Raw genomic sequence first — 56,123 nt, 5'->3', positions numbered from 1 at the left:
ATTTCCCAGATCCCGATGACACCGGAAAACGTTGCCGAACTGGACCGCTCCCGGAGCGAACTGGGCATGGACATCGCGGCGCTTTCGGTCGCCATGGAGACGCCCAAGGGCATGCCCGGCGACTCCCTCAAAGACCACTTCGACAAGATCGTGGACGACGCAAACCGGCTGGACACCCACCTCCTGCGGATCGGCATGATGCCGTTCCCCGCCATGAAGTCGATCGACGCCGCGGTGGACTTCGCGAAGCAAGCCAACGAATACGCCGAACGCCTCCGTGAACACGGCATCGGACTGTATTACCACAACCACCACATCGAGTTCGCGAAGTTCGACGGCAAATACATGCTGGATATCATTGCCGAAAACTCCCCGGCCATGGGCATGGAAATCGACGTGCACTGGGTGCAGCGCGGCGGACTCGACCCCGTCCGGACCCTCGCCAAATACGCCGGACGCACGGCCATGGTGCACCTGAAGGACTACCGGATCGGACAGTTGCCCGAAGAATCCTTCGGGCTCCTGGAATCGGGGGACATCGCGGGTTTCATGGCCGAGTTCAAGAACGTGGTCCAGTTCGCCGAAGTGGGGGAAGGCAATCTTGACTTCCCGTCCATCATTCCCGCAGCCCAGGCCGCCGGCGCGGAGTACTTGCTCGTGGAGCAGGACGAGCTCTATGGCCGCACGGTGTGGGAAGCGCTGCAGACTTCCTACGACAACCTGGTGGCCATGGGCCACGCCGACCTCTTCTAATCCAACAACAACGGAGATCCACTCATGAGCAATAAAGTACGCCTTGGCATCATCGGCCTGGGCCAGCAGGGCGGCACGTACGCCAAGTTCATCACTGACGGCCTGGTGCCGAACATGGTGATCGGCGCCATCTGCGACACCGATCCTGCAAAGAAGGAACTGGCGGCGACCCAGTATCCTGATGCGCCTTTCTATGACGACTACATCGCCATGCTTGAAAGCGGCGACGTCGACGCGATCGTCACGTGCGTGCCCCACTACCTGCACCCGGAAATGGGCATCGAATCGCTCAAGCGCAACATCCACGCCCTCGTTGAGAAGCCCGCCGGTGTCTACACCAAGCAGGTCAAGGAGCTCAATGAGTTCGCGGCCTCCAAGCCTGAGCTTTCCTTCGGCATCATGTTCAACCAGCGCAACAACCCGCTCTACAAGAAGCTCAAGGAGATCGTAGACAACGGCGAGATCGGCAGCATCCGCCGCACCAACTGGATCATCACCAACTGGTGGCGTCCGCAGGGCTACTACAACTCCAGCGAATGGCGCGCGACGTGGGGCGGCGAAGGCGGCGGCGTACTGGTCAACCAGGCACCCCACCAGCTCGATCTGTGGCAGTGGATCTGCGGCGTGCCGAAGTCCGTCTACTCCAAGGTGGCGTACGGATTCCGGCGGGACATCGCCGTGGAAGACGAGGTCACCGCCGTCGTGGACTACGGCAACGGTGCAACCGGTGTCTTTGTCACGGCGACGCACGACCTTGTGGGCACGGACCGCTTCGAGATCCTGGGCGACCAGGGCAAGATCGTGGTGGAAAACAGCAAGACCGCGACAGTCACCCGCCTCGTCAAGCCCGAGCGCGAACTCAGCGACGGCATGGACATGGACGATGTCCGCAAGCTCTTCATGGGCGAATTGAAAGCCGAGGACTACTACACCACCGAAGTGATCGAGTTCGAGTCGGCCTGGGGTGGCCAGCACGCAGGAGTTTTGGAGAACTTCGCGGCCAACATCCTGGACGGCACTCCGTTGTTGGCTCCCGGATCGGACGGCATCAAAGGCGTCCGCCTGGCCAACGCCATCCACCTGTCAAGCTGGACCGGCAGGGAAGTCCCCCTGGACTTCGACGAGGAGGAGTACATGCGCGAGCTCAATAAGCGCATCAGCGAAGAAGGCAAGTTCGCCGAACGCTCCTAGTCGGCAGGGCACTCAAGCAGGGCGCTTAAGCAGGGCGCATAAGCAGGGCGGTCGCCGGCCGAATGGTTGGCAACCGTCCTGCTTTTTGTTGCCATACCAGATTACGATGGAGCCGTGACTGAAGCGACGAATTCCGGAGCAGCAACTTTCCCCGCCAAGCGTGGACGCGGGGAGAGATCCTCGCCCACCATTTACGACATCGCGAAGCTGGCGGGAGTCAACCCATCTACGGTTTCGCGCGCGCTGAGCAAACCGGGCAGGGTCAGTGCCAAGACCCAGAAGATCATCGAGGATGCCGCCGAGCAGCTGAACTACCAGGTGAACCCCTTCGCCCGGGCACTTCCCACCGGCCGTACCCAGACGATTGGACTGATCGTCGCGGATATCACCAACCCGACCTTCTTCGACATCATCCGCGGTGCGGAAACCACGGGGTCCGCCCGGGACTACACCCTGGTGCTGGCCGAGTCCGCAGAGTCCCCTGAAACCGAACTCATTGCGGCCCGCAGGATGTTGAGCACGGTGGATGGCCTCATTCTGGCGAGCCCCCGCATGGACGACGAAAAGATCCGGGTCTTGGCTGCGGACAAACCGGTGGTCGTGATCAATCGCGAAATAGAGGGAGTGCCGTGCGTGGTCCCGGACGTCAACAAGGGGATCAGCCAGGCCGTGCGGAGCCTTGCGGCCAACGGCCACCAGCAGCTTGCTTACGTTGCGGGGCCGCCGCAGTCCTGGATGTCGCGCCGCCGCTGGGAAGGCGTCCAAGCCGCCTGCGACTGGTACAAATTGGAGGCGCTCCGCTTGGAATCGTCCAAGCCGACCGTCGACGGCGGCCGCCAAATAGCGCGCGACGTCCTGGCGAGCGGTGCGACGGCGGTGATCACCTACAACGATCTCCTCGCCATAGGCCTCATGCAGGAGCTGCAGGCCGCCGGCGTGCACGTTCCGGACCAGATCAGCATCGTGGGCTTCGACGACATCTTCGGGGCAGACTTCACGACGCCGGCGCTCACCACTGTGAGGTCGCCGTTAGGGGAGTGCGGTTCCCGCGCCGCCAGCCTGCTGCTGGACATGTTGCTCGGCAATGATGGGCCCGAGGGAGCCGTCCGCGTGGACACGGAGCTCGTGGTGCGCGGCTCCAGCGGACGGCTGATCGCCTAGTTTCGAGCGACTATCCAATGCAGATGCAACGAGATGGCAATAGTTGGCAACCGGTTGACAGACTGCTCCTTCCGGCTGAAAATTGAGCTATGTCACAGTCGATCGCAGCCAATCCTGACCGGCTCCTGCCCGCGGATCCGGGGACGCGCAGCATTGCGCGCTCCCTTCTGGAGCGCGTCCAGGACCTGCCCATCATCTCTCCGCACGGCCACGTTGACGCCGCCGTCATCGAGCAGAACACCCCGTTCCCCGATCCGGCCGCGCTCCTGGTCAGCCCGGACCACTACGTCACCAGGCTGATCCACGCCAGCGGAGTCCCCATGGACAAGCTGCTCTCGGGAGGTGCCAACGCGTCCGAATCGCGGGAGATCTGGCGGACGTTCGTCCAGGCGTGGCCCCTCTTCGAAGGCACGGCGTCCGGGTACTGGCTGCGCACGCAGTTCGACAGCGTGTTCAAGCTCGGCGCGGACCTTGGCGAGATGTCCGCAGATGCCAGCTATGACGCCATTGCCGCCAAGCTCGTGGAGCCCGATTTCCGTCCCCGCCAGCTCTTCAAGGACTTCAACATCGAGGTCCTGGCCACCACGGACGATCCCCTGGACAGTCTCGCCAGCCACAAGGCGATCGCCGAGGACCCCTCCTTCAACGGCCGCGTGCTGCCGACCTTCCGTCCGGATGCCTACCTGAACATCGCGCACCCGGCATGGAGTGCCAACGTCGAGCGGCTTGTCGATTCCGCCGCCGACGGCGCTAGCGGCTACACCGGCTACATCAAAGCCCTGGAAAACCGCCGTCGTTATTTCGTGGACCACGGCGCGGTCTCCGCGGACCACGGCGTCCTCACCCCGGCAACGCTCAAGCTTGAGCGGAGCGAAGCCGAGCGGATCTTCGAGCTTGCGCGCGCAGGCAAGGCCACGGCCGAGGACCGCAATACCTTCGAAGCCCACATGATGTACCAGATGGCAAGGATGTCCGTCGAAGACGGCCTGGTCATGACCATCCACCCGGGTTCCTTCCGCAACCACCACCAGCCCACCTTCGACGCCTACGGCGCGGACACCGGCCACGACATACCATTCGCCACCAACTACACCGAAGCCATCCGCCCCCTGCTCCAGGACTTCGGCACGGCAAAGGACTTCCACTTGGTGGTGTTCACCTTGGACGAGACCGTGTTCTCGCGCGAACTGGCTCCGCTGGCAGGGTTCTACCCCTCCGTGTACCTCGGCGCTCCGTGGTGGTTCCTCGATGCACCGGACGCCATGCTCCGCTTCCGCTCCGCTGTCACCGAGACCACCGGCTTCTCGCGGTCCTCGGGCTTCATCGACGACACCCGCGCGTTTTGCTCCATCCCGGCCCGGCACGACGCCTCCCGCCGGATCGAAGCGTCCTTCCTCGCCCGCCTCGTGGCCGAGCACCGTGTCAGCGAAGACCGAGCCCATGAAATCATCGTCGACGTCGTCGACTCCTCGCCCCGGAGGGTCTTCAAGCTGTGAGCAACGAACCCGGGCAAAGCGCGGATCTTCCCCGCTTGAGCCGTGCCATCAGGCCCATCGACAGAGCCCCGGTGCGCATTGTGCACATGGGACTGGGGGCCTTCCACCGCTCCCATCAGGCGTGGTACACCCAGCATGCAGGTGACGCATCGGAATGGGGCATCGCCTCCTTCACGGGCCGCCGCCCGGATGCCGCAGAGGTCCTGGCCGCCCAGGACGGCTTGTACACCGTGGTGGAGCGTTCGGACGCCGGTGATTCCTTCGAAGTCATCGGCAGCATTGTCGAGGCCGTCGATGGCGCCGACGTCGAGCGTTTTGTCGAGCTTGTCGCCGCGCCGCTGACGTCGCTCATCACGCTTACCATCACCGAAGCCGCCTACCGGCTTGGGGCCGACGGCAAGCTGGACAGCCAAGCGCCCGACGTCGTCGCGGACCTCGCCGTGCTCGCTGATGCTTCTGCTTCCGGCAAGCCGACGACGCCGCTGGGCCGCCTGGTGGTGGGCCTCGCCGCGCGCCGTGATGCCGACGCCGGCCCACTCGCCGTCGTCTGCTGCGACAATCTCTCCAACAACGGGGCCGTCGCCAGGAGCGCCGTGATGGGGATGGCCAAGGCGTTCGACGCCGGCCTTGCCGCCTGGATCGACGCCAACATCAGTTTCGTCAGTACTTCTGTTGACCGCATCACGCCGCGTACAACAGACGCCGATATCGACGCCGTCGCTGCCGCCTGCGGATACCGTGACGAATCGCCCGTCGTCGCCGAGCCCTTCCGCAACTGGGTCCTCAGCGGGGACTTCCCCGCGGGACGACCGCATTGGGAAGACGCTGGTGCCCTCTTCGTGGACGAGATCGAGCCGTACGAGAACCGCAAACTGTGGCTCCTCAACGGCGCCCACTCGCTCCTGGCCTATGCCGGCCAGTTGCGCGGCCACAAGACCGTGGCCGAAGCCCTCGCTGACGATTTCTGCCGTCGGGCCGTGGAGGACTTCTGGGACGAGGCCGCCTCCAGCCTGCACGGTGGGGACTTGCGCATCCCTGAGTATCGCGCGGCCCTCCTGGAACGCTTCGGGAATTCCCGGATCGCCCACCACCTGGCCCAGATAGCCATGGATGGCAGCACCAAGCTGCGCATGCGGGCACTGCCTGTGCTCCGCGCCGAGCGCGCCGCAGGCCGCAGCGGTCAAGCGGCTGCGCGGATGATCGCGGCCTGGTCTGCCTACACTGCCACGGCAACCAGCCTCCAGGACCCGCAGGCGGCGGAAATCGCCGCCGCGAACCTCCTTACGGGCCGTGCACGGCTCGAGGCCCTGCTCGGCCTCGTGGATCCGGACTTGGTTGCCGACGCGGCGATCGTGGACCTCGTTGAGGGCTTGGCCGAGTCCTTCGCGGCTGCCGGCAACCTCAGCTAATCCGCCAGGTACTTTCGACGGCGCCCGTTGCCTTCCACGTGAAGGCGACGGGCGCCGTCGTCGTCGGTCCGGATATGTGAGCGAGCGTTTGCCGGACACGCGCCATATGTGAGCGGGCGTTTGGAAGGACCCACGCTCGCTCAGATATGTGGCACTTTCCCCGAACGCTCGCTCAGGTATTGGGCACTTTCCCCGAACGCTCGCTCACTTCTTCTGAGCGATCGTTGAAACTTCCCTGATGTTAGAAAGTTCTATGGAAACATTTGGCAACCGCTTGCCGATTGGTTGCCATGGTGATTAGAATTACATCAAGCTTCAACTATTTCAGGCCTGGTTCGGCCGAAGCCTTTCGATCATCGCAAGCCGGAACGTGGGGTACCGGCAAGGGTAAAGGAGCCCGCAATGAATAAGCTCAGCAAACTCAGCATCCTAGGCTATGGGGCTGGCGACGCCGCCAACAACCTTGCCTTCACTACTGCCACCATGTTCCTGCTCGTCTACTACACCGACGTCGCGGGCATATCCGCTGCGGCCGCCGGGACCCTGTTGCTTACGGTCAGGATCTTCGACGCTTTCGCCGACGTCTTCGCCGGACGATTGGTTGATCGCGCATACAGCAAGCGCTTCGGAAAATTCCGGCCATTCATCATGTTCGGCTCCATCCCGTTGCTGCTCCTGAGCGTCGCAGCCTTCTCCATTCCGCAGATCGGCGAAACGGGGATGTTGCTCTACGCCTACCTGACCTACGCGGCCCTGGGCCTGGCCTACTCGCTGGTGAACATCCCATACGGTTCGCTGGCCGGCGCGATGACCCAAGAGCCGGGGGAGCGGGCCAAGCTGGGCTCCGCCCGCATGGTTGGCGCACTTTTGGTCAGTTCCGCGTTGGGCATCTTCGTAGCTCCACTGATCAAGCCAGGCGCCAACCTGCAGTCCATTTTCACTATCATCACCCTGGTCTTCGTCGTGATCGGCGCAGCGCTGTACTTCTTCACGTTCCTGACCGCCAAGGAGCGGGTCCACCGTGCAGTACCCAAGGTTTCCTTCAAGCAGAGCATGGCGACGCTCAAGACAAACCGTCCCCTGCTCATGCTGTGCCTTAGCTCCTTCCTCTTCCTGACCGGCTATATGGCGCTGTCTTCGGTGCAGCTGTACTACTTGCGCGACGTCCTCGGCCGGCTGGATCTCTACGCGGTCCTCTCCATCGTCCAACTGGTGGTGACGTTTGCCCTTGCTCCGCTCATGCCAAGGCTGGTCCGAAACTTCGGCAAGAAGACCATCTACGTGGCTGCCGGTTTCCTCGCCATCATCGGTGGCGCAATCGTCTTCTTCGCTCCGGCCACCATGGTCTGGGTTGGATTCTCGGGTCTGCTCTTGAGCATGCTTGGCGTAATGGCCGTCAACATCGTGGTGTGGGCCTTGGAAGCAGACACCGTGGAATACGGCGAATGGAAAACCGGTGTCCGGACTGAAGGCATCACCTATGCCTTGTTCTCCTTCACCCGCAAGACCGGCCAAGCCGTCGGCGGAGCTCTTGCTGCCTACGCGCTCGCGGCAGGGGGCTACAAGTCCGGAACTACGCACAGTGCCGAATCGCTGCAGGCCATCCAGTTTGCCGCAGGTGCACTGCCCGCCATCATGACCGTCCTCGCAATCGTCGTCATGGCCAAGTACAAGCTGACCGACGCGTTCCATGCCCAGATCCTGGGCGAGATCAAGGCCCGTCGCGCCTTGGAAGGCTCCGGTGCGGGGCCATTTAGCGCGGAGGGCGCCGCCGCGACCCTCGCAGCGGTTTCCGACTCGGAAACCGCCGCGGAAACTGCTGGACCGGGAAAAATCTCCACGAAATAGCATTGCAACCGGTTGCCAATATTTGTCATCCATCCTAAGATCGTCTTTACCCGCCCTGTGGTGCACGTCGCATCCGGGCCAGGCCAGCCCTCGATCAGCAACCCTGAAAGGACCAGCTGTGAAAATCATTGCCGCTGAAGTCTTCGTGACCAGCCCCACCCGGAACTTCGTGACCCTGCGGATCACCACCGAGGACGGCGTGACCGGCATCGGCGACGCGACCCTGAACGGCCGTGAACTCGCCGTGGCCGCATACCTGAAGGAACACGTCGCGCAGCTTCTGATCGGCAAGGACCCGCACCGCATCGAGGACACCTGGCAGTTCCTTTACCGCTCCTCGTACTGGCGCCGCGGCCCGGTCACCATGGCCGCCATCGCCGCCGTCGACATGGCCTTGTGGGACATCAAGGGCAAGGTGGCCGGACTGCCGGTCTACCAGCTCCTGGGCGGCGCCTCCCGCAACGGGCTGCGCGCGTACGGCCACGCCTCGGGCGCGGACATCCCGTCCTTGTTCGACTCGGTCCGGGAGCACCTGGAACTGGGTTACAAGTCGATCCGCATCCAGACCGCCATCCCGGGCATCAAGGCCGTCTACGGCGTGGCCGCCCAGGCGCAGGCCTCGGGTGAGCGCTACGACTACGAGCCCGCCGGCCGCGGTGCGTTCCCGCAGGAAGAGGACTGGGACACCCGCGCCTACCTGCGCCATCTGCCAACCGTGTTCGAAGCGGTGCGCAACGAATTCGGCCCGGAAATCCCGCTGCTGCACGACGGCCACCACCGCATGACCCCCATCCAGGCAGCCAAGCTCGGCAAGGCCCTGGAACCGTACGACCTGTTCTGGCTCGAGGATTGCACTCCGGCCGAAAACCAGGAGGGGCTGCGACTGGTCCGCCAGCACACCACCACGCCGCTGGCGATCGGTGAAATCTTCAACACGGTCTATGACTTCCAGACGCTCATCAAGGAACAGCTGATCGACTATGTCCGGGCCGCGTCCACGCACTTCGGCGGGATCTCGCCGCTGAAGAAGGTCATGGACTTCGCCGCCCAGTACCAGATCAAGTCCGGCTTCCACGGCCCCACCGACATTTCCCCTGTCGGTTTCGCCGCGCAGCTGCACGTGGGCCTGGCCATCCACAACTACGGCATCCAGGAGTACATGCAGCACTCGGACAAGACCAATACTGTCTTCGAGCAGTCCATGACCTTCACCGACGGCTACCTGCACCCGGGCGACAAGCCGGGCCTCGGCGTCGAATTCAACGAGGAAGCCGCCAACTCCTTCCCGTACCAGCAGGCCTATCTGCCGTACAACCGCCTCGTGGACGGCACCGTCCATGACTGGTAGGAACGTGGCCGCGGCCGGCGACCTCAGCGGAGCTGCAGAACAGCCGCGGCGCATTGTGGTGATGGGCGTCTCCGGTTGCGGCAAGACCACCATCGGAGACCTCGTGGCCCGGGCGCTGGGAGTTCCGTTCCTCGACGGCGATTCGCTCCACCCCGTCGAAAACGTCGCCAAAATGGCCGCGGGCACGCCCCTGACTGATGAGGACCGCTGGCCTTGGCTGGCGACGGTCGGCACCGAACTCGCCAACGCCGGCGACGGCGGGCTGGTTCTCGCCTGTTCCGCCCTCCGGCGCAGCTATCGGGACGCCATCCGCGAGAAAGCCCCGGACACCGTTTTCCTGCACCTGCACGGCAACAAAGAGGTACTCAGGGAACGGACAGAAGGGCGTTCCGGCCACTTCATGCCGCCCGCCCTCCTTGATTCGCAGCTCGCCACCCTGGAACCGCTCGACGCCGACGAGGCCGGGTTCGTCGTCGACATCGCCGCACCGGTCAGCGAGGTGGTCTCGGAGGCGTTGGCGGGGATTGCCGCCGTCGCTGGTTCCAAAGCTCCGGCGGCCGACAGCGCCGGTACCGCGGGCACTCCGGCGCGGCAGTTCGACGTCGAGCTCCAGTCGGCGCCGTTCAACCTCGACGACGAGGCTGTTGCGTGGGTGGATTCCACCATCCGCGGCATGAGCCTCGAGGAAAAAATCGGGCAGCTCTTCATCAACCACAACAACGATTACTCCCCGGAGTACCTCGACGGTGTGCTGGAGAACTATCACGTCGGCGGGATGCGGTACAGGCCGGGTCCGTCCGCCGCTGTCCAGCAACACATCCGTTATGCCCAGTCCAGGACGCGCATCCCGCTTCTGGTGGCCTCCAACCCGGAAATGGGCGGAGCGGGAAGCTGCGACGACGGAACTTTCGTGTCGACGCACCTACAGGCCGGTTCCCACCCTGACAAGTCCATCGCCAGGAAAATGGGCCAGGTGGCCGGTGTGGAAACCGCGGCTTTGGGCTGCAACTGGGCCTTCGCGCCGATCGTGGACATCCACTACAACTGGCGCAACACAGTCATCTCCACCCGGGCGTTCGGCAACACACCGGAAATCGTGGTGGAGCGCGCCAAGGAGTATTTCGACGGCATCAGCGAATCGCCCACTGCCTGCGCTATCAAGCATTTCCCGGGCGACGGCGTGGACGAACGCGACCAGCACGTGGTCACTTCGTACAACACGCTCGGGTACGCGGAATGGAATTCCAGCTACGGGCACGTGTACCGGGAAATGATCGGCCATGGGGTTCAGTCGATCATGGTCGGACACATCGGGGCGCCTGAGCTCACGCGGCATTTCCGTCCCGGGACGCAAGACAAAGACATCCTGCCCGCCACCCTCGCTCCGGAGCTTCTCCAGGACTTGCTCCGTGGCGAGCTCGGCTTCAACGGGCTGATCCTCACTGACGCATCGCAAATGGTCGGCCTCACTCAGGCCAAGAAACGCAAGGATCTCGTTCCAGCCACCATCGCCGCTGGCTGCGACATGTTCCTGTTCTTCCGCAACCCGGCGGAGGACTTCCAGTACATGATGGACGGCTACAAGTCCGGCGTGATCACCGATCAGCGCCTGCACGACGCGCTGCGCCGGATTCTGGGGTTGAAGGCCAGCCTGGGGCTGCATAAGAAACTCCCGGAAGAACTGACGCCGTCGCCGGGAGCGCTGCGGCTGATCGGCAGCGAGGCGCACCTCGCCGTCGCTGCCGAAATCGCCGACAAGACCGTCACCTTGATCAAGGACACTGCCGGCAACCTGCCCATCACACCGGAAACGCATAAGCGTATTCGCCTGTACGGCATCTCCGGCGGTTCCGATTTCACCCGGGCGGATCCGTTGGCCTATCTGGATACGGTCAAAGAAGAACTTGAAACCGCCGGTTTCGAGGTCCACCTCTTCAAGACGGCGGAGCAACGCGAAGCTGCGGGGGAGTCGGGCGTGAACTTCATGAGCGTCATCTCCGACGAAGCCACCGGCGATTATGCGGAAAAGTACGATGCCGCGTTCGTCTTTGCCAATGTCAAGGGGTTTGCCCAGGAGGCTGCGATCCGCATCAAGTGGTCCAGTCCCATGGCGGCGGAAATCCCTTGGTACGTCACGGAAGTACCCACGGTGTTCGTCTCGCTGAACCAGCCAAACCACTTGATCGATGTGCCGATGGTCAAGACGGCCATCAACGCCCACGCAGGGACCCGCGAGGCCATTCGGGCAACCATCCAGAAAATCCAGGGCAAGTCCGACTTCCAAGGGACGTTCAACGAGAATGTGTTCTGCGACTCGTTCGACACCCGGCTCTAGGTTCTTTTTCCTTGAATTCTAGGGGTTAGGAAGGACTCCTTGCTGACTGATTAGCGTCAGTCCGCAGGGAGTCCGGTCGGCACACGCACCGAGGCATCCACCGGGGCACGTTCACGTCCGTGACCGGCCTGATGCGCAAGGTCGGCGTGTTCATCACCTGCTGGAACGACCGTTCCCACCCCTTGACGTGGACCAAATGGTGCTTCACAAAGACTCTCACACGTACGTCACGGCGCGGCCGAAGTCGCCAGAGGTACCTTCTGCGAACTAGATTCCCCTTGGGGTGAAGGTTTCTTTCTCAACATGGCGGGGCGCTCCACCAAGTAATACGTCAAGGCAGACAGCGGCAAAACGATTCCGAGGACAAGGATGGTGTTGAAGGGAAGTGCCAGCACGGTTCCTCCAACTGTTAGTTTGTGTGTCATGAGCCAAAAAATGACCGGGAGATGCCACAGGTAGATGCTGTAACTGATAGTCCCCGTGAACCTAATCGGACGCCATTCAAACAATAGCGCGAGTCTATTTGCCCCTCCGTCTCGTGATGATGGGAGGACAACGGCAAGAAGGACAAGAGCCGAGGCGACTCCAGCCATATTCGACAAGTAGGGCATTGTGCCTGACATACCGGCCCATATGGCAGCTACAGCTGCGGCAAGGAGGACCACCTTTACCCAAGCCGCAACACGCTGAACACCACGCTCATCCAGGGCGACAACAACCAGTGCCGCTGCGATTCCATAGCCAAACAGGTCAGCTTGTCCCAGGAAACTCCTCAGTAAAACTGCAGTACCAGTCTGCCCAAAGGCAAAATCAACGCGTTGGGTGTAGTCAAGGTGATCGGCCGCCGCATGGCCCCAGGAAGTCACTCCCAATCCGATAACGACCAGGGCAACCGGGGCAATCGCTAGAGCCACTGCCTTGCTGGTTCCCAGCCGCACGAGCCGGGCCGAAAGTAGCGCCATCAACGGCACCGCTACGTAAAAAGTGATCTCGGCCGTCAACGACCAAGCGACGGGAAGGCCGCTCATGACGAACTGCGGAATAAACATATGTACTAGCAACGCATTGGCAAGGAACTTTATGGGCTCGGTCAGGCGTCCGATATTGTCCGGGCCAAACCCGTGTGTGCTGCCTTTGATGTAGACAGACCCCATAACGAGGGCGGTCGCTCCCAATATGACAAGGTAAGCGGGGTAGATCCGCAGTAATCTGTTGGCTGCATAACGCCGAATTGAAGGGAGCTCTTTGCCTCGCATGATCGACGTGACGAACGGCCTGAACAGCAGGAACCCTGACAGGACAAAGAAAAGTGGAAGCCCTTGGCCGAGAAGAGGCAGAAAAACCTGGCCGACTGGTCCCAAATGAACTTCGTCCGAGGCCATGAGGCCGACGTGATATGCCAGCACTGATAGAGCCGCTGCCGCGCGCAGTCCTTCGATGCCGGCTAGCCGGCGTCCCCAGGAGGGGAGAGGCTCGACGATTTTTTTCACGGTGGCTCCTTCAGGAGGGACGATCGATGTTGATGAAGCAGTGAACACGACGCGTCAAGGCCGCAGGTCGTTGCAATGGACCTGCACCTTCCATGCCCCCGGCGCCGTTCCGATTGGATATTCGGTCATCCCAGGATCAGCGATACAAGCGACTCTGGCAGTTGCAACGCCGGTTGCCCAGAGCGGTCCCTCCTGACGGAATGCCGATGACGGAAAGAAATACAAGCACTGCAGAACAAGAAAGGCGGCTAAAACACCCGTGGTGGCCTTTGGAGAAGTCTTTTCCCATAAGACTGCCAACAATGGAACCAGGGCAAGTAGGAACATCGATGGGACAGTGCTATATCTCCCCAAAAGGAAGGCGCCCCATTGGGTCACACCAAACTCTGAGTAATCAAACGTGTCCGAAAAGTTGAATACTGCCGCTGCAGTCCACACACCCACCGAAGCCGCTACGAACGAAAGTGCTGCCACGCGAATACGCATGGAGCCCTTCAACAGAAGATACAAAAAAGCAAGAAAAAATGGTAATGCGGCCAAGACTACAGGCAACACTCCGAAGTTCAGGATATTGCGGGAAATTTGTCTTGATGTGCCGAAGATTACTGCCGAACTGCTGTTGAGGAACCATCCTTCGGCTACCGAAGCAACGTTGACTGGCGCGAAAGGAGCAGAACGCGGATAGGACAGGGTGGTAATGATCTGGCATGTGATGCCCACCAGCAAGCCGAGTCGAGCCGGTAAAAGTGCCTTGTCCTTGAACCGGTAGAGGAAGAGCGGAACGAACATCACCGTCAGAATCTCGGTGAGAGATGCCAACGCTGCCACGACGAAAAGTAGGACACCCTCATATTTCGATTGCGTGGGCTTGATAAGCAGCCAGGGTACCAACCACAGCAGATACCAATGAATGTTGGCAAAGTTACCCTGAGTCTCCAGCGCGCCGGGAGCAACAAAAATAGTGATCGATGCCCACGCCAGTCGGATCAGAACATTTGTGGTGAGGGCCCTCGAACAATGAAACACCATCAGGGCGATGAGGGTAATCAGGAGACAACTCAACGAGGAAACGGCTATGGCAAAGTCGTCGATTGAAAAGAACCTGACCACAAACTTCGTCATAGCCCGCGGAACTACATGCAGATAGCCCTGGTACGGAGCAAACACATCCAGCAATCCACGGCGGCTCAGTGCGTCTTGGAGAAAGACTGCGCCGTCCTCCGCCCAGATGGTCCCTTGAGCTGTAGGGCTGAGGCGACCGAATGCGACCAGGGTGCCTGCGAGCACCGCCCCGAATGTAGAAGGAATTATCCACCCGATTTTCATCGGAACTACATTGATTTTCATCGGAACTACATTTCTGTCGCTGCTTTTCATAGTCCCTCTTCGACCACCGACGCGGAGCGCACGTGGAGTATCTATTGGTAGCAGTCCTGATTAGGGGCCCTGCAGTGCCTGCACCGCATGCATATTACCTCACCCAGATAGTGCCTACGAAAATACGCCGCCCGTCATGGGCTGCGCTCGAACTGGGCCTGCATCGGCTAGACGGCGGGTATTTCGCGTACGTTCAACGAGAACCTGTTCTGCGATTCGTTCCACATCCGGCTTTAGCCTGGTTCGTCCTGCGGCGGCTAATTCCCAGCGGCACGGGGAGTGGCCGTCGCATGCCCGGTGCTCCGCATGGGGGATTGGAGTTCGAATCTCCCGGCCTCCATATTGTCGATGCCTCGCAGTAGTATTCGGGCATGCCTGACCAGCCCGAATATCCCGCGCCGTTGAATTCAGTCGGCGCCCCGCCCCCACGGCAAACGGAACCGCTGTCAACCGTTTCAAGGGTGCCTGTTATCGCCAAGCTCGTTTGGCCGAAGTACCTTCAATATGTTCCGGCCATGGTCACACGGACGTCGGAGGGCAAGGTCTTGGTGCAGTGGTGGCCGAACCCCTTCGGATCGGCTACCAGATTGACCTGGCTAAAGGATACGGACGTGAGGGCCGAGCTGCGCTATGAACGTTGAGCGCTGAGAGCGTTGAGTCAGGCGGCCGGGTTCGCGACGTCTACCAACTTGGTGTTGTCGTCCACGAGTTCCACGGGCCTCATCATCCATGCCGACGCCAAGCCATACGCCTCGCCCAGCACGGCGTCCAACAGGGCCTGGCCCCTGGTTTCCTTGGGGTCGATCCAATCGTCGATCATGTCTGGAGAAATCGGAACCGGGATCCGGTCATGCAAGTTGTGCAGTCTCTCGTGAACGCCTTCCGGAGGGGAATCCATGGTCAGGATCGAGCAGGACAAACGCCAGGCGCCGGGCGCGGACTTGTCCTCGATGCTCTCGTCGCGCCATGGCGCAAACAATCCGGCGAAGGTAATCAACTCATCCTGAGGTTCGACGATGTAGCGCTGCTTGGGATCCTTCCGGCCAGGCCCCGACTTCTTCCACTCGTAGTACGCAGAAACTGGAACAACCGCCCGCCACTTCGGCAGGGAAGCCCTGAATACCGGGGTTGACCCAGCCGTTTCCGAGCGTGCATTCCAAGTGGGTACCTTCGAATCGAAGGACTTGGAGAATGTCGGAACCAAGCCCCAGCGCCCGGCCGCGAGCTCGCGTCCGACCGAATCGTCCCCGGCCCGTCCCCGCAGAAAGACCACGGGGTCTGTCGGGTTGATCTGGAGCGTTGGCGAGGGGTAGTCGGTATCACCGCGCAGCACGGCACCGAGCTTCCTCGAGAGATAGTCTGCTTCGAAACCGACACTGAACCGACCGCACATATCGACATTCTCGCGTAGCGCTTGGGACAACGCCAGCTGTAGAAGCCCATACTGGAGCAATACGGAAGCCGCACCCCGACAACACGGACATTGGAGGGCCCCATGAGCAACCCGCGTGGCGAGGACACGCCGCTGGCCAAGGCGAGCCCCGCCCGCTTGGCCGGTCCGGTGCTGGCCGGGGTGCTCCCGCACCAGCCTGTCACGGTGGTTGAGAAGGCCGCCGAAGTAGCGCTCAGCGCCGGATTGGAACTGGTCCTGGCTTTCGCTGATGTCACGAGCTTCCCTGCCGCCGGGGACCGGGATGGGCATCTGGCGGCCCAACCGATCGATCCCGACGGAATCGACGACGACGCCGCGGCCATCTCGGAGTCGCTCCAATCCCGCATCGCGGATCAACTCGACGGAACGGGCGTGCGGTGGACCTTCGTGACGCTCGCCGGCGAGCCTGCCCGGTCACTGGGCCGTTATGCGGCGAGTATCAATGCATCCATGATCGTCGTGGGAACCAAGGAACACGGCCTCGGCCCGAAGTTTGAAGGACTGGTCACCGGATCGGTAGCCTTGCACCTGGCGCATCGCCAGAACTGCCCCGTGCTCATGGTTCCCTTGGGCCGTCACGACCCAAGCAGGGATCAATGAAGGAAAGCAGCACCGCCCCGCCGGGAGCCAAAGCCCAGACGGCACCACCGGACCGGCACCCGCACCGCCCGCTCCATCTGCACGGGCGGTTCGTTCTGCTTGTCGCGGCGGGCGGAATCCTGGGGGCTTTGAGCCGCTACGGGTTCGGCATGGCCCTTCCGGCGCCAAACGCGTGGCCGCTGCCCACCTTGCTTATCAATCTGTCCGGTGCGCTCGCGCTTGGCTGGCTCCTCGAAGCGCTCGCCCGGAGCGGGCCCGACGCCGGTCTCCGCCGGATTGCCCGCTTGGGCATCGGAAGTGGTTTCCTTGGGGCCTACACCACGTACAGCACCTTGGCCCTGGACTCGGTGCATCTCTTCGGAGCAGGACGCGGGATGGACGCCATCTGGTATCTGGTAGCCAGCCTGTTAGGCGGAGTCGCGGCCACAACCCTCGGTATTTGGCTTGGGGCGCTCCAGCACAAGTCCGCCCGAGAGAGGCAGAAGGCCCGGCCATGACCCTCCTTCTGATAGCGCTCGCGGGTGGCGCAGGGGCGGCCGCCCGGTTCGTGGTGGATGGGGTGGTCCGTTCCTGGGCCCGGACTGCTCTGCCGCTCGGCACGATCTTCATCAACCTCTCCGGGTCGCTGCTCATGGGGATCCTGGCAGGGCTCGTGATGTCACATCAGGCTCCCGAATCACTTCAGCTGATTCTCGGCACCGGATTCCTCGGCGGATACACCACCTTCAGTACGGCAAGTTTGGAGACCGTCCGGCTTGTCCAGGCCGGCCGCACCGGCCTGGCCCTCCTCAACGGAGTAGGCACTATGGCGGCATGCGTCGGAGCCGCGGCAGCCGGCGTCGGGCTCGTCTTTTTGCTCTGAAGCTCCTGCCCGCAGCCAAGTGCCAAAGGTAGGATCGGGCGCATGGCAAAGAAGACATTCAACGAGCTCCTGTCCGCCCAGGTTGGAAACGAGTTTGCTGCGTCCCAACAGTACATCGCGGTGGCGGTCTACTTTGATGGCCAGGATCTACCGCAGCTGGCGGCACACTTCTACCGCCAGGCACTGGAAGAGCGCAACCACGCCATGATGATGGTCCAGTACATGTTGGACCGTAACCAGCCGGTCCAGATTCCGGGAGTTCCGGCCGTCCGCAACGACTTTGCCAACGTGCAGGAGCCGATTGCCTTGGCGTTGGCCCAGGAAAAGGAAGTCACCCGCAACATCGAGGAGCTCTTCCGGGCAGCGAGGGATCAGAATGATCCCCTCGGCGAGCAATTCATGTTGTGGTTCCTGAGGGAGCAGGTCGAAGAAGTTGCCTCGATGACTACTTTGTTGAATATCGCAGAGCGCGCGGACAACCTCTTCGACATCGAGAACTATGTCGCCCGGGAGCAAGTCGGCGACGGCGGCAACGACATCGGTGCGCCGCCCACCGCCGGAGGGGCGATCTAGGGCGTCCTTCGTCTTCTGACTGAAGTCACCGCCCCCGATCGCCTACCGGACACCCCCCTGTGGCGTGCTACTGCCGATAGCGGCCTGAATCTTCCGAACGATTGACCCAAGAAGGCCCGACGCGAGAAGTCCGGAACCGAGCGGGCCCGCGGAGTCCTCACCCACCGGCGGCAGCTGCCGAAGCGCCGCCCTCACTTCAGCACTCATGTTCGCGAGTTGCCAGGAGATCTCGTCGGAGATGGCCGTGGGCTGATCCGGAGTGGCCAGCCCGGCCGCTTTCGCGGCGTAGGCGGCTGCGCCGAGAGCGTGCGCGCCCATGTGAGCGACGCCGGAGGCTTGTCCAGCGGCCCGGGCGGCCGCCACGGCCGCGGGAGAGCTCACCGAGTGCGCGGCCCGAGCAGCACGGAAGCGTCGGCGAATCTCACCGGCGGCGTCGAGTTCACCGTGAGCAAACGCCCGAGCGCGGGCGATGGCATCACGTGGTCGGCCGTCTGTGGGGGCCTCCGTCTCGAAGAAGACCAGGACTCGCTCAGCACAGTCCGCCGCCCATGCCGCGACGATGCGGCGATCGGCCTCGCTCAGTGACTGTGGGGAAGACATGCCAAAATTTTCACACACCGCCCGCATGTGGTCCGGATCTTTCTTGAGCTGCATCTCCGACGGCGCCGGTAGGGGCCGACGTAGCCAGGCTAAGGCAGCGGGTTGTTCGCGCCCCAGTTGTCCTTCGAGCCGCGGATCCTGGATAGCACGCGATACTTCCAGAACGCGATACCAGCGAAAATGACGGCTGCAACGGTCCCACCGACGATGCCAATCACTTGTTTCGGAGTATCGACGGGGTACATCCCCGACAGCGTCATCGCGATGCGACCGAGGATATCGACGAGCAACAGAAGTACCGCGGCAAGCACGGTGCGCCGAGTGAACCACAACAGGAGTGTTCCTCCAGCGACGTAGCACAAGCCGAGGCCAACCCCCATGATCGTGGTGAGCGCGTCTGCTGCTGTGACCAACCCCAAGAAGTCATGCGCGAAGCCCGTGACGACCTCGGCAAAGCCGAAGATGATCATCAGCACGGCAACGACGAAGACGAGCGTCTGCTTCCGTACGGTCGTTCTCAGGTTCAAACCTGCCATATCTCTACCCTCGCGTAGACCATTACTGAAGCGTAGGGCCGTTTGCCAAGGCCGTGCCTTCAGCTGCCCCCGGCCTCCACTTCTTCAAAAGGCACCGAGGACTCCACCCGGCCCAGGAGCGACAGCCGGCTCGCGATTCCGGCCAGGTCAACGGGCTGGGCGCTTCTTTGCTGGGAGCCAGTCCGGTGCGCCGGATCCTGGGCAAGATCCCAGTCCAGGGGGCCGTGGCCCACCAGGAACAGCGTGATGTCCTGGTCGTAGAGGACATCCACCACATTGCTGAACCGTTGCCAGGCCGGTGCAGAACCGGCGGTCGACCCGATCGTCGGCGACGGCACGCCGTCGATCACCCAGGTTCCGTAGTCCTCCGCCAAAGCCAAGTAGTCCGCCGTCGACATGAGGCGGCCGCACAATTCCGCGAAACTGACCCAGAGCATGTCGTCGGCTGCCTTGACGGTGAGTCGTTGCGTCGTGGGCGTGAGGATCCGCTCTTGTGCCTTCGATGGCGGGAACAAACCGAAGGCTCCGAGTTGCGCAGGCGTTCCGGGCGTAATGATCTTGCCCCTGCTGAATGCCTTCAGTCCACTGGAGCCGCTGGGTGTCGCAGCGGAACCGGGAACCTGCGAACGCCGGAAATCTGTGTCTCCGTCGATCTCCATGATGTCCATCATCTCCTTGATCACCCCGATGGTCGGCACGAAGTGATCGTGCCACAGAGGGTTCGGCAACAATTTATCCGGTGGATAGTTCGACGTCACCTCGATGCAGTTGGCGGAAGAAATCATGGAAATGGATGCGCCTTTTACGCCCCGGCAACTGGCGGTAAAAGCTGTCCATGAGCCAGCTTTTGCCGCGCCCCACCGGACCGTGAAGGTAGACGCTGCGCGGGGTCCGCCATCGTAGGAGTCCCGGGCGGCGGAGTCCCGCGCGCCGGAGTCCCTCGCGCCCGACAGTGACGGCCTCGCCGAGCTGGCAGAGCCGGGCAGCGGCCGCGGCCTGGGCCGGCTCCAGGACGAAACCTGAAGCGTCGGCGTCGGCGATGATCTCCGCCATGAGAGCTGACGCATCGAGGCGTCGCCCGGCAGAGGCAGGGAACACTAGAGCCAGTTCTTCCGCTTGAAGATGACATACATGACAAAGCCCGCGGCAACCATCATGCCGAGCGCCATGGGATAGCCGAACGTCCAATGGAGCTCGGGCATGATGTCGAAGTTCATGCCGTAGAGCCCGGTAACAAATGCCGGTGCGAAGAAGATCGCGGCCCACGAGGAGATCTTCTTGGTTTGTTCGTTTTGTGCCGCACTCGCCTCGTTTTGCCGGTTCGCGGTCAGGGTCCCGTCGAGGGTCAGGGCGTTTTGAAGCAGGTCCCGGAAACCATTGGCGCGGGATATGACTTGTTCGACGTGGTCCTCCACATCGCGGAGTTTGCGCTGCAGTTCGATGTCGACACCGTATTTCTCGAACCCGCGCTTCAGGGAGGCCATCATGTCCGGGAGGGGGTTGATTGCGCGCTGGAACTGGATGACCTCGCGGGCAAGTTCATAGATGCGCCGCGAAACCAGGGGATCCCCGCCGAAGAGCTGGTCCTCGATCTCGTCGATGTCGTTTTCCAGCCCCGAGATCACGGGGCCGTAGTCGTCCACCACTCGGTCCAACAATGCGTAAAGGACGGCTTCGGGACCATGGCGCAGAAGCTCCGGTTGTTGTTCCAGATCGCGACGGACCCTGGCCACCCCGGGTGTTTCAGCGTGCCGGACCGTGACCACGAAGTTCCTCCCCGTGAAGATATGCAGTTCACCGAACTCCACGGTCTCCGTAGCGTCCACGTATCGCGCAGGCCGCAGGACGGTGAAGAGGTTGTTGTCGTACCGCTCCAGCTTGGGCCGCTGGTGGGCATTGACGGCGTCCTCTACGGCGAGCAAGTGGAGGCCGAACTCGGCGGCCACTGCCGCCATTTCCGTCTCGTCCGGCCGGTACAGTCCAATCCACACCATCCCGCCGTGGGCGGCCAGTGTTTCGACGCTTTGCTCAAGGCTTTCCGGAGTCGCGGTCCGGATACCGTTCACATAGACGGCATTGTCAATGATGGTCACGAGGTTATTCTCCTCCCTTACGGCAAAGCCCCGATGATTGACCCGGCGACAGTCATGGCCACGATGTCATGGCCGGAGTCGATGAGGGTCACGGCAGACGGTCTGCCCGCGAAGCCGTTGTGGATCACGTGGGCGCCAACGCGGAAGACGACCGCAATGACCAGCGCAAAAAATCCGCCGGCCAGGCTTCCATGCACACCGAGCCTGCCGATAAGGACGGCCAACAGGATGCTCGTGAGTGCTGCGGCCACCATCATGGGGATCCAGATTCCTGGGCCGCCGTCGATCTTCTTGAGGTCTTCCTCGGTCTTGCCGATGGCCTGCATCCACCGTCTGCCGAGGACCGCCGGCATGTACCAGACAAATCCGATGACCATGCTGGAAACGAACGCCAGGAGTATGGCCAGCCAATTGAGGTGCTGAAGAGAAGAGAGCCAATCCATTCTGGAATCCTAGTCGGCTTCCCTGACTGGCGAATCGGTGGAAACCTGCGCTTTGACCCGTTTCGTGGCGCCGGCCGCCCCGGCCGCGTCCACGAGCCTGCCGATGAGCGGCTCTGTCCGGTAGGGGATATGGGTGTGCAGGGCAAGGACCGTTTCTGTGCGGATGACGCCTTTGGTTCTGAGGATGGAGCGAAGCGCGGTTTGCAGGTTGTGCGTGTCGGTGGCCACCACCCGGCATAGGAGATCGCCCCTCCCGGAGATTTCATGCACCTCAAGGACCTGGGGGATGCGGCGCAAGGCTCCGATCACGCCGTCGAGTTCCCGGTGGGTCACCTCCAACGTCACGAAGCCGACGACGTCGTACCCCACCTTTTCGAGGTCGACCTCGCGGCCGCCGTCGTTCAGTACGCCCGAGCGGACCAGACGCCGCATCCTCGATTGGGCGGTGTTGCGTGCGATCCCCAAGGACTCGCTGAGTTCGCCGACCTGAACCCTGGGATCACGGATCAACTCGAGCAGGATCTTCAGGTCCGTCGGATCGAGGGTGTTCAAATCATCACTCCAGCTCATTTTTGGTCATCCTTGGACGTCAATTTTGACTGTCCTGATCAATTCTTCCACGGAGATCTGATCTATATGGCAGATCTACGACATCCTGTTGCCATCAATATCTTGGGCCGTACAGTCCCGGCCCACAAGGCCAGGTTTCGCGACGGCCGCTGAGGCGAAGGCACGGAAATGACTGTCTTTAGCGAACTGCGCATGCGACCGGCCACCGCCGGGCGCTGGGGCTGGGATGCTTCCACCACGGCACGGCTGGTCCTGGCCGGCGCCGTCACGTTCACACTGCTTGTCGGTGCCAACTTGGCGAGCCCGCTGTATCCGTTGCTTCAGGCGGAGCTGGGAATTACGTCACTGGGCGTGGCGATTGCCTTTGCGAGCTACGTCCTGGCGCTGGTGGCCGTGTTGATGCTCGCCGGCCACTGGTCGGACCATATCGGCCGGCGTGCGGCGCTGGTGCTGGCTGTCCTAGTGGGCTTCGTGGGCGGGCTGGTTTTCGCCAACGCTGACAACCTCTTGATGCTCTCTGCCGGCCGCATGCTCCAAGGCGTTGCCGTAGGCCTCGCAACCGGAGCGAGCTCGGCGGCTTTGCGCGAATTGCTTCCGTCCCGGCCTGAGTGGGCTTCCCGCTTCACGTTGCTGTCTTCCTCCGGAGGGGTGGCCGCGGGTCCCGCAATCGGCGGATTGCTTTCGCTGCTCCCGGGTGCCACCTCGACGCCGTTCTTCATCCACGCGGCCGTCCTGCTCCTATTGCTTGTCCCGCTTTGGCTTCTCAAGGCACGCCCGGCGATTCGGCCTGCCGAAGGCCCGCGTCCCTACACCGTGCTCGCCCCGCGACGGCCCTCCGTGTCGCGGGAAGCCAGGGGAGCGTTTTGGCTGGCCTCAAGCGTGGGATTCCTCAGTTTTGCTGTGTTCGGATTCTGCCTTTCGCTCGCGCCCGGCTACTTCGCCGTCGTCGTGCACGCAGATTCGCGCCCCATGACCGGACTGCTCGCCGGACTGACGCTCGGTGCGTCCGCGCTCAGCCAATTGCTGACAGTCCGCGGACGGTTCGCCGTGCCCATGGGACTGGCGGTCCTGGGAGTTTCCATTGTCCTGGTCGGCGCGGCGGCATCCCTGTCCAGTCCGGTGCTGCTGGTGGCAGCGAGCCTGTCCGCGGGGGTGGGGCAGGGGATCGCCTTCCGGCTGGTGTTCAACGATGTTGCAAGCAAGGTGGAAGCGTCCCGGCATGCCCAGATCATCAGCACCGTCTACGTGATCACCTACCTTGGCAGCGCTGTGCCGGTCATCGGGCTGGGCCTGGCCGCCTCGCTCATCGGGCTGGGCGCCGCTGCCAGCTATTTCACTGTGGTGTGCGGGCTTGCGGCGACGGTCTTGGCTGCCTTGTCCCTTCGTAGGGTGCTCCGGAAGGGCTGACGGGCGGTTCATTCGCCAATCCCAAGTTCGCAAAGATTGATTTGCAAAGAAATGCTTGCAAAGGTTTCTTTGCAAGAGTAGCGTTTCCGGCATGGACAAGGTTCAAGAGCAGGAATTCCCCGTCCGCAAGGTCGATACGGCATCCCTGAAAGCGCTCGCGCACCCCCTGCGCGTTCAAATCCTCGAGATGCTGTCCCGTTATGGGCCACAGACCGCCTGCAGCCTGGCCGAACTCCTCGATGAATCCAGTGGTGCTACCAGCTACCACTTGCGGCAACTCGCCAAGTTCGACTTCGTCCACGAAGTCCAAGGCAAGGGGACTGCGCGGGAGCGGTGGTGGGAGCGGCCCAAGGGCGCTATCCAGATCACTTCGCCCGAGTTGGCACATTCGCCGGCAACGCAGGAGGCATCGCGGCTGGTCACCCGTGAGTTCGAACGCAGCAGGCAGGCCGTGCTCGCCGACTTCATGGCGCACGGCATGGACTCCCTGAGCGAAGACTGGCTCGACGCTGCCATCGTCAACACTGCCAACGCCCGGATGTCAGCCGAGCAGCTCGGACGCTACGCCCACGCCATGGAAGCCTTCGCCCGCAATCTTCTGGAGGACATCAGGAGCGAACCCGAGGCGGACGATGCCCGCCCTGTGCAGATCCATTTCAACGCGTTCCCGATCCTGGGCGTCCCGGCGTGGGCCGGAGACAAGAAATCCCGCGACGCGAAGTCGCACGCAGCAGCCACCGAAGGGAAAGAGTCATGAGCACTGCCACCGCATCATGCGGCACCTACCGCCGGCCCTCCATGCTGGAATCGGCAGCAGCCGGAATCGGAGCCGGCCTGGTTTCCTGGGCCGAGCGCAGGCGCTACATTCCTCCGGTCGACCTGGCCGCGCAGCGAGCGGCGTCCAGGCGGCGGCAGGAACTCGGTGATCTTCGCCGGGACGCCATGGGGGCTTCTCACTCGGGCCTCGAGCCACGTCACTGAGCTGGGTCGAGCCGACCGCTATTCCGGCAGTGGCCCGTGGTTGCCCTGGATGTGGGCGAAGACCAGAGTGGTCTCGGTGTGGCCCACCACGGGGTCCGTGGCGAGGTTGTCCAGGACCCAGTCGCGGAGGTCGTCGGTGTTGGCGACCGCGATATGCAGCAAGTAGTCCACGGACCCCGAGGTGTGGAACGTGGAGATCACTGCAGGGAGGGCGGGAACCCGGGCCGTGAAGCGGTCAATCTGGTCGCGGTCATGGGCGCGTAGGCGCACGGCGATCAAGGCCTGGACCGATCGGCCGATTGCCGGGAGGCTGAGGACAGCCTCGAAGCCCTCGATAATGCCGCGTTCGGAAAGCGACCGCGTGCGCATGAGCGCCGTCGACGGAGCGATTCCGACCAGTTCGGCCAGTTGCTTGTTGGAGATCCGGGCGTCGTCAACCAAAGCCGCGAGGATGCGTTCGTCGATCGCATCCAAGGGCTCGCTGATGCCGACGGGCCGAACGTTCTTCGGGGTGGTGCTCACGGATCCTCCTGAAAGTGCTGTCTATTCATCATAGATGCCATTTTCCGCTCAATCCATTCATTTGCACTGTCAATCTCCGAATTATTGCCAGATACTAACCGAATTCAACGGTGAATAATTCAAGGAGAGCAGTGACAGCCATCGATACACTCGCAGTCCACGCGGGCCGGACAGGACTCACGGAACAGGGCGTACACGCAGTCCCGATCGACCTTTCAACCACGGCGCCTTTGCCTTCTGTCCACGACGGCGGCCTCGCCTATGAGCAGATGGCTACGGGCGGCGTGCCCCTCGAAGGCCAGAGCACGGTGTACCAGCGTCTCTGGAATCCTACGGTAGCCAGGTTCGAAGACGGCGTAGCGGCGCTCGAAGGTGCAGCGCAATCTGTCGGTTTTGCCTCGGGCATGGCTGCCTTCAGCGCAGTGCTGCTGGCCGCCCAATCGGAAGGCAAGACGCACGTAGTTGCGGTGCGGCCTCTCTACGGCGGCACGGACCACGTCCTGGCCAGCGGCCTGCTTGGCAACCAGGTCACCTTCGTCAAGGCTGACGGTGTGCGGGATGCCCTTCGTCCGGACACGGGACTGGTGGTGGTGGAAACGCCCGCGAACCCGAGCCTGGATCTGGTGGACCTTAACCGACTGGTGGCCGACGCCGGAGATGTTCCGGTTCTCGTGGACAACACTTTTGCCACCCCGATCCTCCAGCAACCGCTCAGGCACGGCGTCGCGATGGTGCTTCACAGTGCCACGAAATTCCTGGGCGGCCACGGCGACGCCATGGGTGGCGTGGTGGCAACAAGTGCAGAGTGGGCCACTCGCTTGCGCCGGGTCCGTGCCGTGACCGGCGGCATCCTGACTCCGTGGCCCGCCTACCTTTTGCACCGGGGCCTGGCGACCCTTCCCATTCGGGTGCGGGCCCAGCAGGATCACGCCCACAAGATCGCTGCAGCGCTCGCCGGCCACGAGCTCGTCGCCAAGGTGTACTACCCGGGGCTTCCCGAGTGCGATCCGCTGCACTTGGTGGGTACGCAGATGAGCGGTCCGGGTTCGTTGATCTCTTTCGACCTTGAATCGGCCGAGCATACGGAGCGCATTCCGGGCTCCGTACGCGTCATTACGCACGCAGTGTCGCTGGGTGGTATCGACACGCTGATCCAACACCCCGCCGGGTTGACCCACCGCCCTGTGGCTCCGGAGGCCAAGCCCCAGGCGCGCATGCTTAGGCTTTCCATCGGCCTGGAAGATCCCGCCGACATCATCGACGACCTGGTCCAGGCCATCGAGTCCACCCGTTAGCCCTATTCCGGACCTTGAGTCTTGGTTACCTAAGGCAATCGGCTGGTTACCGTAGGTCGTTCGACATACCATGAAGTTGCTGGGGTTGTCAATTTCCAAAGGTGAATCGGATGACTCAAGGAGGCACTCGGAATGAGTGAAGTCAGTCCACTAAGGAATGCAGTCCGCAAAGGAAGCGGCCTCAAGCAACTGGGTGGTACTTGGGGTGAGCTCCTTGCCGAGTTCCTCGGCACATTTGTGCTGATCGCTTTCGGCGACGGGGTTGTGGCCATGGCGGTTGCCGCCTTGCCCGGCTCGGGACGGGCCGCGACGTCGACCACGATCTTCATGGCCGCCGGCGACTGGCTGTTGATCACGTGGGGATGGGCCATAGCGGTAATGATGGCAATCTACGTCGGCGGTGGGGTCAGCGGGGCGCACATCAATCCGGCGGTGACGGTGGCTTTCGCGGTCCGGCGGAAGTTCCCGTGGAAAAAGGTAGGCCCGTACATCCTTGCCCAGATTGTTGGGGCTTTCGCCGGAGCCGCGCTGGTGTACCTGCTTTATCACGATGCCATCGACGCCTATAACAAGGCTGTAGGCACCGGGCGCGCAGATCCAAAGGGGCTGGCGACCTACTCCATTTTCGCGACCTTCCCGGCACCGTATTTCAACGGTAATCCCGTGGGTCCATTGGTCGACCAAATTGTTGGCACGGCTTTCCTCGTCTTGTTCGTCGTGGCCATCATCGACATGCGCAACACGGCCGTACAGTCGAACCTGGGCCCGTTCATGATCGGGCTGGCCGTGGCGGCGATCGGCATGTCCGTGGGCGCGAACGCCGGATACGCCATCAACCCTGCCCGTGACTTCGGACCACGGCTGTTTGCGTGGCTCGCCGGATGGGGGCAGACGGCACTGCCGGGCACCGTTGACGGAGCGTTCAGCTGGTATTTCTGGATCCCGATTGTCGGCCCCCTCGTCGGTGGAGTGATCGGTGTGCTGATCTACGACTGGTTCATCGGGGACGTGCTCCATGCGCGCACCCTGTTGGCGGAACCCACGCTTCCGGGACGGGCGGGCGCAGACATCGCTCCGGTGTCCGAACCTAAACGGGCAGCCTAGGGGCAATTCAATCCGGGGGCCATCTGCCCTGCCGTGCGGCGCATACGTGGTCACGCGGAGGAGCCGACGACGGCGACTTGGCGGGCCGGGGATCGGTGCACGACGGCGGTGATCACCGCCGTCGTGCACCCCAGTGCGATGACCGTCCAGGCGAGTGCAGTCCAGCCGAAAGCCTGGAAGGCGAGTCCTCCGGCCCAGCCGATAACGCTGGAACCCAGGTAGTAGGAGAGGTTGTACAACGAGGCTGCTTGTGCGCGGCCGCTCGTCGCGATGGTCCCGGTCCAGCCTGCTCCGATGCTGTGCGCGGCGAAGAAGCCGCCGGTGAAGACCACCAAGCCCGCCAGAACCGCGGCGATGTTGTCCCACAGAGTGAGTCCAAGGCCGGCCGTCATGGTCGCTATCCCGGCGAGCATGACCGTCCGCCGGCCGAAGCGCATGGACAATCCGGCTCCCCATCGGGAGCTCACGGTTCCGGACAAATAGGCGAGGAAAATCAGGCTGACTACGGTGGCGGGCAGTCCGAAGGGCGTGGCGTGGAGGCGGAATCCGAGGTAGTTGTAGACGGCTACGAATCCACCCATCAACAGGAACGCTTGAATATAGAGGGCCAGCAGCCGTGGATTGGAAGAGTGGCCTGCCAGCGTCTTCATTGCCCCGCGGAAACCTCCGGCCGAACGCGGGGTGAAGCGGCGCGGTTTCGGGACCAGCACCAGGAACAGTGCGGCCGACGCTGTCGCAAGGATGGAGACTGCGAAGGCGGCGGCTCGCCAGCCCCACAATTCGCCGACGGGGCCCGCGAGCAAGCGGCCGGCAAGACCGCCGAGGGTGGTGCCGGCCACGTAGCTTCCAGCGGCCAGCGCGGTGTGCACCTTGTCGACTTCTTCATTCAAGTACGCGATCGCGATCGCCGGGATACCGCCGAGGGCCATGCCCTCCAGGGCCCTCAAAGCGAGGACAAGCGGAAAAGTGGGAGCCAGGGGGACGAGCAGGCCCAGGACGGTGGCCGCCGCGATTCCGATGGCCATGGCACGCACGCGGCCGATCTTGTCGGCAACGAAGGACCAGGGCAGCACCGTTGCCGCGAGGCCTACCGTGGCCAAGGAAATAGTGAGCGCCGCCTCTGCCGCGGTGATGTGCAGCTCGGTCGCCATGAGTGGCAGGACGGCCTGGGTGGAGTACAGCTGCGCGAACGTGGCCACGCCGGCGAGGGCCAACCCGGCGAGGATCCTCCGGTAGGCGCTGGAGCCCTTCAGATGGCCTTCCCAATCGGACTCTGCGGGACTCTTGGATACTGCGCTCTTACTCACTTCTCCACATTATGGCGAGCGGAAGTGATGATTCCAATGCATGATTCACTTACGATTGATAGCGAGTATGGATGGTTTTGAAAATTGTCGATCCGAGGTGGACAAGCGTGGACATCGAACACAAGCAATTGGTCCAACTACTGCCGTTGCTCCCACTGCTAGCTGAGCTTGGCCGGACAGAACATGTCACCGAGACGGCCGAACTGCTCGGAGTACCCCAATCGACGGTGAGCCGGGCGCTCGCCCGGGCAAGCGCCGTCGTCGGGACCGAACTCCTTATCCGTGAGGGCCGCGGTGTCCGCCTGACCCCTGCAGCGAAGACGCTGCTTCCCTATATCGAAGCGGCGCTCGCCGAGTTCCAAGCGGGGCTGGACGTGGTCCGCCACGAATCCGATGTTGTCCGCGGTCGAATTGCGGTGACCTTCCAGCACACTTTCGGCGAGGCCACGTTGCCACTGCTCATGAGCGCATTCCGGAGCCGGCATCCCTTCACGGCCTTCGAGCTCCGCCAAGGGGCGCGTGCCGCCTGCCTTGAATCACTCATTGCCGGTGACGCCGACTTCGCCTTGACGGCTCCCGTGGCGGCTCCGGGCAGGAACCTCGGCTCGGCGGCGCTGTACCGCGAGCCTTTGCGGCTGGTGGTGCATCACCGCCATCCGGTGGCCCGGCGGGCCAGCGTGGGGCTCACCGAGCTCAAGCATGAGCCGTTCGTTTCCATGGGACCTGGTTTCGGCCTGCGCTCGCTGACCGACGCGATCTTCCGGGATGCGGGCTTTCGCCCTAGGGTGGCTTTCGAGAGCCAGGACTCGCATACCATCCGCGGGCTCGTGTCCGCCGGATTGGGCTACAGCATCCTGCCGCCGGGAGGACTGGGGCCGGGACCACAAGGGGTCCTGGATTCCACGGACCTCGGGTGGGTGGAAGTGCCGCTCGACTCGGAGCTCGCATACCGGGAGATAGGGATTGCCTGGCGCGAACGGCGCAAGGAACCGGACCCCGTCAGGCTTTTCCGGGAACTGGTGCTTTCCGAAGGGCCGGGGCTGCTCGCAGGGCTTGTCAAGGCTCGGTCCGGAAGCGAAGCGCGAGCCGGAACCCAATAGGACCACCCGTTGCGCCCGCGCTAGGCTTTTGGACGTGGAGACTGCAGAAAACAAGACCCCCCGGCCCGACGCAACGGTCATCGGGCTCGACATCGGCGGCACGAAGACCCGCGGTGTCCGGTTCGAAGACGGCAAACCGGTCCGAGACGAAAGCACGGGCAGCTCCAACGTCCAGAACGTCAGCAGGGAGACAGCGGCCAGGAATCTCGCCGAGCTCTTCGCCATGATCGGTGGCGGCGACGTGGACCGCGTCCTTGCCGGGGCAGGCGGAATCGACACCGACGCCGATGCCCGCGCCCTCGCCGAACTGATCGAACCCCATGTTCCGGGTGCACAAGTCACGGTGGTCCACGATTCCCGCTTGCTACTGGCGGCAGGCGGGGCCAGCACGGGAGTGGCTGTCATCGCCGGGACTGGATCCGCGGCCTGGGGAAAGAACGCCGAGGGGGAGGAAGCCCGTGCCGGCGGCTGGGGCTTTCTCCTGGGCGATGAGGGCAGCGGTTACTGGTTGGGCCGGGAAGCAGTGCGTCACAGCCTGCGCCGCATGAACAAAGGGCTCGAACCCGATGGCCTCACAGTGGCCCTCTTGGAATCCTGCGGAGTGGACGACCCAAATAAACTCATCGCACTGTTCCATTCGGAGGACACCGACCGGCGGTACTGGGCCCAGCGCGCGAACGCCGTGGTCGCGACCGCGCGCGAAGGGCTCGAGATCAGCCGCCAACTGCTGGACCAGGCAGGACGGGATCTCGCGGAGCTGGCGGCGCAGGCCGTTCGCCAGCTTGGCTTGCCCGGACCGGTGATTCTGGGCGGCGGGCTCGGCATGAACGTGGAGCCCTTGCAATCCGCTTTCCGGGCGGGACTTGCCGCGCACGGAATCACCGATGTGCGGGTCCTGGACCAGGAACCGGTTTTCGGTGTGCTGCGGATTGTCGCGGAACAGGCCTAAAAGCGACGCGCATACGGCTGGCGGATACGGAGAAAGACTGGCGACGCGCGAATTCCGGGGTCGCCAAACCTTTTGGGCGTCGCCAAACCTTAGTCAGTAGCCCTGTTCCGTGACCTCGGCTTGAGCTGGACACCCGGCATGGGCGGTGCGGGGATGCGCCCGGCTTCAGCTCCGGCGTCGGGCCCGTGGCCATGGATCCAACCGAATCGCGCGGTGCGGGCGTCCTCGTCGCTCAGGAGCGCCTGGGCTTCCCAGTCTTCGCGGGCCTGCTCCACTTCCTCGTGCGTCCGGCCCACGAAGTTCCACCACATCAGGATGTCCTCTTCGAAGGGTTCGCCGCCCAGGAGCATGAAGCGGGTTCCAGGAGATGCGTCGAGGCGGAGCGATTCCCGGCCCATGCCGAGGAAGGCCAAAGGGCCGGGGTCGACTTCTTGGCCGTCGATCACCGCGGAACCGTCCAAGACCAGGACCGCATGCTCGAAATCGGGATTCAGCGGCAGCTCGACGGCGCCCGAGGCTGAGACTTCGACGCCGACAATCGGGCTGTACATGACCGCGGGGGAGCGCTGCCCCGCGAATTCGCCCACGAGAACAGTCGCCCTGAAACCGTCCGCCACGACCACCGGTAGGTCCACGATCTGCTCGAACGACGGCGCCTGGTGCCTTACGGCGTCGGGCAAAGCAACCCACAACTGCAGGCCCCGGGACAGCGGCAGGAGGGCGCCGCCGTCGGGCGCGTCCGGGTGAAGTCCCGCCGGCAGGACGCCGAACTCGGAATGCGAAATGCCTCGGCCCGCCGTCATGATGTTCAACTGCCCGGGACGGACCAGGACGTCGCTGCCGACGCTGTCGCGGTGCCGCACCTCGCCCTCGAGGGGCCATGTGACCGTCTGCAGTCCCATGTGCGGATGGGGAAGGACGCTCATCGCGATGCGGTCCGGGCCGAAGCTGTCCAGGAAGCACCAGGCGCCTACGGTCGGCATGCCGCGCTGGGGGAGCGTGCGGGAGACATTCATGGCCCGGACGCCGCCCAGGGGAACCTCGCGGGCCGGCCAGAGCTGCACAAAGGGTCCTTGCCCGGGATGTCCGGCTGGGCAGACTTCCTGCGACGGGGCCGTTTCCAAGTTGGTCACAATACAACTCCATGTGCTGAACAGTGTTCCTCCCAGCTTAGGCCTAGGCTGGCTCCATGAGCATCCAGTTCGACACCCGCCCGGCCGCGTACGGAGTGGTCATCCGCGACGGAGCGATCCTTCTCGCCTATTGGAAGCAAGACGGCAAGGAAGGCTGGACCCTCCCTGGAGGAGGCCTTGATTTGGGGGAGCATCCCGTGGACGGTTGCCGCCGCGAGATCCAGGAGGAAACCGGGTACGACGCCGATATCGGAGCGATGCTGGGCATCGACGTCGGCCACTGGCCGGGTGAGGAGCGGCTCGACGGATCAGACCGTGATTTCCAGGCAATCCGTCTGGTCTACGAGGCAAGCATCACGGGCGGCGAATTGACCCATGAGATAGACGGCAGCACGACCCACGCCGCCTGGGTGCCGCTGGGCAAGGTTTCCGGACTGAACCGGGTGTCCCTGGTCGATATCGGCCTCCGCCTGCACAGTGAGCGGCCCCTCAACGGAAAACTGCCGACGCCCTGAGCATTGCCGATTCATTACGGTCTTCGCGCCTGCGCTGACATCGTCGGTGGTGCTGGTTAGGCTGTAGAACATCAGTTCGCTGTTGATTGAGTTCCATCGTTGATATTTGCGGCCCGAAAAGTTAGGTAAGCCCCGGAATGGCTGAAGCCATGATTGAGTTCCAGAGCGTCACCAAGCAGTATCAGGGCGGACAACCCGCTGTTGATGGATTGAGCATGTCTATCGACAAGGGTGCCATCACCGTATTCGTCGGCCCCTCGGGCTGCGGAAAGACCACGTCCCTGCGGATGATCAACCGCATGGTAGAGCCCACCTCGGGCACCATCACTGTGGCCGGCAAGGATGTTTCGAACGAACCGGCCGCACAGTTGCGCCGCTCCATGGGTTACGTCATGCAGTCTTCGGGACTCATGCCGCACCGTTCCGTGCTGGACAACATTGCCACCGTTCCGCGGCTCAACGGCGTTTCCAGGGCGGCGGCCCGCAAACGGGCGGAAGAGCTGCTCGACGTTGTCGGGCTGGCTTCGGTGCTCGGCAAGCGGTACCCGTCCCAGTTGTCCGGCGGCCAGCAGCAGCGAGTCGGGGTGGCCCGCGCGCTCGCAGCGGACCCGCCCGTATTGCTCATGGACGAGCCCTTCAGCGCGGTGGACCCCGTGGTCCGCGACGAACTCCAGCAGGAACTCCTCCGGCTCCAGCGCGAACTGGCCAAGACCATCGTCTTCGTCACCCACGACATCGATGAGGCCACCGTGCTCGGTGACAAAGTGGCCGTCTTCGCCGTCGGGGGCAAATTGGCGCAATACGCGGCCCCGGAAGAGATCCTCCGGGCCCCCGCCAATGACTTCGTAGCATCCTTCGTGGGCCGTGACAGGGGGTTCCGCCACCTTTCCTTCAACCCCGCCGATGCTGTTGCGGTGCATCCGGTCAAGACGGTCGAGGCCCCGCAAGTGGCCGCAGGGACCAACGAATGGGCCTTGGTGCTCGACGGCGACTCCCGGCCCATGGGATGGGCCTCGCCGCGCGACGGCGCCGGACTGATTCCCGGAGGCTCCTTGTTCCGGCGCGGGGATACGCTCCGCCGGGCGCTGGATGCCGCGTTGTCCTCACCTTCGGGCCTTGGCGTAGTAGTCGACGACGACGGCAGGCTCGCCGGCGTCCTCAAAGCCGATGAAGTGCTGGCGCTCATTGAGCAGACCCGGCACAACCGGGAGGACGCCCCCTGATGGAATGGTTCCTGGCGAACAGCGGCATGGTCTTCGAGCGGGCCGGCGAGCACCTGATCCTGGCTTTGATTCCCATGGTTTTGGGTCTGCTCATTGCGGTTCCCTTGGGGCAACTGGCCCGGCGGAACCGTACCCTCAGGACCGTCGTCACCACGGGAAGTTCCCTGCTGTACACCATTCCTTCCCTGGCGCTTTTCATTATCCTGCCGCCGATCCTGGGAACCCGGATCCTGGATCCGCTCAACGTGGTGGTTGCCCTCACCCTCTATGCCGTTGCCTTGCTGGTGCGGGCCGCAATGGACGCGTTCGATTCCGTGGACGACGACCTCCGCATGGCGGCAGTGTCCATGGGATTCAAGCCGACCGCACGGTTCCTGCAGATCGACCTTCCGCTTTCCTTGCCAGTGCTCTTCGCTGGCCTGCGCGTGGTGTCCGTCAGCAATATCTCCCTCGTGAGCGTCGCCGCGCTGCTGGGGGTCGGGAACTTGGGAATGCTGTTCACCGACGGCCTGCAGCGAGCGTTCGTCACTGAGGTGGTCATCGGCATCATCGCGATTCTCCTGCTGGCCCTCATCATGGACACGTTCTTGGTCCTGCTCGAGAAGCTGCTGACGCCCTGGACGCGTGCCGGTGCGGCAACCGCCAAGCAAGACGCCAAAGCAGCGCAGTTCATCGCGGATGCCGAGATCCACGCGGAGGCGGCCCGATGAGCAACATCTTCGTGGATACGCTCGCTTGGCTCACGGATCCGGTTCACTGGTCGGGAAGCGGCGGAATCGCCACGCGGCTCCTGGAACACTTGCAGTATTCCGGGCTGGTCCTGGTGATTGCCGCGGCCATCTCCGTGCCGCTGGGTCTCTTCATAGGCCACACGGGACATGGGCGCGTCGTTGCCGTGGCATTCGCCGGCGCCTTGCGGGCCCTGCCCACCCTCGGCCTACTTGTCCTCTTTGCCCTGTTGGCGGGAAGCGGACTCATGCCTCCCGTCTGGGCCCTGGTCATCTTGACGGTGCCGCCCCTCCTGGCCGGGACCTACGCGGGGATTTCCAGCGTGGATCCAACAGTGGTTGACGGGGCCCGGGCCATGGGCATGACAGAACTCCAGATCTTGTTCCGGGTGGAGCTGCCCAACGGACTCCAGGTCATGTTCGGTGGCATCCGGACGGCGGTCCTCCAGGTCATCGCAACGGTTTCCGTGGTGGCGTACCTTCCGTTGGGCGGCTTGGGGCGTTATCTTTTTGACGGATTGGTCCTCCAGGACTTCCCCCGCATGCTCGGCGGGTCACTGCTCATCGCGGCGTTGGCAATCGCCGTCGACCTCATTCTGGCCATGGCGCAGAGGATCCTCCTCCCGCCCGGACTTTCCATCGATTCCAGCGGCGGCCATAAGGCCGCCGGAGATCTCGCAGCCGCCGCACCAGCAGGGGCTGCCGTTCAAGGAGGTACCGCATGAAGCAACCCGTCACCCTGACCCGCCGCGGGTTCGGCGGCCTGGCGGCCGGAGTCGGCATTGCGCTTGCTCTGAGCGCGTGTGGCGGCAGCCCGCTGTCCACCCCGTCCACCAACGCTCCCTCCGGGGCCGGCGGCTCGCTCACTGTGGGCTCGGCAGATTTCCCCGAGAGCCAAGTCATCGCCGAAATCTACGCCGGAGCACTTAACGCCGCCGGCGTCACTGCTACCACCAAGCCCAATATCGGATCCCGGGAAATCTACTTCAAGGCTGTCCAGGACGGTTCGATCGACCTCGCCCCCGACTATTCCGGCAACCTCTTGTCCTACCTGGACGCCAACGCCACGCAGGTCTCGGCCGATGACGTCTACAAAGCGCTGCCCGGGAAGCTTCCACAGGGCCTCGGAGTGCTCGACCCCGCCAAGGCTGAAGACAAGGACGCCATGGTTGTCACGAAGGCCACGGCGGAGAAGTACCAGCTCAAGTCCATCGAAGACCTTGCCAAGGTCTGTGGGGACTTCACGATGGCAGCACCTGCAACCTTTGAGACCCGCGCCTATGGGTTCCCGGGCCTCAAGGCCAACTACAACTGCGTGCTCAAGGGCCTGAAGCCGTTCAGCGACGGCGGCGGCAACCTCACGCTGCAGGCCCTGCTCTCCAACGACGTCCAGGTTGCCGACATCTACACCACCACGCCGTCCATCCAGGACAACGCCCTGGTGGTCCTGGATGATCCCAAGAACAACTTCAAGGCCCAGCAGGTCCTCCCGCTATACAACATGGCCAAGATGACGGACAAGGCGAAGGCAGCCCTCAACAACGTTTCCAAGATCCTGACCACGGATGACCTCATCAACCTCAACCGGGCAGTCAGCGGCAACCAAAAGCAGAATCCCAAGGACGCTGCTGCCGCTTGGCTCAAGGACAAAGGGATCGTGAAGTAGGTCCCCACCGCCTCCCTCGCCTCGCTCCGCTCGTCCAGGGAACCCTCCCCGCTACCTCCCCAATCTCGCAAGCTCTATTGGGGCCCCTCGGTAGCGGGGGCCCAGGCGGCGGAGGCCCCTGCCAAGGACGACGGCGGCGTGGAACCCTTTGGGGGCCTCGCCGCCGTCGTCCTGAATGTGAGTGATGTCTCAACGGAAGTACATCCCCGGTATGGCATATTTGATGAATGGCAGAATTCAAGCAGTCCACCAAGCTTCATAATGTCCTTTACGACATCCGTGGACCGATTCTTCAGGCCGCCCAGCAGATGGAGGCAGAGGGTCACCGCATCCTCAAACTGAACATCGGAAACCCGGCACCGTTCGGATTTGAAGCGCCGGACGCGATCCTGGTGGACATGATCCGCCATCTGCCACATGCCCAGGGCTACAGCGATTCGCGCGGAATTTTCTCGGCCCGCACCGCCGTCTCGCAGTACTACCAGACCCGCGGCATCCAAAACATCCACGTTGACGACATCTATCTTGGCAACGGCGTCAGCGAGCTCATCACCATGTCGCTCATGGCCTTGCTGGAAGTGGGGGATGAGATTCTCATTCCCACTCCCGACTACCCGCTCTGGACCGCCTCGGTCGCACTCGCGGGCGGCCGTCCGGTCCACTATCTGTGCGACGAAGAATCGGGCTGGCAGCCGGACCTTGAGGACATGGAATCGAAGATCACGCCTCAAACCAAGGGCATCGTGGTCATCAACCCGAACAACCCCACGGGCGCTGTGTACCCGGAGGAAACCCTCAAGAAGATCGTGGCCCTGGCCGAGAAGCATGGCCTTGTGGTGTTCGCCGATGAGATCTACGAGAAGATCCTCTACGAAGACGCTGTCCACGTGAATCTTGCCGCACTCACCGGCGACGACGTGCTCTGCCTGACGTTCAGCGGATTGTCCAAGGCCTACCGGGTATGTGGCTACCGTGCCGGCTGGATGGCCATCTCCGGTCCCAAGAAGGACGCCGCGGACTACCTCGAGGGCATCAACCTGCTGGCCAACATGCGCCTGTGCGCCAACGTGCCGGCGCAGCATGCCATCCAGACCGCCCTCGGTGGCCACCAGAGCATCAACGATCTCATCCTGCCCGGCGGCAGGCTCCTTGAACAGCGGAACAAGGCCTACGATCTGCTCAACGCCATTCCTGGCGTGAGCACACAACAGGCCCGGGGTGCCCTTTATCTGTTCCCGAAGTTGGACCCTGAGGTCTATCACATCCGCGACGACGAGAAGTTCGTCCTCGACCTACTCAAGGAACAAAAGATCCTCGTCTCACATGGACGGGCCTTCAACTGGGTGCGTCCGGACCACTTCCGCATGGTGACCTTGCCAAACGTCAAGGATATTGAAGAAGCGATCGGCCGCATGGCGGACTTCCTGGGGCGGTACCAAGGCAACTAGCCTGTTGTGCAAGCCGCGATGAATGCGGCCGGACCAGAGGGGACGTCGAAATGGCCGCTGCAGTGCGTTTCAAGCACAGTCCGTCAAAGGAACTGAAAGCCCGGCCGGGCTTCTTGTTGTCCGAGGTGGACCCGGAATCGACGCCGGGCTACAAGGGGAAGAAGCCTGACGGCGTCGCCTTACTGGCCGCCCAGGACGAACGCTTGGACGAACTGCAGGAAATGCTCTTTGCCGAGGGAAAGTTTGGCTCCTCCAAACGGGTGCTGTTGATCCTCCAAGCAATGGATACTGCCGGCAAGGGCGGGATCGTGGAGCACGTCGTCGGATCCATGGATCCCCAAGGTGTCAAGGTTGCTCCGTTCAAGGCTCCCACCGACGAGGAGAAAGCCCACGATTTCCTCTGGCGGATCGAGAAGGCACTTCCCGCCGCCGGATTCGTCGGGGTTTTTGACCGTTCGCACTATGAGGACGTGCTCATTCACCGAGTGCACGGTTGGGCTGATGAGGCCGAACTGGAACGGCGCTACGCGGCCATCAACGGGTTCGAGGCACGCCTCGCCGAACAGGGCACGGCGATCGTCAAGGTGATGCTCAACATCAGCCGCGATGAACAGAAGGAACGCCTGCTGTCACGCTTGGACGACCCGTCCAAGCACTGGAAGTACAGCACGGGCGATCTCAAGGAACGCGCGTTTTGGGATTCCTACATGGAGGCCTATCAGCTCGTGTTCGAGAAAACGTCAACCGAGGTGGCGCCTTGGTATGTGGTTCCGGCGAACAAGAAGTGGTTTGCGAGGATCGCTGTCCAGGAGCTTCTTCTGGAGGCGCTCGAGAAACTGGATCTGGGCTGGCCTAAAGCCGACTTTGATGTGGCGGCGGAACGGGCCCTGGCGGTCCGATCCTAGCTGGCCGCCGGGTCATCCTCGCCGCTGTTCCGGGCCGCGGCCAGCCTCCTGCGGGCACCCTCCAGCCACTCTTCGCAGCGCTTCGCCAAGGCTTCGCCGCGTTCCCAGAGAGCGAGCGATTCTTCAAGGCTTGCTCCGCCGGCTTCAAGGCGGCCAACCACGGCCATGAGCTGCTCGCGGGCTTCCTCATAGCTGAGGGCGTCCAGGTTGTCGGCGGAAGCCTTGGCCGCAGGGGATGTGTTCTCTGCTGTCATTTCTCAGTCCTCATTGTGCTGGTGCTTACTGGGGTGCCCGGGAGCTCCGGAAGATACGGGAGCTCCGGAAGATACGGCCGCAAGGCGGCCTTCCGCCAGGCGGAGGGTCAGCTCCGTGCCGTCGGGGGCTTGATCCGGGTTCCGGACGACGTCATGGCCCACTCCGTCCGCCCCTGCGACCTGGACGACGGCGTACCCCCGGTCGAGCGTTTTTTGGGGGGACAATGCCCTCACCTGGGCGCGGAGGTGGTGCACCTGATCAAGTGCGCGTACAACTGCGGAGCTCACCGCGGTGTGGGCATGTTTCCGGAGCCGTTCGACGTCCTCTTCCCGTGCAATGACCATTCCCTCGGGGGACGCCAGCACGGGGCGCGATCTCAACGCATGGAGTCGATCCGTTTCGCGGTCCACGAGGCGTCCGACGCCGCGGCGTAGCTGCTCGCGGGCCTGACGTACCCTTGCCAGTTCCTCGGCGACGTCGGGGACGATCCTCTTCGCGGCGTCGGTGGGCGTGGATGCACGAAGGTCGGCGACATCGTCCAGGATAGGGTGGTCGGCCTCATGGCCAATTGCGCTGACTACCGGGGTGGCCGCTGCGGATACTGCCCGGACCAGTTCTTCGTTGCTGAACGGAAGCAGATCTTCCAGGGCTCCACCACCACGGGCGATCACGATCACATCCACGTGCGGATCGGCATCGAGTTCCTTGAGCGCAGCCAGGATCTGGCTGACTGCCGTGACACCCTGGACTGCAACTTCCCGGACGGCGAATTCGACGGCGGGCCAGCGAAGGGCCGCGTTGCGCAGGACGTCTTTCTTGGCGTCGGAATCGCGGCCGGTGATGAGCCCGATCCGGTGGGGGAGCAGGGGCAGCCGCTTCTTCCTCGAGTCTGAAAACAGCCCTTCAGCGCCAAGGGCCTGGCGCAAGCGCTCGATTCTGGCGAGGAGATCGCCGAGGCCGACGGGACGGATGTCCTTGATCGACATGTTGAGCCGGCCGGTCTTGAGCCAGAATTCGGGTTTCACCAAGGCCACGACGCGTGAGCCCCGCTCCAGCGGCATCTTCTGGCGGTCCAGGACGTTGGACCACAGTGACGCGGGCAAGGAGATTTCGGCGTCGGTGTCCCGCAGCGTCACGAAGGCGCTGCCCCCGCGACGGTTGAGTTCGATGACCTGGCCTTCGATCCACGCGGCCGGGGCCCGTTCTATATGGGTCTTGAGCTTGCGGGACAGAAGCTGCAGCGGCCAAGGATTGTCGGGACTTGTCTCCGACGCCGTCGCGGGCAGGGTTGACTCTGCCTTCGTGGACTCTTCTCCGGCGGACACTTCTTCCTGGTCTCCCGCGTTCGGGAGTCCGGAAATCGGCAACGCCCGTGGCGCGCCGCCGGGTACGGCATCATAGGACACGCGGGTAGCCTCCTGTTGGTGGCTGGTGCATGGTTCTGTCCTCGCTGGTACTTTGCTAGGGGGTGCCGGAAGCATCCCTGCTATAGGTGCTACTGAAACGTTGCTACCGAAAAGATTGTGCTACCGAAAAGCGGGCGGCAGGCTTCCAACTCTATCCATACCTTGTAGCATGCATGACCGACATTTACCCGTCGTTGCCCCGCCTGGAACTGCTGCACTCCAAACTTGAGGAATCCATTGCGCTCGTTCGTCTCTGCAATCGCAGTGATCTTTGCCCTTCTGCTCACAGGAATCGCCGTCCCGATGGCATGGACGGACGCCAACATCGTCCGGGAAGACGGGTTTGTGGCGCTCACCTCGTCGATCGGGAAGGACCAGGCGTTCCAGGCGCGCCTGGCCGCTACCGCCGTCGCGAGCCTTGAATCCAAAATCAACCTACCGGCGCCGGTGGAACAACTTGGCGCTTCCTTCCTCAAAGACGCGGCCGCCGCAATGACCACGTGGCCCGAATACCCGCAAGCGTGGAATGAAACCGTAGGCCGGAGCCACCAACTGAATTTCGCAGGCAACGGCAGCTCCGGGAACCCGACCGCGGGGACGTCCTTGGTGCTCGACGTCGGGCCCTTGGTCAAGATCGCGGCGGACCGGCTGCACGCGGCAACCGGCCTCCCCATTGCGACGCCGGACTCCACACTGATCAACATCGGCGGCCCTGCCCAGCGCCAGCAGGTAGACGCCATCGCCGCCTATGCGCCGATGTGGTGGATTGCCGGCCTCGGCGCCGTCCTGCTGTTTGCCCTGGGTCTGCTTTTCGCGAAGCGCAGGGGCGTGGTTCTCCTGTTCGCCGGACTGGGCCTGGCCGCAGTCGCGGCGTTGTGGCAAATGGCTACGACTGTGCTGAAGGGGGCAGGCGACGCGGGCCTGGGCGGAACCGGCACGGGCGGCCTCTTCGCGCGCGAGTTGCTGGCAGCCTCGGTCGACAATTTCACCGGCTGGATCACCAACGCCTGGATTGCTGCGGGAGTGCTTGCGCTTCTTGGCCTGTTCGTCGTGATCTTCTCGCGCAAAGCCGGGCCGAGCTTGCGGGCGAACGCTGCCGGTAGCATGGAGGGATGACCAGCTCAGCAGTTTCCATTCCGATGCCCTCTGTCCCGCGTAGGCGTCGGACGCCGGACGAGGTGCTGGCCGCCGCTCCGGTCTCCGGCCCCAAGCGCGTCTTGCTCGCGGCCCCCCGCGGATATTGCGCCGGCGTCGATCGCGCAGTCATCGCGGTGGAGAAGGCACTGGAACACTATGGGCCGCCGGTTTACGTTCGTAAGCAGATCGTGCATAACGTGCACGTGGTCACCTCGCTGGAGGAAAAGGGTGCCATCTTCGTCGAAGAGACGGACGAGGTACCCGAAGGCGCCCTCGTGATCTTCTCGGCCCATGGCGTGTCCCCGGCCGTCGTGCAATCGGCCGAAGACCGCGGTCTGCGCACCATCGATGCCACCTGCCCGCTCGTCACGAAGGTGCACCGCGAAGCCGTCCGCTTCGCCAAGGAAGACTACGACATTCTCCTTATCGGCCACGACGGTCACGAGGAAGTGGAAGGAACGGCCGGCGAAGCCCCGGATCACATCCAGATCATCAATGGTCCGCACGAAGTGGACAAGGTCACTGTGCGCAACCCGGAGAAAACCATCTGGCTTTCGCAAACCACCCTGAGCGTCGACGAGACCATGGAAACCGTCCGGATGCTCAAGGAGCGGTTTCCCACGTTGCAGGATCCGCCCAGCGACGACATTTGCTACGCCACCACCAACCGCCAAGTGGCCATCAAAAAGATTGCCCCGCAGGCCGACCTGGTGATCGTGGTGGGATCTGCGAATTCCTCCAACTCCGTGCGGCTCGTCGAAGTGGCGCTTGAATATGGTGCCAAGGCCTCCTACCGGGTCGATTTCGCGAATGAGGTGGACGAGGGCTGGTTCGAAGGCGTCGCCACCGTGGGCGTCACCTCCGGCGCTTCCGTTCCTGAGGTCCTTGTCCAGGACGTTCTCCGTTTGCTGGCCGACTACGGTTACGGTGCGGTTGAAGAGGTGGTGACGGCGGAGGAAGACCTCCTGTTCTCCCTGCCGAAGGAACTGCGCGCCACCCTCAAAGAGGCCGGAGATGTCACACGGGCCTTGGGCGGACGCGGGAACCGGCCAACGTCGTAGTCCGGTCCGGGCCCGGCACCCTGCGCCCGGCCCGGACCCCCTACTAGGCCGGTCCTAGGCCGCGGATTCGCCTTCGATCAGTTCGGGTGCGGCAAGCGCCCGCGGCACTGCGTCCACTGCGGACGGTGACACCAGACCGTCGGTGTCCATGGAATTGAGTTTCCGTGCCGTCGGTAAGACGCGTGCTTCCAGGGTTCCGACGAGTGCGTTGTAGCGATCCACCGAGGTCTTCAACGATGAACCCAGCTTGCCCACGTTGTCGCCGAGAGTGCCCATCCGTTCGTACAGCTGCCGGGCGAGCTCGAAGAGTTCCCGGGCGTTGTCCGTCAGGACGTCCTGGCGCCAGGTGAAGGCGACGGACTTAAGAACTGCCAGCAAGGTGCCGGGGGACGCGAGCACTACGTTCCGGGACAAGGCGTGGTCCAAGAGGGCGGGGTCCGCTTCGAGTGCGGCGGCCAGGATGGATTCCGCGGGCAGGAAGCAGATCACCAGTTCGGGCGAGTTGCCGGGGATGTCCCAGTACTTCTTGGACCCCAGGGCATCCACGTGGGACTTGAGGGCCTTCGCGTGCGCGAGGAGCAAAGCATCCGCGCCATTTCCCACAGACTGAAGGCCGTCGACCCTCTGGGTAGAGTTGCCCTGTTCCTGGGCGGCGAGGTAGGACGCCAACGGAACTTTTGCGTCCACCACTAGCTGCTTTCCACCCGGCAACTGGACCACGAGATCCGGCCGGACGGCGTTGTCGGCGGAAGCGGAATGTACCTGTTCGTGAAAATCGACGTGACGCAGCATTCCGGCCGCTTCCACTACCCGGCGGAGCTGGACTTCACCCCACTGGCCCCTGGCGCTGTTGGACCGGAGGGCGGAAGCCAGGGCATGCGTGGAGCGCAGGAGTTGTTCATCGGACAGCCGGGCTTCCTGGAGCTGCTGGGCGAGCTGGCCGTACTGCTCCAAGCGATCCCGTTCCAGAAGCGATACTTGTTGCTGGACGGCAGTCAGCTTCTCGGCAACAGGGGCGAGAGCCCGCAAGACGCTGCCATCCTGGTTCCTGGACTCGTTCAGTTCACGGTTCTGCGACAACAGAAGCCGCCGTTCGGCGTCGGCGGCGGCAAACTGGGCGTTCACCGCGGCAAGCCGGGCCGAGACGCCGTCGAAATCTTCTTCGAGCGCGGCATTGCGGCGCCGAAACAGGAAGAAGCCAGCCACCACGCCGGCGGCCGCTCCCAGAAGAAGCATGAACAAAGCGAGTATTACTGCAAAACCATCCATGTCTCCAACCTTGGCATAGGGGTCGGACAATTTAGCGAAGCCGGGTCACGGCACCCGGGCGTGGGGTCCAGGGTTCCACCCGCGAAAGCGGGGAAGGGCACTCAACGGGTAGAATCAATGCTCGTGGCTCTTACTATTGGCATCGTCGGACTGCCCAACGTCGGCAAATCAACTCTTTTCAACGCACTGACCCGCAACCAGGTGCTGGCCGCGAACTACCCGTTCGCCACCATCGAGCCAAACGTCGGCGTCGTCAACCTCCCGGACCCGCGCCTGCAGAAGTTGGCGGAGGTCTTCGGATCGCAGCGCCTCCTGCCCGCCGTCGTCTCGTTCGTTGACATCGCAGGCATCGTCAAGGGCGCCTCCGAAGGCGAAGGCCTGGGCAACAAGTTCCTGGCGAACATCCGCGAGGCAGAAGCCATCGCCCAGGTCATCCGTGTCTTCGACGACCCCGACGTTGTCCACGTCGACGGCAAAGTCGATCCGCGCTCGGACATTGAGACGATCAACACCGAACTGATCCTGGCCGATCTCCAGACGATCGAAAAGGCCATTCCCCGGATCGAAAAAGAAGTCAAGATCAAGAAGCGGGAAGCCGCGGAACTCGCAGCAATCCTGGCTGCCCAGGCCGTCTTGGAGCGTGGTGACACCATCTTCTCCTCGGTCAAGAGCGACAAGCTCGAGATGGAGCACCTCAAGGAGCTCAGCCTCCTCACGGCCAAGCCCTTCATCTACGTCTTCAATGCCGACGAAGGAATCCTGGGCAGCCCGGAAAAGCAAGAGGAACTGCGCGCCATGGTGGCACCGGCAGACTGCATTTTCCTTGACGCCAAGCTGGAATCCGATCTCGTCGAACTCGACGAGGAAGAAGCCCGCGAGATGCTCGAGATGAACGGCCAGGACGAATCCGGCCTCGACCAGCTGGCACGCGTCGGTTTCCATACGCTCGGACTGCAGACCTACCTCACGGCCGGTCCCAAGGAAGCCCGCGCCTGGACCATCCACCAGGGCGACACCGCGCCGCAGGCCGCAGGGGTCATCCACACGGATTTCCAGCGCGGATTCATCAAGGCCGAAGTTGTCTCATTCGATGACCTCATCGCCGCCGGATCCATGGCCGAGGCCAAGTCCCGCGGCAAGGTCCGTATTGAAGGCAAGGAATACGTCATGGCCGACGGCGACGTGGTGGAGTTCCGCTTCAACGTCTAGAACAGCGGCCAGGGCACCGCCGACATCTCGCCGCTCGGAGCCGGAAACCGCCCTGCCGAACGCAACCGGGCGCAGCGCGCGGCGAGCGATGCGATTTCTTCGGCGCTGAGCAATTCCGCCAGGTGTCGGCCCAGCCCACCGTGCAGTCCTTCGCTGACACGATCGATGCCCTCGCGTTCCTCGGCGGTCAGAGGGTCTCCCAGCCATCCCCACAGCACCGTGCGCAGCTTGTGGTCACGGTGAAAGGTGAGCCCATGGTCCACGCCGTGCCGGTGTCCGTCCGGCATGGCAAGAATGTGTCCGCCCTTGCGGTCGGCGTTGTTGACGACTGTGTCGAACACCGCAATGCGCCTGAGCGCTGGCGAGTCTTCGTGAACGAGGGTGACCATGCGTCCGTTCTCATCCCGTCCCTCGAGAACGTGCTTCCAGCCCGTCTCCGGCACGTGGCCTGTCGCGACCAGGTTCACGGCGTTTTGGGCGGGGTCTTGGTCCTGCCAGAGCTGCACCATTCCTTCGCCCATCGGACCATCGCGCAGCCAAGTGTGCGGCACGATGTCCCAGCCGAATGCCTGCGAGACCAGGTACGCGGCCACCTCCCGGTGGGCCAGGGTGCCGTGGGGAAAGTCCCACAGCGGAGTTTCGCCGGCTATCGGCTTGTAGACGACCACCACGTCGCCGATGCTGCCCAGAAATGTAGCGTTTGAAGCCGTCGTGATGCGGCCGGTGAGCGTCAGCTCGGCGGTCCCGAGCTCCGGCGTCGGCATCAGACCTCGGGAAGGGTGCAGATGTGCCCGTCGGCGTCGATGGGGTACCCGCAGAGCGGGCACGTCGGACGCCCGGCGCCCACGATCTCTCGGGTGCGCTTGGCGAAGGCCCGGGCCGTGCCGACCGGCATGCGGACCAGCAGCATTTCGGTCTCGTTAGCGCCGTCCTCATCGTTGGCATCGGCATCGGCATCGGCCTCGGTGATGGCGTAGGCCTCTAGTACCACCTGGGCCGTGGTTGGGTCCCAACCTAGGCTCATGGCGCCGGTGCGGAACTGCTCCTGAACGGCCTCGAGCTGGTCATTGTCGACAAGTTCAATGGGAGTACCCGTGGGAACGCTGAACGGGTTGCCCTCCACGGTGATGAGCTGGTCGAGAATTTCGTCGATCTTCTCCGCGAGCAGAGCCGACTGCTCTTTCTCCAGGGCAACACTCACGATCTGCGTCCCTGCGCGCACCTGCAGGTAGAACGTGCGCGCCCCCGGAAGGCCAATGGTGCCGACGACGACCCGATCAGGCCAGGCAAACTCGTGAACACGTGTAGGCATGTCAGTATTCTAGGCACATGAGGTTCATGGCGCCTTTTGCCCTGCACCGCCGCCCACCGGCGCATCGCCAGAGTGGATGCCGTTCGTCAGCCACGACAGATCACCCGCGTCGGTGTTGGTCGCATAGACGCTCGGCCGACTACCGCCGTAGCGCACGATCGATACGGAACCGGGGCCCACGGTAATACGCTGGAACAGGTCAAGGTGCATGCCGAAAGCGTCGGCGAGGATTGACTTGATGATGTCCCCGTGGCTCACCGCCACCCACACGGCTCCTGGCCCGTACTCGGCTTCGAAGGCTGCATCGTGGCGTCGAATCGCGGCCACCGACCTAGCCTGCATCGCGGCCATGGATTCACCTCCGGGAAAGACGACGGCGGACGGTTGGGACTGCACAACCGGCCACAGATCCTCGGTCGCGAGGTCACTGAGCGTGCGGCCCTGCCACTGGCCGTAATCGCACTCGGTGAGATCGAGATCGACCGGCGCGTATGGCGTGCCAGCCTGGCGATCGAGGATGAGCTGGGCGGTCTGCTGACACCGCTCAAGCGGGCTCGACACCACCGCGACCAAGGGCACCGCCGCGAGCCGGTCTCCAGTCAGAGCCGCCTGGTCGCGCCCGACTTGGTCCAGGCTGATGCCGACCGCCCGCCCGGCCAGCAGCCCCGTGGCATTGGCTGTGGTGCGGCCGTGCCGCACGAGAATAACTGTCGCCATCCACCCAGCCTAACCACCCGCTCGCTGCGGTGGAGCCGATATTTACGCCGTCCTATCCGGCACGGGGTAGACCAGGGCAACTTCGCCGGCCGGACGCCTGCTGCCCACGGCGAGCACGGCGTGTACATCCTGGTCAGGTGCCCGACACGGCACTACGTTGGAACGTCGGCTCAGTTCTGGCTCAACCTGCAGACGCATTACGATCTCGACGTTGCCGAAGATCGTGCGGCTGGGCAGATCGCTGCCTTCACGCCTCTCAAGGTCGCGTGAACAAATCGGTGCGGCTGGTCATCGACATGCCGGTACAGTTCATCTCGCGAGTTATCCACATAGCGCAACTCAGCCGTCCTGCGCAGCTTGCGCTTTGGCAATACTTGGTGGATGGGAATCAGATATTACGCATATGCATTCGACGGCGACCTCACTGAACAGGTGCTTTCCGACCCGATGACCTTCGTGTCGGTCGATCCGCTTGCTGATGCTTGGGGCCTTGACCCTGGTGTCGGGATCAGTGGTACCACCTTCGAACAATTGATATCGGAGCGCGACATGCTCTATCTGGACAAGGCATGGCGGCATCTGCAGGTTCTCACGGCCCCATTGGGGGAGGCCATGGCGGCGCGACCCGCTTTTCGTATGTTTGAAGGCAACGTGACCATGCATGGCGAAGGTTGGGATCCGTGGGTAAGGGCCTTGACTCCGTCCGAGGTTTTGGCGATTGCTCAGGACTTGGACGATATCTCTGATGCGGAGGTGAGGCTGCGGTTGCCGGATTCGCCATGTGTGGATCGGGACCTTGACGTCGAGTATGCCGTTGGCTATCTTCGACGGGCTCGGGTCTTCGCCACCAATCTCGCCGACGAGGGGCGCGGCATGGTCTACCTGATCGGGTAACGATCATCCTGTCTTAACCCCAACCGGCGACATCCTGGCTCAGGATATTAGGCCAGGTTTCGACGTCGTCCGGGGTGCGGGCTACTGTCAGCGTTGCTTGCGGGAGCAGCGCGGCAAGGGTTTCCGCGGTTGACAGCGGGTGGCCCGGATCATCGACCCACGCCAGGATCGTCGTCGGTACGTCGATTCGCGCGAGGGCCTCAGGAGCAGGCAGATCGCTGAGTGCCGCGCCTCGAAACAATGACGGCAAGAGGGAGTCGGCGACGTCGGGCACCGTCTCCGGCGCACCAATTGTGGCCGGCGGCGCCGTTGCCCCGCGCGTGGTGGCGAGGAACGCCTCGACACCAACAGACTCGATAAGCGCCGCGGCTACCCGGTAGTTTGCAGCCTGTGCAGCTCGGGTTTCCCACGCGGTGGGTGGCACCATAAGCGTGAGCCCGGTAAAGCGGCCTGGCTCGCGGGAAGCGGCGTGCAAGAGTGTGCCGGTACCCATGGAGGGACCAACTCCGTGGACACGTTCGCCTGGGAACCAGTGATCGAGCAGTCGCAGGAGGTCGTCTGCGAGGTTTTGCCATTGATATTCCTCGGGGACCTTCCGACCCGTCGACCGGCCATGGCCGCGTGCGTCGTACCGCAGCAGTCGAGTTCCACTAAGCCCTCGGCCGAGGTCGAGGTTGAGCACCCGATCGCGTGCGCGGCTTGAGGTAAGTCCATGCAGTTGGACAATCGGGTGTCCACCTTCATCGCTCAAAGCAACCGCAAGCTCGGCTCCGGGAACCTCGAAAGTGGGCATCAGGCTCCTCGTTTCGTGACTGGCCGCGTCACCTCTTGCGGCCGCGTTGAACATTCAGGCTATCTGGGGCGATAGGATACTGCCATGCGCCTGACCAACGTCACGCACCTGCGCCTACCATTCGGACGACTTTGGGGCTATGACGTCAGTGTGTCTGCGCTCGGCCGACGCCTTCCAGTGTCCTTTGACCAGCGGCTCCATGTAGGGGCAGGCGACCGCCCCGGCTCCTGGATGGCATTGTCTTTTCGGCTGCCTACACCAACTCATCGTGAGTCAATTGCCGATGCCTGGCTGGCTGTCGTCGCCCGTCATGGCACACTGCGAACGGCATTCGTGCCCGGCGCGGATGGTGATCCGGAGCTTCACGAAATTGATATTGCTCCGGGAACCTGGGTGGAGCATCAGGTACCTTCTGGCCAGGCCGTCAATGACGCGGTGCGGGACATTCTCGATGCCGCATGTTCGCCATACCAACGTCCCTCACACCGGCTGTGCGTACTGGAGACCGCTGCCGGACTCACGGTCGTGATTGCGGCCGACCACGCCCACGTCGATATGTGGTCGATGCTGGTGATCGCGCGCGACCTGCTGTCGGCGCTCGACGCCGGGAGGGCGGGCCGTGAACCGTTGCCCGGGCCGGCGCCGGCATTTGTTGAACACACGCAAGCACTGCTGGATCGGAATGCGGCGCCGGATCACGTGCGTCACCGATGGGAAGAAATCATCGGGGACAGCGGCGGCGTCATGCCGCAATTCCCCCTGCCCCTGGGTGCGCCCAATCCGCAGCGCGAGCGTGTGGAAGTTCGCGATGTGTTCGATCTCGACGACGGTGCCGCATTTGCTGCGCAAGCCCGCAATGACGGTGTCTCGACGCTCGCACTCGCAGTTGTTGCGATGACAGCGGTAACCCGCGAGTTGGCAGGGACCCCATTGCGAGCCGTCTTTCCCGTGCACAGCCGCTTCGACGACAAATGGCATGACTCAGTCGGCTGGTTCATAACCAATTCGGTACTTGAGTCGTCGGCCGCCGAGCCACTCGCTGCGGCGGCCGCCGTGAAAGAGGCTGTGCAGCTTGGCTCGTGGCCGCTCGCAGACGTGCTGGCTCCATGGGGCGGCATGCCCGTAGCTCCTGGGATGTTCGCGATCTCCTGGCTGGACCTGCGCAGGCTGCCGGTGCGAATCGACTCTGTCGGACTCGACGCCCAGTATGTGAGCGCGACAATCGACACGGACGGCGTCATGCTTTGGTTCATCCTGGACGAGTCCGGTCTGCACTTGAGATGCCGCTATCCCGACACCGTTGAGGCTCGAGCCAACGTCGGCGGATGGCTTGATCTGCTGGTCGCCCGGCTGCAGGCAGATGCGCGATCCTCGGTTCGAGGACTGCTGCGGGTGGCGGGCCGCACCTTCAGGCTGGAACGGGCGAGTCGCGATGATGTCGAGGCCATCGCCGCGCTGCTGTCTGATGATCAGTTCGGTCCCGATCGTGAGTGCGTCGAGCTCGAACGGTACGAGGCGGCCTACAACCTGGTTGTTCGAGACAGTTCCAACTATCTGGGGGTTGTCCGCAATGATGCCGATCGCATCGTTGCCACGATGCAATTGACCGTCATTCCAGGACTTTCCCGGGGTGGTTCTTCCCGACTTCAGATCGAGGGACTGCGGGTTGCTGCCGCGGAACGTTCACAGGGCCTGGGCACCGCGATGCTTGAGTGGGCACACAATTTCGGGCGTGCGCGTGGGGCGCAACTGGCGCAGGTGACCACCGACGAAGCACGGGAACGGGCCCGCGCCTTCTACACGCGGCTCGGATACCGGACTGCCCACGTAGGGCTGAAGCGGAGCATATAGGCATCTTCAGTGATGGAGAAATAACCGAGATAAGCCCCCGGTTCGCCTTGAATCGGGGCTTATGTCATGTTGGCGTGGATTACGGAACCACTAGGACGTCCTTCAATGATTGCATCTCGATAACAAACTTTACCGGCGGGAAACTTTAGACCCAAACATCCGTTCCGGGCGCTAGGCTACTGCTCATGTGAGACCAGCCACAAGCCTGCTGAGGGGGTTGTGGCAGTCTGCCGGAGTCAACAGCGCCGGCTTTTTCCACTCAAAAAAATAGGAGGCGGAATGCGTTTCGGACGTACTTCCAAAGCAGTGGGCATTGCGGCAATCGCCGCGATCGCACTGAGCGCCTGTGCCGGCAATTCCGGTGGCAATACCCCATCCACCGGAGCAGCCAAGACGGGTGGCACGGCCACTGTGGTCGAGGTCAACGCTTTCAACACGTTCAACCCCAACACAGCCGACGGCAATACTGACATCAACTCCAAGGTCAGCTACGCGACGCACTCGGGCTTCTACTACATCGACAACAAGCTGAACGTCGTCCACAACGACAAGTTCGGCAAGATGGAAAAGGTCTCGGACAATCCGCTGACCGTCAAGTACACCATCAACAGCGGCGTGAAATGGTCCGATGGCACGCCCGTTACGGCCGCGGACCTCCTCCTGCAGTGGGCGGCCTTCTCCGGTTACTACGACGACGCGGATCCCAAGGCCAAGACCGGTACGTCCTACTTCTCCTACGCTGGTGACAACACCGGCCTCAGCCTGACGGACTTCCCGGAGATCGGCGACAACAACCAGTCCCTGACGCTCAAGTACTCCAAGCCGTTCGCTGACTGGGAGATCGTGCTTGGTGGTCCCGGCATTGACGTTCCTGCCCACGTCCTTGCGCAGAAGGCCGGCCTGAAGGACACCCAGGCCTTGATTGACTTCTTCAAGAGCAAGCCGCGCGGAAATACCAAGGCACCGCTGCCTACGGACCCGAAGCTGAAGGCAATGTCGGACATGTGGAACACGGGCTTCGACACGAAGACGCTTCCCGCAGACCCCACCCTGTTCCTCTCTAACGGTCCTTACATCGTGAAGAGCATGAACCAGGACCAGTCCCTCACCATGGTCCGCAACAAGGACTACAACTGGGGACCGACTCCAAACCTTGACGAAATCACCGTCCGATACATCGGTTCGGCACCGGCACAGGTCCAGGCCCTCAAGAACGGCGAAGCGGACATCATTGCCCCGCAGGCTTCCGCCGACACCCTTGAACAGCTCAAGGCACTCACCAGCCAGGGCGTCACCGTTGACCAGGGCAACCAGCTGGCCTTCGATCACTTGGACCTGAACTTCTCGGGCCCGCTGGCTGACCAAAACGTGCGCACGGCATTCATGAAGACCGTGCCCCGCAAGGACATCGTCAGCAAGATCATCGGCAAGCTTGACCCGAACGCGAAGCCGCTGGACTCGCAGATCTTCGTTCCCCAGCAGGCTGCCTACGCTGATTCCGCCAAGAACAATGGCTCCTCGGCCTACCAGGACGTGGACATCGATGGAGCCAAGAAGCTCCTCAACGGCGCTACACCGGAAATCCGCATCATGTACAACAAGGACAACCCGAACCGTGTTGACGCTTTCTCGCTGATCCGCGAATCCGCCACCAAGGCGGGCTTCAAGATCGTCGACGGCGGCCTCGGTGCCTCCGACTGGGGCAAGGCGCTCGGAAAAGGCGGCTACGATGCCACGATCTTTGGTTGGATCAACCCGGGCGTCGGAGTCTCCGGCGTTCCGCAGATCTTCAAGACCGCTGGTGGCAACAACTTCAACCAGTTCAGCAACACCGATGCTGACAAGTTGATGGAAGAGCTCGTAGTCACTACGGACCGCAGCAAGCAGGACGACCTTGAGAAGCAGATCGACAAGAAGATCTGGGACAGCGCTTATGGTGTTCCGCTCTTCCAGTCGGTGAACGTGGACGCTTACAGCGACCGCATCACGGGCGTGAAGCTCATGCCGAACCAGACTGGCGTTTGGTGGAACTTCTGGGAGTGGGCTCAGAAGTAGGTCCCAACTCAGCGAGCAACACCGCTAGCCGGGGCGCCGGGACCGAAGATTCATGGTCCCGGCGCCTTCGGGTTGGTACACCAGCTAAACTGTCTGCTTCCCACCGACCTCAAGCAGGGAAGGGACACGATCCTGCGATAGGCACTGGCGATCCCGGGCCTGGATTTCGAGGTTTCACACCATGTTGACCTATATCGTCCGTCGGCTCGTCACGGCGGCACTCATTCTTCTTGGAGCATCATTCCTGGTGTATCTCCTGACAGCGTTGTCAGGGGATCCCTTGGCAGAGTTCCGAGCCAGCAGCGCACCGAACCGGCAAGCGCTCATGGACTCACGAACCAATTTGCTCGACCTCAACACACCTGCCCCGCTGCGCTACTTCAAGTGGCTCGGCGGCGCCGCCCAGTGTCTCGTGCCTTTCGGGAACGCCTGCAACCTCGGTAAGAACATCGCGGGACAGCCGATTACGGAGGCACTCGGCTTCGCGCTGGTTCAAACTTTGACTCTCGTCACCGGCGCAACAGTCCTTGCCATTCTCATTGGCATTTCCCTAGGCGTGGTCACTGCCCTCCGTCAGTACAGCGCCTTGGACTATGGCGTGACGTTCATGGCCTTCCTGTTCTTCTCCCTGCCGATCTTCTGGGTTGCCGTGCTCCTCAAGGAATTCGGCGCCATCGGCTTCAATGACTTCCTTCGAAATCCGGAAATACCACCGGCCGTGGCCTTGGGGATTGGTGCCGTTCTTGGCGTCATCGCCGCTGTGGTCGTCGGGGGAGCGGCCAAGCGCCGCCTGATCGTCGGTGGATCGGTATTTGCGGTTGTCTCCCTCATCCTCTTCTACTTCTCCTTGACGCAGTGGTTCCGCAACCCTGGTTTGGGCCCCGTCATCATCGCCATTCTTGGTGCGGGAATCGCCGTCGGAATCACCATTCTGGTTTCCGGGCTTAAGAACCGGAAAGCGCTGCAATCGAGCTTGATCGTGGTCGGCATCGGCGTCATCGCGTACTTTGCAGTGCAACCGCTGCTCAATGAGGCTACCGGGCTGATGATTTTCCTTCTTGCCATCGCCACTATCCTTGTTGGCATGGCCGTCGGGTACTTCATGGGCGGCTACGACCGCGGACAGTCAATGCGTGCAGCCGCCATCACCGCCTTCCTGGTCGGGGCACTCGTGATCGTGGACCGTTTCATGCAAGCGTGGCCGTCCTACTTCAACAACAGCAGGGTGCGTGGACGTCCGATCGCGACCATCGGGGCCGGAACCCCGAACATCCAGGGCGATTTCTGGATCCTGTCAACGGACACCCTCACCCACCTGGTCCTGCCGACGGTCGCCTTGATCCTGGTGTCCCTGGCCAGCTACACGCGATTCACGCGTTCGTCGATGCTGGAAATCATGAACATGGACTTCATCCGGACGGCGCGGGCAAAGGGCTTGAGTGAGCGTTCGGTGGTCATGGGTCACGCCTTCCGTAATGCGCTGATCCCGATCGCGACGATTGTTGCTTTCGACATCGGAGCCCTCATCGGCGGTGCCGTCATCACGGAGACAGTTTTCTCTGTCCGCGGCATGGGCTTCTTGTTCATCGACGGGCTTCTGCACATTGACCCGAACCCGGTCATGGGTGTCTTCCTGTGTGTGGCCGTTACGGCCATGGTCTTCAACCTGATAGCGGACCTCGCTTACTCCGCACTCGACCCACGTGTAAGGATCAAAGCATGAGCCAGCCAACACAAGAGGAAGAACTCCTCGCGCAACAGGCGCTCGCTGAAGCTGCAGCCACCCAAACAGGCAGCGAAATCACCAGCGGCCTGAGCCAAGGCCAGATCGTCCGCAAGAGGTTTTTCGGCCACACCGGCGCCCTGATCGGTTTGGCAGTCTTCGTGGTGATCTTCCTGCTCGCCTTTACCGCGGTGGGTGCCTTTGGCCTACCGGGATGGTGGAAGTACAACTATTTGGACGTTTCGCCGCTCGTCAACGACGGCGCTCCGACGTCATCATTATGGCCGTTTGCCTGGGGCGAGCATCCGTTCGGCCAGGACCGGATTGGACGCGACCTGTTCGCCATGACCATGCGTGGCGCACAACAGTCCATCACGGTCATGCTACTGATCGGCGGCATTGCGGGTGCGATCGGCGCGATCATCGGGGGACTTGCAGGCTATTTCCGCGGCTGGGTCGAAGCCATCCTCATGCGCCTCACCGACGTCATCATCATCATTCCGCTGCTGCTCCTCGCAGCCGTCGTCGGTCAGATTGCCAGCCGAAGGGATGAAGGAAGCTGGATCGCCGGCTTCGCGTCCAGCAACAGCGTCGTCATCCTGGGTATTTTCCTCGGACTCGTCAGCTGGGTGGGCCTGGCCCGGCTTGTCCGCGGTGAGTTCTTGACCCTGCGGGAGCGGGAATTCGTAGATGCCGCCCGGATCTCCGGAGCCTCCAACGCCAGGATCATCTTCAAGCACATTCTCCCGAATGCAGTTGGCGTGCTGATCGTCAACGTCACCTTGACGATGTCCGCTGCGATCCTGCTTGAGACGGCCCTCAGCTACCTCGGCCTGGGTGTACATTCACCGGACACCTCGCTGGGCCTGTTGATTTCGCAGAACCAGGAGGCCTTCGCCACGCGGCCATGGCTGTTCTGGTACCCCGGCCTCTTCATCATCCTGATCTGCCTCAGCATCAACTTCATTGGAGACGGCCTGCGGGACGCCTTCGATCCGCGGCAGAAGAAATTCAAAGCCAAGAGCGCCGTCGAAACAACGCGCCATTCAAGCACGACGACGGCGCCGCTCGCCGATACTGCGCAGGGCAGCTGAGTGGGACCCACCTTGGGGGACCTATTGCAGGAAGACCGCCCAGTAGCTGGCCGCCACGAGAGCTACCGTGGCGGCCACGCGGAACCAAGCAACGCTCACGGTCACCAAAGTGTCCTCTGCCCGGCCAGGTTCGACACGGCCGGATTCCACGAGGCTCTGCCAGCGACTCCTGACCAAGACAGCCGCGATACCGGAATCCGTGTTCCTCAGGTCTCCGGGACGGACAGAGCTGCCCGGACCGTACGTAGTGCCGGGGAGGCCTTTCAGGTGCTCGGGGCGGGCATTGCGCCCGCCCCAGATACCGGGGGCGGGCGCAGCCCACGCCGGATACTTCTTGCGCGGCGTCATGAGGGTGAGGGCATACCGGGTATCCACCTGTACCAGGGCGTCCCACGGGACTTCGATGGTCCGGTAGGGATTTTCCAGCGTGACTCCGGAGTCCCGGACCTCCACCGCCGGGCGCCAAAAGAGCAACCAGCCCAGGAAAGCAATCAAGAGCAGGGGAGTGGTGCCCAAAAGCGCACCGGGTCCGGCCACCACAAGGGTCACGACTATCCCGAAGGCCGCGACTGCCCAGCAAATCCAGGCGAACAGCCTGCTGGTGCGGGCCTTGAAGATTTCGACATTTCCGGCATGCGGCTCTTGGCTCATGCCCCTAATAATTCAGGATTCCGGGCTACTTCACTAATCACCCCTTGGAGGGTGGCCCGGGTGGAAGGGAATACCCAACATGACTGACAACGCCAGCCCCGAACCAGAGGCAACGCAGCTTGAGACTGCCTCGGACAAGACTGCGCCGGGGAGCGTGGTACTGGAAGTCCGCGATCTCAGTGTGGACTTCGGCGTGGAGAAGAAGTGGATCCCGGCCGCCATCGGACTGAACTATGAGGTCCGGGCAGGCGAGGTCCTCGCGATCGTTGGAGAGTCCGGTTCCGGGAAGAGCGCGA

General features: G+C 62.9%; 56 protein-coding genes (2 of these 56 only partly in view). 35 read left to right on the top strand and 21 right to left on the bottom strand.

Going from position 1 to position 56,123, the window contains the following annotated elements:
• From AC1DJW_RS01035 to AC1DJW_RS01000, 8 genes are all read left to right on the top strand, one after another.
• Positions 1-753 carry the 3' portion of a sugar phosphate isomerase/epimerase family protein gene (locus AC1DJW_RS01035; protein ID WP_476900520.1) on the top strand. The gene continues 108 nt to the left of window position 1, outside the view, so the window shows 753 of its 861 coding nt (coding positions 109-861); the start codon falls outside the window, past its left edge; its stop codon occupies positions 751-753.
• A gap of 24 nt (positions 754-777) precedes the next feature.
• Positions 778-1,944: a Gfo/Idh/MocA family protein gene (locus tag AC1DJW_RS01030; RefSeq protein WP_459341139.1), complete on the top strand. Its 1,167-nt coding sequence runs from the start codon at positions 778-780 to the stop codon at positions 1,942-1,944.
• Between the two features lie 114 nt (positions 1,945-2,058).
• Positions 2,059-3,105 (top strand): LacI family DNA-binding transcriptional regulator, encoded by a 1,047-nt coding sequence (locus AC1DJW_RS01025; protein ID WP_390278865.1) that lies wholly within the window; start codon positions 2,059-2,061, stop codon positions 3,103-3,105.
• Positions 3,106-3,194: 89 nt separating this feature from the next.
• On the top strand, positions 3,195-4,601 hold the full coding sequence (gene uxaC, locus AC1DJW_RS01020; RefSeq protein WP_476900519.1) for a glucuronate isomerase: 1,407 nt from the start codon (positions 3,195-3,197) through the stop codon (positions 4,599-4,601).
• An 86-nt stretch (positions 4,602-4,687) separates the two neighbouring features.
• Positions 4,688-6,010, top strand: a complete 1,323-nt coding sequence (locus AC1DJW_RS01015) for a mannitol dehydrogenase family protein (RefSeq protein WP_476900583.1) — start codon at positions 4,688-4,690, stop codon at positions 6,008-6,010.
• Between the two features lie 402 nt (positions 6,011-6,412).
• Positions 6,413-7,858, top strand: a complete 1,446-nt coding sequence (gene uidB, locus AC1DJW_RS01010) for a glucuronide transporter (RefSeq protein ID WP_390278867.1) — start codon at positions 6,413-6,415, stop codon at positions 7,856-7,858.
• 118 nt (positions 7,859-7,976) lie between these two features.
• The gene (gene manD, locus AC1DJW_RS01005; RefSeq protein ID WP_059387443.1) at positions 7,977-9,206 is read left to right on the top strand and encodes a D-mannonate dehydratase ManD; all 1,230 of its coding nucleotides are present in this window, start codon (positions 7,977-7,979) and stop codon (positions 9,204-9,206) included.
• Entirely contained in the window at positions 9,196-11,541 is a 2,346-nt protein-coding gene (locus tag AC1DJW_RS01000; protein WP_476900518.1) for a gluconokinase, GntK/IdnK-type, read from the top strand. Before manD ends, AC1DJW_RS01000 begins: the two co-directional genes overlap by 11 nt.
• 227 nt (positions 11,542-11,768) lie before the next feature.
• Here the strand turns inward: AC1DJW_RS01000 and AC1DJW_RS00995 are convergent, their stop codons facing one another.
• The 3 genes from AC1DJW_RS00995 to AC1DJW_RS00985 form a co-directional block, all read right to left on the bottom strand.
• A complete protein-coding gene (locus AC1DJW_RS00995) occupies positions 11,769-13,031 on the bottom strand; it encodes an acyltransferase family protein (RefSeq protein ID WP_284751682.1) in 1,263 nt (420 codons plus the stop codon).
• 54 nt (positions 13,032-13,085) lie between these two features.
• Complete coding sequence (locus AC1DJW_RS00990; RefSeq protein WP_459343072.1) at positions 13,086-14,408, bottom strand: hypothetical protein; 1,323 nt, start codon at positions 14,406-14,408, stop codon at positions 13,086-13,088.
• Positions 14,409-15,066: 658 nt separating this feature from the next.
• Positions 15,067-15,801, bottom strand: coding sequence for an SOS response-associated peptidase (locus tag AC1DJW_RS00985; RefSeq protein ID WP_476900517.1), 735 nt, complete (start codon positions 15,799-15,801; stop codon positions 15,067-15,069).
• Positions 15,802-15,903: 102 nt separating this feature from the next.
• On the opposite strand from AC1DJW_RS00985, the gene AC1DJW_RS00980 reads away from it, so the two are divergent.
• From AC1DJW_RS00980 to AC1DJW_RS00965, 4 genes are read left to right on the top strand one after another with little or no spacing between them, the layout of a single operon-like run.
• A complete protein-coding gene (locus AC1DJW_RS00980; protein WP_284751679.1) occupies positions 15,904-16,440 on the top strand; it encodes a universal stress protein in 537 nt (178 codons plus the stop codon).
• Positions 16,437-16,937, top strand: a complete 501-nt coding sequence (locus tag AC1DJW_RS00975; RefSeq protein ID WP_390278874.1) for a fluoride efflux transporter FluC — start codon at positions 16,437-16,439, stop codon at positions 16,935-16,937. The genes AC1DJW_RS00980 and AC1DJW_RS00975 overlap by 4 nt, the downstream gene beginning before the upstream one ends.
• Positions 16,934-17,302 (top strand): fluoride efflux transporter CrcB, encoded by a 369-nt coding sequence (gene crcB, locus AC1DJW_RS00970; protein WP_284751677.1) that lies wholly within the window; start codon positions 16,934-16,936, stop codon positions 17,300-17,302. The genes AC1DJW_RS00975 and crcB overlap by 4 nt, the downstream gene beginning before the upstream one ends.
• A 42-nt stretch (positions 17,303-17,344) precedes the next feature.
• Entirely contained in the window at positions 17,345-17,875 is a 531-nt protein-coding gene (locus AC1DJW_RS00965; RefSeq protein ID WP_476900516.1) for a ferritin, read from the top strand.
• Between the two features lie 42 nt (positions 17,876-17,917).
• Here AC1DJW_RS00965 and AC1DJW_RS00960 read toward each other — a convergent pair whose 3' ends face one another.
• From AC1DJW_RS00960 to AC1DJW_RS00930, 7 genes are all read right to left on the bottom strand, one after another.
• Entirely contained in the window at positions 17,918-18,475 is a 558-nt protein-coding gene (locus AC1DJW_RS00960) for a putative immunity protein (RefSeq protein WP_476900515.1), read from the bottom strand.
• 89 nt (positions 18,476-18,564) lie between these two features.
• Entirely contained in the window at positions 18,565-19,011 is a 447-nt protein-coding gene (locus AC1DJW_RS00955; protein WP_476900514.1) for a hypothetical protein, read from the bottom strand.
• 59 nt (positions 19,012-19,070) lie between these two features.
• Positions 19,071-19,709, bottom strand: a complete 639-nt coding sequence (gene zapE, locus AC1DJW_RS00950) for an AFG1/ZapE family ATPase (RefSeq protein ID WP_284751673.1) — start codon at positions 19,707-19,709, stop codon at positions 19,071-19,073.
• A 34-nt stretch (positions 19,710-19,743) separates the two neighbouring features.
• Complete coding sequence (zapE, locus tag AC1DJW_RS00945; protein ID WP_476900513.1) at positions 19,744-20,064, bottom strand: AFG1/ZapE family ATPase; 321 nt, start codon at positions 20,062-20,064, stop codon at positions 19,744-19,746.
• A gap of 44 nt (positions 20,065-20,108) precedes the next feature.
• On the bottom strand, positions 20,109-21,104 hold the full coding sequence (gene corA / locus AC1DJW_RS00940; protein ID WP_284751671.1) for a magnesium/cobalt transporter CorA: 996 nt from the start codon (positions 21,102-21,104) through the stop codon (positions 20,109-20,111).
• A 17-nt stretch (positions 21,105-21,121) separates the two neighbouring features.
• The gene (locus AC1DJW_RS00935) at positions 21,122-21,547 is read right to left on the bottom strand and encodes a DUF1761 domain-containing protein (protein ID WP_284751670.1); all 426 of its coding nucleotides are present in this window, start codon (positions 21,545-21,547) and stop codon (positions 21,122-21,124) included.
• A gap of 9 nt (positions 21,548-21,556) precedes the next feature.
• Positions 21,557-22,117, bottom strand: coding sequence for an Lrp/AsnC family transcriptional regulator (locus AC1DJW_RS00930; RefSeq protein ID WP_284751669.1), 561 nt, complete (start codon positions 22,115-22,117; stop codon positions 21,557-21,559).
• Positions 22,118-22,285: 168 nt separating this feature from the next.
• Between AC1DJW_RS00930 and AC1DJW_RS00925 the strand changes: the two genes are divergently transcribed.
• The 3 genes from AC1DJW_RS00925 to AC1DJW_RS00915 all read left to right on the top strand — a co-directional run bounded on the left by AC1DJW_RS00925 (position 22,286) and on the right by AC1DJW_RS00915 (position 24,505).
• Positions 22,286-23,524, top strand: a complete 1,239-nt coding sequence (locus AC1DJW_RS00925; RefSeq protein ID WP_476900512.1) for an MFS transporter — start codon at positions 22,286-22,288, stop codon at positions 23,522-23,524.
• A 91-nt stretch (positions 23,525-23,615) separates the two neighbouring features.
• On the top strand, positions 23,616-24,281 hold the full coding sequence (locus tag AC1DJW_RS00920; RefSeq protein ID WP_476900511.1) for an ArsR/SmtB family transcription factor: 666 nt from the start codon (positions 23,616-23,618) through the stop codon (positions 24,279-24,281).
• The gene (locus AC1DJW_RS00915) at positions 24,278-24,505 is read left to right on the top strand and encodes a 2-nitropropane dioxygenase (RefSeq protein WP_284751666.1); all 228 of its coding nucleotides are present in this window, start codon (positions 24,278-24,280) and stop codon (positions 24,503-24,505) included. The genes AC1DJW_RS00920 and AC1DJW_RS00915 overlap by 4 nt, the downstream gene beginning before the upstream one ends.
• Positions 24,506-24,523: 18 nt before the next feature.
• Here the strand turns inward: AC1DJW_RS00915 and AC1DJW_RS00910 are convergent, their stop codons facing one another.
• Positions 24,524-25,027 carry an Lrp/AsnC family transcriptional regulator gene (locus AC1DJW_RS00910; protein WP_078108298.1) on the bottom strand — a complete coding sequence of 168 codons (504 nt, stop codon included), beginning with the start codon at positions 25,025-25,027 and terminating at the stop codon, positions 24,524-24,526.
• 131 nt (positions 25,028-25,158) lie between these two features.
• Here AC1DJW_RS00910 and AC1DJW_RS00905 point away from each other — a divergent pair, with 131 nt between their 5' ends.
• Complete coding sequence (locus tag AC1DJW_RS00905) at positions 25,159-26,322, top strand: trans-sulfuration enzyme family protein (protein ID WP_476900510.1); 1,164 nt, start codon at positions 25,159-25,161, stop codon at positions 26,320-26,322.
• Positions 26,323-26,454: 132 nt separating this feature from the next.
• Complete coding sequence (locus AC1DJW_RS00900; protein WP_476900509.1) at positions 26,455-27,426, top strand: MIP/aquaporin family protein; 972 nt, start codon at positions 26,455-26,457, stop codon at positions 27,424-27,426.
• 50 nt (positions 27,427-27,476) lie between these two features.
• Here AC1DJW_RS00900 and AC1DJW_RS00895 read toward each other — a convergent pair whose 3' ends face one another.
• Complete coding sequence (locus AC1DJW_RS00895; RefSeq protein WP_476900508.1) at positions 27,477-28,733, bottom strand: MFS transporter; 1,257 nt, start codon at positions 28,731-28,733, stop codon at positions 27,477-27,479.
• A gap of 107 nt (positions 28,734-28,840) precedes the next feature.
• Between AC1DJW_RS00895 and AC1DJW_RS00890 the strand changes: the two genes are divergently transcribed.
• Both AC1DJW_RS00890 and AC1DJW_RS00885 read left to right on the top strand, forming a co-directional pair.
• Positions 28,841-29,833, top strand: a complete 993-nt coding sequence (locus AC1DJW_RS00890; protein WP_476900507.1) for a LysR substrate-binding domain-containing protein — start codon at positions 28,841-28,843, stop codon at positions 29,831-29,833.
• A gap of 34 nt (positions 29,834-29,867) precedes the next feature.
• Positions 29,868-30,782 carry an N-acetylglucosamine kinase gene (locus AC1DJW_RS00885; RefSeq protein WP_284751661.1) on the top strand — a complete coding sequence of 305 codons (915 nt, stop codon included), beginning with the start codon at positions 29,868-29,870 and terminating at the stop codon, positions 30,780-30,782.
• 89 nt (positions 30,783-30,871) lie between these two features.
• Here AC1DJW_RS00885 and AC1DJW_RS00880 read toward each other — a convergent pair whose 3' ends face one another.
• Positions 30,872-31,915, bottom strand: coding sequence for a pirin family protein (locus AC1DJW_RS00880; RefSeq protein ID WP_476900506.1), 1,044 nt, complete (start codon positions 31,913-31,915; stop codon positions 30,872-30,874).
• A gap of 56 nt (positions 31,916-31,971) precedes the next feature.
• Here AC1DJW_RS00880 and AC1DJW_RS00875 point away from each other — a divergent pair, with 56 nt between their 5' ends.
• From AC1DJW_RS00875 to AC1DJW_RS00845, 7 genes are all read left to right on the top strand, one after another.
• A complete protein-coding gene (locus tag AC1DJW_RS00875; protein WP_284751659.1) occupies positions 31,972-32,430 on the top strand; it encodes an NUDIX hydrolase in 459 nt (152 codons plus the stop codon).
• Positions 32,431-32,567: 137 nt separating this feature from the next.
• Positions 32,568-33,653, top strand: coding sequence for an ABC transporter ATP-binding protein (locus AC1DJW_RS00870; protein ID WP_390278902.1), 1,086 nt, complete (start codon positions 32,568-32,570; stop codon positions 33,651-33,653).
• On the top strand, positions 33,653-34,363 hold the full coding sequence (locus tag AC1DJW_RS00865; protein WP_284751657.1) for an ABC transporter permease: 711 nt from the start codon (positions 33,653-33,655) through the stop codon (positions 34,361-34,363). The genes AC1DJW_RS00870 and AC1DJW_RS00865 overlap by 1 nt, the downstream gene beginning before the upstream one ends.
• A complete protein-coding gene (locus tag AC1DJW_RS00860) occupies positions 34,360-35,106 on the top strand; it encodes an ABC transporter permease (RefSeq protein ID WP_284751656.1) in 747 nt (248 codons plus the stop codon). The genes AC1DJW_RS00865 and AC1DJW_RS00860 overlap by 4 nt, the downstream gene beginning before the upstream one ends.
• On the top strand, positions 35,103-36,047 hold the full coding sequence (locus AC1DJW_RS00855; protein ID WP_284751655.1) for an ABC transporter substrate-binding protein: 945 nt from the start codon (positions 35,103-35,105) through the stop codon (positions 36,045-36,047). The genes AC1DJW_RS00860 and AC1DJW_RS00855 overlap by 4 nt, the downstream gene beginning before the upstream one ends.
• Before the next feature lie 227 nt (positions 36,048-36,274).
• The gene (locus AC1DJW_RS00850) at positions 36,275-37,495 is read left to right on the top strand and encodes a pyridoxal phosphate-dependent aminotransferase (protein WP_284751654.1); all 1,221 of its coding nucleotides are present in this window, start codon (positions 36,275-36,277) and stop codon (positions 37,493-37,495) included.
• 50 nt (positions 37,496-37,545) lie between these two features.
• A complete protein-coding gene (locus tag AC1DJW_RS00845; protein ID WP_284751653.1) occupies positions 37,546-38,400 on the top strand; it encodes a polyphosphate kinase 2 family protein in 855 nt (284 codons plus the stop codon).
• Here AC1DJW_RS00845 and AC1DJW_RS00840 read toward each other — a convergent pair.
• On the bottom strand, positions 38,397-38,654 hold the full coding sequence (locus AC1DJW_RS00840) for an exodeoxyribonuclease VII small subunit (protein WP_284751652.1): 258 nt from the start codon (positions 38,652-38,654) through the stop codon (positions 38,397-38,399). The genes AC1DJW_RS00845 and AC1DJW_RS00840 overlap by 4 nt on opposite strands.
• 3 nt (positions 38,655-38,657) lie before the next feature.
• A complete protein-coding gene (gene xseA / locus AC1DJW_RS00835; protein WP_390278954.1) occupies positions 38,658-39,980 on the bottom strand; it encodes an exodeoxyribonuclease VII large subunit in 1,323 nt (440 codons plus the stop codon).
• Between the two features lie 318 nt (positions 39,981-40,298).
• Between xseA and AC1DJW_RS00830 the strand changes: the two genes are divergently transcribed.
• Both AC1DJW_RS00830 and AC1DJW_RS00825 read left to right on the top strand, forming a co-directional pair.
• Entirely contained in the window at positions 40,299-41,177 is an 879-nt protein-coding gene (locus AC1DJW_RS00830) for a hypothetical protein (protein ID WP_284751651.1), read from the top strand.
• Entirely contained in the window at positions 41,174-42,259 is a 1,086-nt protein-coding gene (locus tag AC1DJW_RS00825; RefSeq protein ID WP_459342805.1) for a 4-hydroxy-3-methylbut-2-enyl diphosphate reductase, read from the top strand. Before AC1DJW_RS00830 ends, AC1DJW_RS00825 begins: the two co-directional genes overlap by 4 nt.
• Before the next feature lie 54 nt (positions 42,260-42,313).
• Here the strand turns inward: AC1DJW_RS00825 and AC1DJW_RS00820 are convergent, their stop codons facing one another.
• Positions 42,314-43,528, bottom strand: a complete 1,215-nt coding sequence (locus AC1DJW_RS00820) for a DNA recombination protein RmuC (RefSeq protein WP_476900505.1) — start codon at positions 43,526-43,528, stop codon at positions 42,314-42,316.
• 123 nt (positions 43,529-43,651) lie between these two features.
• On the opposite strand from AC1DJW_RS00820, the gene ychF reads away from it, so the two are divergent.
• The gene (ychF, locus tag AC1DJW_RS00815; protein ID WP_390278914.1) at positions 43,652-44,737 is read left to right on the top strand and encodes a redox-regulated ATPase YchF; all 1,086 of its coding nucleotides are present in this window, start codon (positions 43,652-43,654) and stop codon (positions 44,735-44,737) included.
• On the opposite strand, the gene AC1DJW_RS00810 is transcribed toward ychF, so the two are convergent.
• The 3 genes from AC1DJW_RS00810 to AC1DJW_RS00800 are packed head-to-tail and all read right to left on the bottom strand — an operon-like array spanning position 44,734 to position 46,766.
• A complete protein-coding gene (locus tag AC1DJW_RS00810; RefSeq protein ID WP_476900504.1) occupies positions 44,734-45,501 on the bottom strand; it encodes an SCO1664 family protein in 768 nt (255 codons plus the stop codon). The two genes, ychF and AC1DJW_RS00810, sit on opposite strands and share 4 nt — an antisense overlap.
• Complete coding sequence (locus AC1DJW_RS00805) at positions 45,501-46,049, bottom strand: DUF3090 domain-containing protein (protein WP_390278918.1); 549 nt, start codon at positions 46,047-46,049, stop codon at positions 45,501-45,503. The genes AC1DJW_RS00810 and AC1DJW_RS00805 overlap by 1 nt, the downstream gene beginning before the upstream one ends.
• Positions 46,050-46,073: 24 nt before the next feature.
• Positions 46,074-46,766 (bottom strand): histidine phosphatase family protein, encoded by a 693-nt coding sequence (locus tag AC1DJW_RS00800; RefSeq protein ID WP_284751645.1) that lies wholly within the window; start codon positions 46,764-46,766, stop codon positions 46,074-46,076.
• A 381-nt stretch (positions 46,767-47,147) separates the two neighbouring features.
• Between AC1DJW_RS00800 and AC1DJW_RS00795 the strand changes: the two genes are divergently transcribed.
• Positions 47,148-47,660, top strand: coding sequence for a hypothetical protein (locus AC1DJW_RS00795; RefSeq protein WP_390278924.1), 513 nt, complete (start codon positions 47,148-47,150; stop codon positions 47,658-47,660).
• A 13-nt stretch (positions 47,661-47,673) separates the two neighbouring features.
• Here the strand turns inward: AC1DJW_RS00795 and AC1DJW_RS00790 are convergent, their stop codons facing one another.
• Positions 47,674-48,453 carry an alpha/beta fold hydrolase gene (locus tag AC1DJW_RS00790; protein ID WP_284751643.1) on the bottom strand — a complete coding sequence of 260 codons (780 nt, stop codon included), beginning with the start codon at positions 48,451-48,453 and terminating at the stop codon, positions 47,674-47,676.
• 84 nt (positions 48,454-48,537) lie between these two features.
• Here AC1DJW_RS00790 and AC1DJW_RS00785 point away from each other — a divergent pair, with 84 nt between their 5' ends.
• From AC1DJW_RS00785 to AC1DJW_RS00770, 4 genes are all read left to right on the top strand, one after another.
• Positions 48,538-50,304 (top strand): GNAT family N-acetyltransferase, encoded by a 1,767-nt coding sequence (locus tag AC1DJW_RS00785; RefSeq protein WP_476900503.1) that lies wholly within the window; start codon positions 48,538-48,540, stop codon positions 50,302-50,304.
• 279 nt (positions 50,305-50,583) lie between these two features.
• Positions 50,584-52,359, top strand: a complete 1,776-nt coding sequence (locus AC1DJW_RS00780; RefSeq protein ID WP_284751641.1) for an ABC transporter family substrate-binding protein — start codon at positions 50,584-50,586, stop codon at positions 52,357-52,359.
• Positions 52,360-52,540: 181 nt separating this feature from the next.
• Complete coding sequence (locus tag AC1DJW_RS00775; protein WP_459342800.1) at positions 52,541-54,082, top strand: ABC transporter permease; 1,542 nt, start codon at positions 52,541-52,543, stop codon at positions 54,080-54,082.
• Complete coding sequence (locus AC1DJW_RS00770) at positions 54,079-55,176, top strand: ABC transporter permease (RefSeq protein ID WP_390278930.1); 1,098 nt, start codon at positions 54,079-54,081, stop codon at positions 55,174-55,176. Before AC1DJW_RS00775 ends, AC1DJW_RS00770 begins: the two co-directional genes overlap by 4 nt.
• A 21-nt stretch (positions 55,177-55,197) precedes the next feature.
• On the opposite strand, the gene AC1DJW_RS00765 is transcribed toward AC1DJW_RS00770, so the two are convergent.
• Positions 55,198-55,827, bottom strand: coding sequence for a PH domain-containing protein (locus AC1DJW_RS00765; protein WP_390278932.1), 630 nt, complete (start codon positions 55,825-55,827; stop codon positions 55,198-55,200).
• A gap of 79 nt (positions 55,828-55,906) precedes the next feature.
• Between AC1DJW_RS00765 and AC1DJW_RS00760 the strand changes: the two genes are divergently transcribed.
• Positions 55,907-56,123 carry the start of a dipeptide ABC transporter ATP-binding protein gene (locus AC1DJW_RS00760; RefSeq protein ID WP_459342799.1) on the top strand. It continues 1,631 nt past the right edge of the window, so 217 of the gene's 1,848 nt are visible here — the first part of the coding sequence; it begins with the start codon at positions 55,907-55,909; the stop codon falls past the right edge of the window.

It is taken from the genome of Arthrobacter sp. 05L417, assembly GCF_056397865.1.
This window is presented reverse-complemented; position numbering and strand designations above follow the sequence as displayed.

Excerpts from the sequence above, each read along its gene's own strand:
- AC1DJW_RS01030 (WP_459341139.1), top strand. The coding sequence starts at position 778 with ATGAGCAATAAAGTACGCCTTGGCATCATCGGCCTGGGCCAGCAGGGC.
- uxaC (WP_476900519.1), top strand. The coding sequence starts at position 3,195 with ATGTCACAGTCGATCGCAGCCAATCCTGACCGGCTCCTGCCCGCGGAT.
- AC1DJW_RS01015 (WP_476900583.1), top strand. The coding sequence starts at position 4,688 with ATGGGACTGGGGGCCTTCCACCGCTCCCATCAGGCGTGGTACACCCAG.
- uidB (WP_390278867.1), top strand. The coding sequence starts at position 6,413 with ATGAATAAGCTCAGCAAACTCAGCATCCTAGGCTATGGGGCTGGCGAC.
- AC1DJW_RS01000 (WP_476900518.1), top strand. The coding sequence starts at position 9,196 with ATGACTGGTAGGAACGTGGCCGCGGCCGGCGACCTCAGCGGAGCTGCA.
- AC1DJW_RS00990 (WP_459343072.1), bottom strand. The coding sequence starts at position 14,408 with ATGAAAAGCAGCGACAGAAATGTAGTTCCGATGAAAATCAATGTAGTT.
- AC1DJW_RS00985 (WP_476900517.1), bottom strand. The coding sequence starts at position 15,801 with ATGTGCGGTCGGTTCAGTGTCGGTTTCGAAGCAGACTATCTCTCGAGG.
- AC1DJW_RS00980 (WP_284751679.1), top strand. The coding sequence starts at position 15,904 with ATGAGCAACCCGCGTGGCGAGGACACGCCGCTGGCCAAGGCGAGCCCC.
- AC1DJW_RS00975 (WP_390278874.1), top strand. The coding sequence starts at position 16,437 with ATGAAGGAAAGCAGCACCGCCCCGCCGGGAGCCAAAGCCCAGACGGCA.
- crcB (WP_284751677.1), top strand. The coding sequence starts at position 16,934 with ATGACCCTCCTTCTGATAGCGCTCGCGGGTGGCGCAGGGGCGGCCGCC.
- AC1DJW_RS00965 (WP_476900516.1), top strand. The coding sequence starts at position 17,345 with ATGGCAAAGAAGACATTCAACGAGCTCCTGTCCGCCCAGGTTGGAAAC.
- AC1DJW_RS00960 (WP_476900515.1), bottom strand. The coding sequence starts at position 18,475 with ATGTCTTCCCCACAGTCACTGAGCGAGGCCGATCGCCGCATCGTCGCG.
- AC1DJW_RS00955 (WP_476900514.1), bottom strand. The coding sequence starts at position 19,011 with ATGGCAGGTTTGAACCTGAGAACGACCGTACGGAAGCAGACGCTCGTC.
- zapE (WP_476900513.1), bottom strand. The coding sequence starts at position 20,064 with ATGGCGGAGATCATCGCCGACGCCGACGCTTCAGGTTTCGTCCTGGAG.
- AC1DJW_RS00935 (WP_284751670.1), bottom strand. The coding sequence starts at position 21,547 with ATGGATTGGCTCTCTTCTCTTCAGCACCTCAATTGGCTGGCCATACTC.
- AC1DJW_RS00930 (WP_284751669.1), bottom strand. The coding sequence starts at position 22,117 with ATGAGCTGGAGTGATGATTTGAACACCCTCGATCCGACGGACCTGAAG.
- AC1DJW_RS00925 (WP_476900512.1), top strand. The coding sequence starts at position 22,286 with ATGACTGTCTTTAGCGAACTGCGCATGCGACCGGCCACCGCCGGGCGC.
- AC1DJW_RS00920 (WP_476900511.1), top strand. The coding sequence starts at position 23,616 with ATGGACAAGGTTCAAGAGCAGGAATTCCCCGTCCGCAAGGTCGATACG.
- AC1DJW_RS00915 (WP_284751666.1), top strand. The coding sequence starts at position 24,278 with ATGAGCACTGCCACCGCATCATGCGGCACCTACCGCCGGCCCTCCATG.
- AC1DJW_RS00900 (WP_476900509.1), top strand. The coding sequence starts at position 26,455 with ATGAGTGAAGTCAGTCCACTAAGGAATGCAGTCCGCAAAGGAAGCGGC.
- AC1DJW_RS00875 (WP_284751659.1), top strand. The coding sequence starts at position 31,972 with ATGAGCATCCAGTTCGACACCCGCCCGGCCGCGTACGGAGTGGTCATC.
- AC1DJW_RS00870 (WP_390278902.1), top strand. The coding sequence starts at position 32,568 with ATGGCTGAAGCCATGATTGAGTTCCAGAGCGTCACCAAGCAGTATCAG.
- AC1DJW_RS00865 (WP_284751657.1), top strand. The coding sequence starts at position 33,653 with ATGGAATGGTTCCTGGCGAACAGCGGCATGGTCTTCGAGCGGGCCGGC.
- AC1DJW_RS00860 (WP_284751656.1), top strand. The coding sequence starts at position 34,360 with ATGAGCAACATCTTCGTGGATACGCTCGCTTGGCTCACGGATCCGGTT.
- AC1DJW_RS00855 (WP_284751655.1), top strand. The coding sequence starts at position 35,103 with ATGAAGCAACCCGTCACCCTGACCCGCCGCGGGTTCGGCGGCCTGGCG.
- AC1DJW_RS00850 (WP_284751654.1), top strand. The coding sequence starts at position 36,275 with ATGGCAGAATTCAAGCAGTCCACCAAGCTTCATAATGTCCTTTACGAC.
- AC1DJW_RS00845 (WP_284751653.1), top strand. The coding sequence starts at position 37,546 with ATGGCCGCTGCAGTGCGTTTCAAGCACAGTCCGTCAAAGGAACTGAAA.
- AC1DJW_RS00840 (WP_284751652.1), bottom strand. The coding sequence starts at position 38,654 with ATGACAGCAGAGAACACATCCCCTGCGGCCAAGGCTTCCGCCGACAAC.
- AC1DJW_RS00825 (WP_459342805.1), top strand. The coding sequence starts at position 41,174 with ATGACCAGCTCAGCAGTTTCCATTCCGATGCCCTCTGTCCCGCGTAGG.
- AC1DJW_RS00820 (WP_476900505.1), bottom strand. The coding sequence starts at position 43,528 with ATGGATGGTTTTGCAGTAATACTCGCTTTGTTCATGCTTCTTCTGGGA.
- AC1DJW_RS00810 (WP_476900504.1), bottom strand. The coding sequence starts at position 45,501 with ATGCCGACGCCGGAGCTCGGGACCGCCGAGCTGACGCTCACCGGCCGC.
- AC1DJW_RS00805 (WP_390278918.1), bottom strand. The coding sequence starts at position 46,049 with ATGCCTACACGTGTTCACGAGTTTGCCTGGCCTGATCGGGTCGTCGTC.
- AC1DJW_RS00800 (WP_284751645.1), bottom strand. The coding sequence starts at position 46,766 with ATGGCGACAGTTATTCTCGTGCGGCACGGCCGCACCACAGCCAATGCC.
- AC1DJW_RS00795 (WP_390278924.1), top strand. The coding sequence starts at position 47,148 with ATGGGAATCAGATATTACGCATATGCATTCGACGGCGACCTCACTGAA.
- AC1DJW_RS00790 (WP_284751643.1), bottom strand. The coding sequence starts at position 48,453 with ATGCCCACTTTCGAGGTTCCCGGAGCCGAGCTTGCGGTTGCTTTGAGC.
- AC1DJW_RS00785 (WP_476900503.1), top strand. The coding sequence starts at position 48,538 with ATGCGCCTGACCAACGTCACGCACCTGCGCCTACCATTCGGACGACTT.
- AC1DJW_RS00780 (WP_284751641.1), top strand. The coding sequence starts at position 50,584 with ATGCGTTTCGGACGTACTTCCAAAGCAGTGGGCATTGCGGCAATCGCC.
- AC1DJW_RS00775 (WP_459342800.1), top strand. The coding sequence starts at position 52,541 with ATGTTGACCTATATCGTCCGTCGGCTCGTCACGGCGGCACTCATTCTT.
- AC1DJW_RS00770 (WP_390278930.1), top strand. The coding sequence starts at position 54,079 with ATGAGCCAGCCAACACAAGAGGAAGAACTCCTCGCGCAACAGGCGCTC.
- AC1DJW_RS00765 (WP_390278932.1), bottom strand. The coding sequence starts at position 55,827 with ATGAGCCAAGAGCCGCATGCCGGAAATGTCGAAATCTTCAAGGCCCGC.